The sequence below is a fragment of the Mycobacterium sp. genome, from assembly GCF_047975165.1.
Taxonomy (GTDB): domain Bacteria; phylum Actinomycetota; class Actinomycetes; order Mycobacteriales; family Mycobacteriaceae; genus Mycobacterium.
The window spans coordinates 1-57,671 of the sequence record NZ_JBKECZ010000056.1 but is presented as its reverse complement, the minus strand read 5'-3'; the positions used below and the strand labels follow the sequence as shown (position 1 = coordinate 57,671).

43 protein-coding genes and 3 pseudogenes (1 of these 46 running past the window's edge) are annotated in these 57,671 nt (G+C 68.5%); 26 read left to right on the top strand and 20 right to left on the bottom strand.

The annotated features are described in order from the left end of the window. From ACK5M9_RS06130 to ACK5M9_RS06100, 7 genes are all read right to left on the bottom strand, one after another. On the bottom strand, positions 1-295 hold the 5' portion of the coding sequence (locus tag ACK5M9_RS06130; protein ID WP_416892287.1) for a PE family protein. Its footprint begins 14 nt before the window's first position; only the first 295 of its 309 coding nucleotides appear in the window; its start codon is at positions 293-295; its stop codon lies off the left edge, out of view. After that, a complete protein-coding gene (gene eccCa, locus ACK5M9_RS06125; protein ID WP_416892286.1) occupies positions 292-4,284 on the bottom strand; it encodes a type VII secretion protein EccCa in 3,993 nt (1,330 codons plus the stop codon). The genes ACK5M9_RS06130 and eccCa overlap by 4 nt, the downstream gene beginning before the upstream one ends. Beyond that, positions 4,281-5,888, bottom strand: coding sequence for a type VII secretion protein EccB (eccB, locus tag ACK5M9_RS06120; RefSeq protein ID WP_416892285.1), 1,608 nt, complete (start codon positions 5,886-5,888; stop codon positions 4,281-4,283). The genes eccCa and eccB overlap by 4 nt, the downstream gene beginning before the upstream one ends. Then, positions 5,885-7,735, bottom strand: a complete 1,851-nt coding sequence (gene eccA / locus ACK5M9_RS06115; RefSeq protein ID WP_416892304.1) for a type VII secretion AAA-ATPase EccA — start codon at positions 7,733-7,735, stop codon at positions 5,885-5,887. Before eccA ends, eccB begins: the two co-directional genes overlap by 4 nt. A gap of 295 nt (positions 7,736-8,030) precedes the next feature. After that, a complete protein-coding gene (locus ACK5M9_RS06110) occupies positions 8,031-8,933 on the bottom strand; it encodes a class I SAM-dependent methyltransferase (RefSeq protein WP_416892284.1) in 903 nt (300 codons plus the stop codon). A 9-nt stretch (positions 8,934-8,942) separates the two neighbouring features. Continuing rightward, the gene (locus tag ACK5M9_RS06105) at positions 8,943-10,574 is read right to left on the bottom strand and encodes a PPE family protein (RefSeq protein WP_416892283.1); all 1,632 of its coding nucleotides are present in this window, start codon (positions 10,572-10,574) and stop codon (positions 8,943-8,945) included. A gap of 450 nt (positions 10,575-11,024) precedes the next feature. After that, positions 11,025-12,056, bottom strand: coding sequence for an oxygenase MpaB family protein (locus ACK5M9_RS06100; protein WP_416892282.1), 1,032 nt, complete (start codon positions 12,054-12,056; stop codon positions 11,025-11,027). 91 nt (positions 12,057-12,147) lie between these two features. On the opposite strand from ACK5M9_RS06100, the gene ACK5M9_RS06095 reads away from it, so the two are divergent. Continuing rightward, on the top strand, positions 12,148-12,849 hold the full coding sequence (locus ACK5M9_RS06095) for a TetR/AcrR family transcriptional regulator (RefSeq protein ID WP_416892281.1): 702 nt from the start codon (positions 12,148-12,150) through the stop codon (positions 12,847-12,849). Between the two features lie 57 nt (positions 12,850-12,906). On the opposite strand, the gene ACK5M9_RS06090 is transcribed toward ACK5M9_RS06095, so the two are convergent. Then, positions 12,907-13,491, bottom strand: coding sequence for a VOC family protein (locus ACK5M9_RS06090; protein ID WP_416892280.1), 585 nt, complete (start codon positions 13,489-13,491; stop codon positions 12,907-12,909). A 70-nt stretch (positions 13,492-13,561) separates the two neighbouring features. Between ACK5M9_RS06090 and ACK5M9_RS06085 the strand changes: the two genes are divergently transcribed. The 3 genes from ACK5M9_RS06085 (at position 13,562) to ACK5M9_RS06075 (ending at position 17,774) form a co-directional block, all read left to right on the top strand. Then, positions 13,562-14,194 (top strand): TetR/AcrR family transcriptional regulator, encoded by a 633-nt coding sequence (locus ACK5M9_RS06085; RefSeq protein WP_416892279.1) that lies wholly within the window; start codon positions 13,562-13,564, stop codon positions 14,192-14,194. 2 nt (positions 14,195-14,196) lie between these two features. Further along, a complete protein-coding gene (locus ACK5M9_RS06080) occupies positions 14,197-15,312 on the top strand; it encodes an alpha/beta hydrolase (protein ID WP_416892278.1) in 1,116 nt (371 codons plus the stop codon). Positions 15,313-15,575: 263 nt separating this feature from the next. Next, complete coding sequence (locus ACK5M9_RS06075; protein ID WP_416892277.1) at positions 15,576-17,774, top strand: acyl-CoA dehydrogenase; 2,199 nt, start codon at positions 15,576-15,578, stop codon at positions 17,772-17,774. Between the two features lie 271 nt (positions 17,775-18,045). On the opposite strand, the pseudogene fadD2 reads toward ACK5M9_RS06075, so the two are convergent. Then, a pseudogene (gene fadD2 / locus ACK5M9_RS06070) lies at positions 18,046-19,710 on the bottom strand (long-chain-fatty-acid--CoA ligase FadD2); the annotation flags it as partial. A gap of 181 nt (positions 19,711-19,891) precedes the next feature. On the opposite strand from fadD2, the gene ACK5M9_RS06065 reads away from it, so the two are divergent. The 9 genes and pseudogenes from ACK5M9_RS06065 to ACK5M9_RS06025 all read left to right on the top strand — a co-directional run bounded on the left by ACK5M9_RS06065 (position 19,892) and on the right by ACK5M9_RS06025 (position 28,650). Beyond that, positions 19,892-20,896, top strand: a complete 1,005-nt coding sequence (locus ACK5M9_RS06065) for an ABC transporter substrate-binding protein (RefSeq protein WP_416892276.1) — start codon at positions 19,892-19,894, stop codon at positions 20,894-20,896. 137 nt (positions 20,897-21,033) lie between these two features. Continuing rightward, positions 21,034-21,747 carry a 5-oxoprolinase subunit B family protein gene (locus tag ACK5M9_RS06060; protein ID WP_416892303.1) on the top strand — a complete coding sequence of 238 codons (714 nt, stop codon included), beginning with the start codon at positions 21,034-21,036 and terminating at the stop codon, positions 21,745-21,747. 27 nt (positions 21,748-21,774) lie between these two features. After that, positions 21,775-22,644: a 5-oxoprolinase/urea amidolyase family protein gene (locus ACK5M9_RS06055; RefSeq protein WP_416892275.1), complete on the top strand. Its 870-nt coding sequence runs from the start codon at positions 21,775-21,777 to the stop codon at positions 22,642-22,644. Between the two features lie 524 nt (positions 22,645-23,168). Further along, a pseudogene (locus ACK5M9_RS06050) lies at positions 23,169-23,987 on the top strand (uroporphyrinogen-III synthase); the annotation flags it as partial. Between the two features lie 46 nt (positions 23,988-24,033). Next, the gene (locus ACK5M9_RS06045; RefSeq protein WP_416892274.1) at positions 24,034-24,483 is read left to right on the top strand and encodes a hypothetical protein; all 450 of its coding nucleotides are present in this window, start codon (positions 24,034-24,036) and stop codon (positions 24,481-24,483) included. A gap of 231 nt (positions 24,484-24,714) precedes the next feature. Further along, the gene (locus tag ACK5M9_RS06040) at positions 24,715-25,011 is read left to right on the top strand and encodes a hypothetical protein (protein WP_416892273.1); all 297 of its coding nucleotides are present in this window, start codon (positions 24,715-24,717) and stop codon (positions 25,009-25,011) included. Between the two features lie 81 nt (positions 25,012-25,092). After that, positions 25,093-25,923 (top strand): hypothetical protein, encoded by an 831-nt coding sequence (locus ACK5M9_RS06035; protein ID WP_416892272.1) that lies wholly within the window; start codon positions 25,093-25,095, stop codon positions 25,921-25,923. Positions 25,924-25,978: 55 nt separating this feature from the next. Then, positions 25,979-27,904 carry a fumarate reductase/succinate dehydrogenase flavoprotein subunit gene (locus ACK5M9_RS06030; protein WP_416892271.1) on the top strand — a complete coding sequence of 642 codons (1,926 nt, stop codon included), beginning with the start codon at positions 25,979-25,981 and terminating at the stop codon, positions 27,902-27,904. Further along, positions 27,904-28,650, top strand: a complete 747-nt coding sequence (locus ACK5M9_RS06025; protein WP_416892270.1) for a succinate dehydrogenase/fumarate reductase iron-sulfur subunit — start codon at positions 27,904-27,906, stop codon at positions 28,648-28,650. Before ACK5M9_RS06030 ends, ACK5M9_RS06025 begins: the two co-directional genes overlap by 1 nt. 126 nt (positions 28,651-28,776) lie before the next feature. On the opposite strand, the gene ACK5M9_RS06020 is transcribed toward ACK5M9_RS06025, so the two are convergent. Then, a complete protein-coding gene (locus ACK5M9_RS06020; RefSeq protein WP_416892269.1) occupies positions 28,777-29,265 on the bottom strand; it encodes a flavin reductase family protein in 489 nt (162 codons plus the stop codon). 452 nt (positions 29,266-29,717) lie between these two features. Between ACK5M9_RS06020 and ACK5M9_RS06015 the strand changes: the two genes are divergently transcribed. Next, positions 29,718-31,553, top strand: a complete 1,836-nt coding sequence (locus ACK5M9_RS06015) for an acyl-CoA dehydrogenase (RefSeq protein WP_416892268.1) — start codon at positions 29,718-29,720, stop codon at positions 31,551-31,553. A gap of 6 nt (positions 31,554-31,559) precedes the next feature. On the opposite strand, the gene ACK5M9_RS06010 is transcribed toward ACK5M9_RS06015, so the two are convergent. Continuing rightward, positions 31,560-32,936 carry an acetyl-CoA C-acetyltransferase gene (locus ACK5M9_RS06010; protein WP_416892267.1) on the bottom strand — a complete coding sequence of 459 codons (1,377 nt, stop codon included), beginning with the start codon at positions 32,934-32,936 and terminating at the stop codon, positions 31,560-31,562. A gap of 169 nt (positions 32,937-33,105) precedes the next feature. Here ACK5M9_RS06010 and ACK5M9_RS06005 point away from each other — a divergent pair, with 169 nt between their 5' ends. Both ACK5M9_RS06005 and ACK5M9_RS06000 read left to right on the top strand, forming a co-directional pair. After that, complete coding sequence (locus ACK5M9_RS06005; protein ID WP_416892266.1) at positions 33,106-34,482, top strand: 3-oxoacyl-ACP reductase; 1,377 nt, start codon at positions 33,106-33,108, stop codon at positions 34,480-34,482. Between the two features lie 28 nt (positions 34,483-34,510). Further along, positions 34,511-35,353 carry a MaoC/PaaZ C-terminal domain-containing protein gene (locus ACK5M9_RS06000; RefSeq protein ID WP_416892265.1) on the top strand — a complete coding sequence of 281 codons (843 nt, stop codon included), beginning with the start codon at positions 34,511-34,513 and terminating at the stop codon, positions 35,351-35,353. A 166-nt stretch (positions 35,354-35,519) separates the two neighbouring features. Here the strand turns inward: ACK5M9_RS06000 and ACK5M9_RS05995 are convergent, their stop codons facing one another. Next, positions 35,520-36,146: a TetR/AcrR family transcriptional regulator gene (locus ACK5M9_RS05995; protein WP_416892264.1), complete on the bottom strand. Its 627-nt coding sequence runs from the start codon at positions 36,144-36,146 to the stop codon at positions 35,520-35,522. Between the two features lie 49 nt (positions 36,147-36,195). Next, positions 36,196-37,392: a glycoside hydrolase family 3 N-terminal domain-containing protein gene (locus tag ACK5M9_RS05990; protein ID WP_416892263.1), complete on the bottom strand. Its 1,197-nt coding sequence runs from the start codon at positions 37,390-37,392 to the stop codon at positions 36,196-36,198. Between the two features lie 158 nt (positions 37,393-37,550). Here ACK5M9_RS05990 and ACK5M9_RS05985 point away from each other — a divergent pair, with 158 nt between their 5' ends. After that, on the top strand, positions 37,551-37,724 hold the full coding sequence (locus ACK5M9_RS05985; protein ID WP_416892262.1) for a DUF2613 domain-containing protein: 174 nt from the start codon (positions 37,551-37,553) through the stop codon (positions 37,722-37,724). Next, positions 37,714-41,979: an alpha-(1->3)-arabinofuranosyltransferase domain-containing protein gene (locus tag ACK5M9_RS05980; RefSeq protein ID WP_416892302.1), complete on the top strand. Its 4,266-nt coding sequence runs from the start codon at positions 37,714-37,716 to the stop codon at positions 41,977-41,979. Before ACK5M9_RS05985 ends, ACK5M9_RS05980 begins: the two co-directional genes overlap by 11 nt. 113 nt (positions 41,980-42,092) lie before the next feature. Here ACK5M9_RS05980 and ACK5M9_RS05975 read toward each other — a convergent pair whose 3' ends face one another. Genes ACK5M9_RS05975 through ACK5M9_RS05960 form a run of 4 tightly spaced genes read right to left on the bottom strand, consistent with a single transcriptional unit; the run spans position 42,093 to position 46,598 of the window. Then, positions 42,093-44,093, bottom strand: coding sequence for a PPE family protein (locus ACK5M9_RS05975; RefSeq protein ID WP_416892261.1), 2,001 nt, complete (start codon positions 44,091-44,093; stop codon positions 42,093-42,095). Between the two features lie 34 nt (positions 44,094-44,127). Then, entirely contained in the window at positions 44,128-45,672 is a 1,545-nt protein-coding gene (locus ACK5M9_RS05970; RefSeq protein WP_416892301.1) for a PPE family protein, read from the bottom strand. 20 nt (positions 45,673-45,692) lie between these two features. Further along, entirely contained in the window at positions 45,693-46,001 is a 309-nt protein-coding gene (locus tag ACK5M9_RS05965) for a PE domain-containing protein (protein ID WP_416892260.1), read from the bottom strand. A 45-nt stretch (positions 46,002-46,046) separates the two neighbouring features. Further along, positions 46,047-46,598, bottom strand: coding sequence for a hypothetical protein (locus ACK5M9_RS05960; protein ID WP_416892259.1), 552 nt, complete (start codon positions 46,596-46,598; stop codon positions 46,047-46,049). Between the two features lie 62 nt (positions 46,599-46,660). Here ACK5M9_RS05960 and ACK5M9_RS05955 point away from each other — a divergent pair, with 62 nt between their 5' ends. The 4 genes from ACK5M9_RS05955 to ACK5M9_RS05940 all read left to right on the top strand — a co-directional run bounded on the left by ACK5M9_RS05955 (position 46,661) and on the right by ACK5M9_RS05940 (position 49,823). Continuing rightward, entirely contained in the window at positions 46,661-47,095 is a 435-nt protein-coding gene (locus ACK5M9_RS05955; RefSeq protein WP_416892258.1) for a hypothetical protein, read from the top strand. Between the two features lie 23 nt (positions 47,096-47,118). Further along, entirely contained in the window at positions 47,119-47,871 is a 753-nt protein-coding gene (locus ACK5M9_RS05950) for a hypothetical protein (protein ID WP_416892300.1), read from the top strand. Positions 47,872-48,010: 139 nt separating this feature from the next. After that, positions 48,011-48,418: a TOBE domain-containing protein gene (locus ACK5M9_RS05945; protein WP_416892257.1), complete on the top strand. Its 408-nt coding sequence runs from the start codon at positions 48,011-48,013 to the stop codon at positions 48,416-48,418. A gap of 28 nt (positions 48,419-48,446) precedes the next feature. Continuing rightward, the gene (locus ACK5M9_RS05940; RefSeq protein WP_416892256.1) at positions 48,447-49,823 is read left to right on the top strand and encodes an NADP-dependent succinic semialdehyde dehydrogenase; all 1,377 of its coding nucleotides are present in this window, start codon (positions 48,447-48,449) and stop codon (positions 49,821-49,823) included. Here the strand turns inward: ACK5M9_RS05940 and ACK5M9_RS05935 are convergent. Both ACK5M9_RS05935 and ACK5M9_RS05930 read right to left on the bottom strand, forming a co-directional pair. Beyond that, positions 49,820-50,470 carry a TetR/AcrR family transcriptional regulator gene (locus ACK5M9_RS05935; RefSeq protein WP_416892255.1) on the bottom strand — a complete coding sequence of 217 codons (651 nt, stop codon included), beginning with the start codon at positions 50,468-50,470 and terminating at the stop codon, positions 49,820-49,822. The genes ACK5M9_RS05940 and ACK5M9_RS05935 overlap by 4 nt on opposite strands. Positions 50,471-50,510: 40 nt before the next feature. After that, positions 50,511-52,241, bottom strand: coding sequence for an acyl-CoA dehydrogenase family protein (locus tag ACK5M9_RS05930; RefSeq protein ID WP_416892254.1), 1,731 nt, complete (start codon positions 52,239-52,241; stop codon positions 50,511-50,513). A 127-nt stretch (positions 52,242-52,368) separates the two neighbouring features. Between ACK5M9_RS05930 and ACK5M9_RS05925 the strand changes: the two genes are divergently transcribed. Both ACK5M9_RS05925 and ACK5M9_RS05920 read left to right on the top strand, forming a co-directional pair. Next, positions 52,369-53,349, top strand: coding sequence for a phosphotriesterase-related protein (locus tag ACK5M9_RS05925; RefSeq protein WP_416892253.1), 981 nt, complete (start codon positions 52,369-52,371; stop codon positions 53,347-53,349). A gap of 96 nt (positions 53,350-53,445) precedes the next feature. Then, entirely contained in the window at positions 53,446-54,189 is a 744-nt protein-coding gene (locus ACK5M9_RS05920) for a PP2C family protein-serine/threonine phosphatase (protein ID WP_416892252.1), read from the top strand. A gap of 11 nt (positions 54,190-54,200) precedes the next feature. Here the strand turns inward: ACK5M9_RS05920 and ACK5M9_RS05915 are convergent, their stop codons facing one another. Next, positions 54,201-55,316 (bottom strand): acyltransferase family protein, encoded by a 1,116-nt coding sequence (locus ACK5M9_RS05915; RefSeq protein ID WP_416892299.1) that lies wholly within the window; start codon positions 55,314-55,316, stop codon positions 54,201-54,203. A 273-nt stretch (positions 55,317-55,589) separates the two neighbouring features. Here ACK5M9_RS05915 and ACK5M9_RS05910 point away from each other — a divergent pair, with 273 nt between their 5' ends. Then, entirely contained in the window at positions 55,590-56,897 is a 1,308-nt protein-coding gene (locus tag ACK5M9_RS05910) for a DUF3068 domain-containing protein (protein ID WP_416892251.1), read from the top strand. Between the two features lie 41 nt (positions 56,898-56,938). Continuing rightward, positions 56,939-57,671: pseudogene (locus ACK5M9_RS05905) on the top strand (hypothetical protein); the annotation flags it as partial.

The window sequence follows — 57,671 nt, the reverse complement described above, 5'->3', positions numbered from 1 at the left end:
CCCCGTAGGTCGCGGCGGCCGCGGCATCGCTGGCGGCGTAGTTCACACCGGCTGTCCCAACGCCGATACCGGCCCGGCCCAGTTCCTCGACACCCTCGGCCGCGACCACCGTGTGCTCCTGGCCGAGCGCACTGAACCCGGCGGCGGTCTCCAGCGACACCGGATCGGCGGCCGGCGGGACGACCGCGCCGATCAGCGGGGCGGCGCCGGCCTGAGCAGCCGCCAGGCGCGCGGTCAGCGCCTCCACCGCGGCGCTGGCCGCGGCCAGCCCTTCGGGTACCACGCGCAACGTCATGCCTGACTTCCCTTCTCCTGCGTATCACCCAATATCGCACCCTCACCGACCATGGGGTTGATCAACTGCAGGTAGGTGGGGGCGTCGCTGTCGGTCAGCAGAATGCCGCGGCCGGCGGGCAACCGGCGGAAACGCTGACCCCGGATCTTCCCGCTGTCCTGCGGGTTGCCGGCCAGCATCAACGTGGTCGCCTGCAAGTCGTTGAACCTGCGCAGCAGCGGGTTGGTCATCAAAGCGTGCGAGGATCCCGAGGCCCGGCCGGTGACGATCACCCGCAGGCCCAGTTCCGCGGCCTGGCCGAGCAGGCCGATCAGCGGCGTCCAGGGCCGCTGCCCCAGGTACGGACCGCTGGTCGCCGCCGTGTCCGGAATCTGGTCGGCGTCGTCGATGATCAGGTAGTGGGTGTGGCCCTGATAGGTCCAGCGCGACAGCTCGGCTGCCGACAGGCCCGCGGGCGGGCGCCGGGCCTCGATGAGGTTGGCCAGCCCGATCATCGCCGGGGTGATCCGGTCGATATTGGCCGTGTACTCGTTGTCGGGGAACAACGGCTCGTCGACCAGGTGCAGCCGGCGGTCCAGCACGGTGAAGGCGACCTGGTCGGCGGTCGAATGCTCGCGGACGGTCCGGATGAGGTAGCGCAGCAGCGTCGTCTTGCCGGATTTGCTGTCGCCGAACACCATCATCAGCGGGTTCGCCGCGAAGTCCTGCACGACCGGGGCCAGGTCTTCTTCACGCTGGCCGATCACGATCCGCTCCGGACCCCGGTACAGCGCACCGACCGCTTCGGGTGCGAGGTCCGCGGGCAGCAGCCGCACCGGCGGTGCGGCCTGCCCCGGGAAGTTCGCGTTGATCGCCGGTATCAGGCCCGGATCCGGCTGGGCGAACAGGAAATGCTGGGCGGCCATGGTCAGGCCGCGGCCCGGCTGGTCGTGCGGGACCGCGTCTGCCGGGCGCGTCAGGGCGCCGGTCACCCGCACGTTGCTGTCGCGGGAGTCATGCAGCTTGAGTTCGAGCCGCAAACCCAGCCCGTCGCGCATGGCCAGGGGCACCTCCAGCCAGCTCGGTGTGGTCACCACGACGTGGATGCCGTAGGCCAGACCACTGTTGACCAATTCGGTCACTTTGGCCAGCAATGGGTTTCGCGTGTTGAACTGGTCGGTGTTGTCACGGCTGAAGCCGTAGAGATTGTCGATGACCAGGAAGACCTCGCCGAATCCGTCGTCGGAGGCGCTGCCCTGCCCGTCCGATCGCTCGCGGAACGCTGCCCGCTGCTGACGGGCCAACAGCAGCTGTTCCAGCTCGCCGAAGGTGCGGCGGATACGGTCGGGTTCCAGGGCCGAGGCGACACTGCCGACATGCGCCAGGCCCTCCAGCGCACGCAGCTGGCCGCCCCCGTAGTCCAGGCAGTAGAAGGTGACGTCGTGCGGCGAATGCAGGCTGGCAGCCGACAGCACGAAGGTCTGCAGGGCGGTCGACTTCCCGGATTTCGGCCCACCGTGGATGACCATGTTTCCGGCCGAGGAGGTGGCGTCGAACACCAGCGGGTCACGTCGCATCTCGAACGGCTTGTCGACCTCGCCCAGCGGCCAGCGCCATTCCCGCTGCGGTATTCCGGCTCGGGCCAGCACCGCGGTCAACGGGATGGGATCGTCCAGCGGCGGCAGCCAAAGCCGCGGTGCCCGCGGACCGTAGCCGCCCAGCTGCTCGCCGATGGTGGCGATCAGCTTGCGTGGCGGACCGTCCGGTTCGTCGTCGTCGCCTCCGGAGATCACCGTGCCCGGATCCGGCTCCACCGCACCGGCGGTGAACAGCTTCGGTTCCGGAACGGACTGGACTATCACGGTTTTGGTGGTCTGCGGGGGATCGTAGATGCCGTCGACGTAGGTCGATCGGAACTTGATCGGCGCCGCACCCGGCGCGGGCACCAGGAAGCCGATGCCCTTGTGTTCTTTGCCGGATTCGATGTGATAGGCGTCCTCCACCCCGATGATCTGGCGGGACACGCTGGGGCTGGCCACCTTCAGGCCGATCCGGTAGGAGGTGTTCTTGTCGATGTCCTTGATCTTGCCCACATCCAGGGTCTGCGAGGCGAACAGGATATGGATGCGGAACGACCGCCCCTTGCGGGCGACGTAGTCGAACAGCTCGGCGTATTCCGGATGGTCGGCCAGCATCAGCGTGAACTCATCGGCCACCACGAAAAGTGTTGGAATGGGCGGCAGGTCGGTCCCGGCGCCTTCCCGCTCGCGGGCGGACTCGTACTCGGTCACCGAGTTGAACGCACTGCCCTGAAGTCTGCGGCCGGCTTCGCGCAGCAGCACCTCGCGCCGGGCCACCTCACCGCGCAGGGTGTCGGCGAACCGGTCGGCCAGCGACTTCTTCTCGGCCATGTTCGAGATCACCGCGACGACCTGCGGGAAGTCGCGGAAACTGTCCGCACCCGCCTCACCCTTGAAGTCGGCGTAGATCACGATCAGCCGGTCGGCGGAGTGAGTCGTCAACAGCGCCAACAGGATCGACATCAGGGTCTGGGACTTCCCGGAACCGGTCATGCCGATCATCAGGCCGTGCGGCCCCATGCCGCCCTCGGCCTCGTCCTTGAGGTCGAACATCAACGGCTCACCGGTCGCGGTGACACCTATCGGCACCCGCAACTCGTCCTCGCGGCGCCGCGGCGCCCACAACGCCGGAACGTCCAAGTGGGCCGCGTCGGCAATCCCGAGCAACGTGGCGAAGTTGACGCCGCGGGTGCCGGCCGTGCGCAACCCGGTGTTCATCGGGTTGGAGTCCCAGCACGACAGCCTGCGCGCCAGGTGGCGGGCTTCCTCGGCGCCGAACCCGTCGGCGGCATCGACGTAAGGCTGCCAGCCGCCGGTCTGCCACCGCGCGATGGCGCCACCGGCGATCCGCAGGATCGGCCTCTCCGGGTCGGAGTACTGCTCCCGATTCGGCGGTGTCGCCGAGATGTGCAGCACGGTCACGCCCGCCCGTGCCATCGCCAGGGTCGAGGAGGCCGGGTCGTAGTCGGGGTCGTCCACCACGATCAACAGGTGCCGCAGGGTGCCCACCGAGGTGCCGGTGAACGCCGGACGGTCTTCGAGTTCGGGACCGAGCAACTCGGCCAGGTCGTCGGCATCAGTGGTCAGGCAGCGGGCCGGGCCCACCCCGTCCACCTCACCGGGAATGTCGGCGTGCGGCAGCCACTTGAGCCATCCCCAGTCCGCCCCCTCCAGATCGCGGGCGGCCAGCGCTACGCCCAGCACCGTCGGGTCATGCCAGGTCACCGCCTGGGCGATCCATGCCCGGACCGCCTGCCGGACCTCGTCGGGCTCCCCGACGACGGTTATCCGCGAAACTTTGCCCACGTCGATCCCCAGCGGCATGTCCACTACGGTGCGCTGGGTGTCCAGCAGGCTGCGCAATGCGCTGTGCGACACCGGCTCCAGGTCGATCTCATCGGCGGTGTCATTGACCCGCAGCGCGGTGATCAGCGGCGCGCTGTGGCGGCCGGCGCGCAGCACCAGGAAGTCGGAGTCGGCAGGGTCGCGTTCCCACTGGCGACGGGATCCAGGCACCGCTGCCAGCGCTGCCGGCTCGGGATGCGACCACTGGGCCGCCGCCCGCTGCTCGGCGGCCTGAGTGCGGATGTTGTCCCGTACCACCGACAGATATCGCAGGTAGTCGGCCCGCTCGGCGTCGACCTCCTCGGTGCGCATCTTGTTGCTGTCGCCTCGGTAGAGCGCGGTGGCCGCCAGCAGCAGCACGAACGGGAAGAACAGCGTCTGCGGGGAGATGACCCGCATACCGGTGGCGAACAGCGCGACGATCATGCCGACGATCAGGATTCCGATCAGGTACGGCATCGCCCGGCGGAACAGCGAGGGCGGAATCACCCGGGGTAGTTCCGGGGGCGCCTCGATGGTGATGGTGCCCTTGCGGACGGCCGGCGGTGTCAGCCGCCGCCGCGCCTCGAAGATCAGCCTGCTCATCTGGGCTCCCCTTCGGCCGATACCGGGTGGCTCGGCCTGTTGTCGGGCGGCAGGCCGTCGTGCGCGAGCAGCGCATCGCCGCGCGACAACGTCGGACCGGCCGCGAACAAGGACAGGATCGACCACGGAACGGCCAGCGGCGGCGACTGCAGACCAAGCGCCTCAACAGTTTTGGCGCGACCGTCGGGCCCGGGCCGGCCATCGGATTCGATGTCGATGCCGTAGCGCACCCCGGTGTCCGATATCCAGAACAACGCCCCGGTGGCCGGTGCCGCCGCGCCGCCTCCGACCGTCTGGGTGAAGTATCCGGTGCCCGGGGTCAGCGCCACCGCGGCCTGGCCGCTCACCAGTTCGACGGTGTGCACCCCCTCGGCCACCGGCAGGGCCGAACCCGCGAGCAGGCTCGTCGCCGCGGTGGCGGCTCCGGACGGTTTACTCCAGTGCGCGCAGGCAACCGGGTTCTCGGCCTGGTCCACCAACGTCACCGGCTGGGCGGGGTAGCGGGTGGTATCGAGCATCCGCGACACCGGAAGTCTGGCGATCTCGTCGGCGCCCAGCCGCGGCGGCTGTCGCAGGCCGTGGGAGTCAGTGTTGCGCAGGATCGCGGCCAGCACCGGTGAGATGGGCTGCAGGCCGTCGGGCAGCACGGCGTAGAACTGGTCGGTGCCGGCGGTGTCCAGTGTGTAGGCCACTACGACACTGCCGATCGGCGCGGGAACCGCATAGGCCGCCGGGTCGCCCGCTCCGGGGATGGGCGGGGCCGTCAGCGGCGGTGATTCGGCGACCGCGTTGAACAGTCCCGGGGCCATCGGCCGCGGGGCGGGCACCTCGGTTCCCAGGCCCAGCGCATTGGTGACGGCGTGGTCGGCCAGATGGATCCGGCTGCGCTTGCCGTCCCACAGCAGCCAGGTGCCGTCCGCTCCCGCACCGGCCGCCGAGACCAGGATCGCCTCGGTGGAGCCGATCGCCGCGGCGCGAGCGCCGTCGCTGTCGGGTGATCCGGCGATGACGGTGACGCCCGTGCTGTGCGCGCCGTGACCGGCCTTCCCGGAAACCGAGTCGCACACCGTCCAGTCCGCGTCGCGGGCGGTGCTTTGCACCATGCGTTCGGGCGCACCCGGGATCCCGACCAGGTTGCCGCGTGGAAAACGGTCCAGCTCAGTGCTTTTCACGGTTTTGGGGCTCACCGGCTGGCCGGCGATCAGCCGGGCCGAGGTGAGGTTGAGCACCGGGTGCAGCTGCTCGCCGACCCGCACATACAACGCCGCGGTGGACCGGTCGGCCAGCACCGCGTTGTTGTCGGCCTGCCCGTTGGGGCGGATCAGCGAAAAAACGAAGCAGCCCAGCAATCCGGTGATCGCCAGCAGCACTCCCATCAGCACCGCGCGCGACTGGGACCGCAGCGGGTCCACGAGCATCCTGGTGTCGTGCAGGGCGATACCGGAGGCAATGCGGCGCATGACGAACCGCCAGCCGCTCACCTGGTGGCGGGTGACGAAACCGCGCCGGTACTGCACCCTGTCGGGGTTCTCGTTGGCCGGGGTTCGCGAAGCGAAGGAGCGCCGGTCGCCGGCCCATTCGCCGTCGGAGTCGCCCCTGCTCATGCCGGCACCGACAGCCCGAGGCCGCGCAGCAGCGGCGTCACCGTGTTACCGACGTCTCCCGCGGTGATCGTCATCAGGTCCTCATCGGTGAATTCACCCGAACCTGCCTGTTCGGAATGGTCAAGCCGGAATTCGCGCTCCTCTTCGGATCGCTCGACGATGTTGCGGACGAACCGGCCGTTGCCGGCGATGTCCAGACAACGGCGGTCGATCCCGTTCGCGTCCGGCGACGACGTAGTGGCCAGGTGGGTGAAGAGCTGCTGCATGTCGCCCAGCGCCGTCGGCTCGAATACACTGTCGCGTTGCTGGGCCATCAGGTTCGCGATCTCCACCAGCTCGGAGGCCTGGTAGGAGGGGAAGTCGATGCTGCGGGTGAACCGCGACCGCAGCCCCTCGTTGGTGTCGAGGAACTTGTCGAGGTCCGCCCGGTAGCCGGCGATGATGACGACCAGCCGGTCGCGGTCGTTCTCCATGCGGGCCAGCAGCGTGTCGATGGCCACCAGCCCGAAGTCGTTCTTGGCTCCGGTCGCCACCAACGCATAGGCCTCGTCGAGGAACAGCACGCCGTCGAGGGCGCTGTCGATGATCGCGTTCGTCTTGGCCTCGGTCTCGCCGATGTGCTGGCCGATCAGGTCGGCGCGATGCACCTCCCGGATGTTTTCCCGCTTCAGCAGGCCCAGCCCGCAGTAGATCTTGGCGACAACGCGGGCGATGGTGGTCTTTCCGGGTCCCGGCGGGCCGGCGAACACCAGGTGGTGGGTGCGCTGGGCGACGGTCAGCCCGCGCTGCTGGCGCAGCAGCGCCATGGCGACCGAACTCTTGAGCCGGGAGACCTGGTTCTTGACCTCGTCCAGACCGATGAACTCGTTGAGCGCAACCTCGGCCTCGGCCAGCAGCGCGGCCTTGCGTTCCCGGGCGCCGGGGTCGACGAAGTCGGCGTCGCTGGGCTCGGTTTCGTGGTCCCACGGGTCGGTCCGGGCATCGATGCGTGCGGCTGTGGTGGTGACGATCCCGAAACTGGGATCCGACAGCGCCTCCTCGATCTCCTCGTTCTCCGGATTGGCGGCGTAGAGGTCGTGCAACACCTCGCTGGCCGCTTCCTCGTCCACGTGGGCGCGCAGCGCCAGGGCCTTGGCCAGCGCCCCGTCGATCGCCGCCACCGCGATGGGCCCCTCGGGCTCCTCGAGGTAGGACAGCGCGGGAGCGAACATGCCCAGCCGGGCCAACGCGATGCCCAGGGTGATCTTTGCCGCGTGCGCGAACGCCTCGTCCAGTTCGGGATCGTTGACGATAGGGGTCAGTAGCTTCACCACGTCCGACCAGCGCTGGGCACGGTAGTTGACGACGACGGAGATCCAGCGGGCCGCACGGGATTTCGGGTGGCGTTCGGCGATCCGGCTGACGATCCCGTCGGCCTCGGCGAATTGCCCGTCGGCTGCCAGTGCCGCGGCGTAGGCCAGGTGGAAGTCGTCCGGGGTGCCGGCCCGCAATTGCAGGTACAGACCGCTGTCGTAGCGGAATCCGAGGGCCCCGGGGGTCAGCTCCACCTGCCGCTGCAGCACCCCGGCGGTGGCCGCGGTCCGCGAAACCTGTTCCAGCACGTTCCTGGAGGTCTCGCCGGAAGCGGCCAGGCCGGTCCAGGCGTCACACTGATCGTGGGCGACCCGGGTGAGGGCGGCGAAGCCGGAGCGGGCCGCGCTCAGGTCCGCGGGGCGTTGGCGCTGGTAGATCGGGATTCCCAGAGCACGGCAGCAGGTGGCGAACCTGCTCACCACGTCCGCGTCCACCTTGCCGCCCGCCCGTGCCGCCCGTGCCGCGCGCGCCGTCGGGGGCTGGGTCACCACCATGCCTGCCTCGCCGCTATCCACGCCCCCGCCATCTCCTGAAATCAGAATTGTCACTGTCGACCTTCACCTGTAGTAAACCCTACGAAGTTAGCATTCCCTAAGTTGGGTGTCGAGCGGGCCATGGTCCCGCGGATTCGGTTGAAAGAGGCCTGTCTTGACCGCATCGTCGGACATAGCTGCAATGTTAGCCTCCATGTCGCCGCCGCCCGGCGCAGCCGGCTCCGGCCGGCGACCGCCCCTTGCCGAACGCGATTTTCATCGAAAAGACCTCGATCCGGGCGAAAGCCCGGGACCCCTAGGGTTTCATGGCGCTCACCAACGTGTTGCGGGCGAACATCGGCGCCGCCTCGGAATCCGGGCCGGGCGTGGGACGGCCGACTTCAACCAGGTAGTCGTTGAGCGGAGTGCCCACCGCATTCCAGCCGCGCCGGCCGAACCATTCGGTGGCCGGGGCGCACTGCTCGTTGTAGACCAACTGAAAGAACGGCAGCTGGTCGCCGTCGGGCGCCGCACGCTCCTCTTCGAGCCTGGTCTCGTAGTCGTCCCGGGGCAGCGGCGCGGCGTCCTCGATGCCGACACGGCTGCCCGGTCCGGCCAGCGAGTCGATCCCGGTGAACAGCTGCTCCTGCGCAGCGGCCGGAAGGTATATCAACAGCCCCTCGGCAATCCACGCCGACGGCAGCCCCGGATCGAAGCCGTCTTCCCGCAGTGCCTGTGGCCAGTCTTCGCGCAGGTCGACGGCGATCTCGCGGCGCTCGGCCCGCGGCTGCACGCCGTGTTCGCCGAGCACTCGCCGCTTGAAGTCCAGGACCCGCGGCTGATCCAACTCGAAGACCGTGGTCCCGTCCGGCCAGGCCAGTCGGTAGGCCCGCGAGTCCAGTCCGGCCGCCAGGATGACCACCTGGCGCACACCGGCTGCGGCCGCACGCTGGAAGTAGGCGTCGAAATAGCGGGTCCGGGCACCCTGGAAGTCCACGAAGTGCCGGCCGAAGTCCTCGCTGATCAGCTCGTGGCCGGGAGCTTTACCGTCGAGCACGTCGGCCCAGGAACCGCCGACGGCCCGGCAGAACAGCTCCGCGTACGGATCGACGGCCAGCGGGTCGGGCTTCTGCGCCTCCAGCGCCCGCGCGGTGGCCACGAACAGTGCCGTCGATCCGACACTGGTGGTGATGTCCCAGCTGTCACCTTCGCTACGCATCCGACAACCCTACGCGCGCCCACCGCATACGGAATCCCAGGAGCCGGGCAGCATCGGCTCCGCCGAGCCGGCACCGAATTCGTCGGCGGCCAGCACCGTCAATCCGGCGGGGCTGGCGACCGATTCGCAGGACAGCGTCCCGGTGAAGCCCTGCCGTCCGGCGCCGTTGGCCGATACCCCGGCCACGGTGACCAACTCGGGCTCCGACCGCCTGAGCGGCTCCGCGTCGATCCCGACGGTCACATCCGCGAACTCATCGGCGTGGTTGCGCCGAACGGCACGGCGGCGACGCCGCGTGCGCGCTTGCGCTCGTGCCTGCCCCGCAGCCGCCAGCGCCGCGGCATCGGGCTCGGTCGCCGTGGCCGGGGCGCTCGCGCGAGCGCTGCGCCCCGACCCGAATCCGACACCCGGGCCGCCGCCCACCGCATACGGAAAGCCGACGCCGCCGGGCCCGGGGGCGGGCGGCGAGGGCGGCGCAACGGTGGAAACCGGGCCGGCCGGGGCAGCCGTGGCAGGTGTCGCTGGCGCGGCCGACGCCGCGACCGGAGCGGGTGCCGTCGCTACGGCCGCCGGCATGGCCGCCGGCATCGCCGCTGCGGCAGCGGGCGGAACGATCGTCGGGGCGGCTGCCGTTGCCGTCGCCGGCGCCAACGCTTCGACACCGGAGAGCCCGGCGACGCCGGTGAGCGCGCCCAGGCCGGCGATGGCACCGGTCGTTGCGGCCCCCAGCAGCGCCGGAGAATTGCCGATCGCCGCGATCGCCTGCGCGAGGTGTGTCGGCCAGTCGAAGAGGACGAGCTCGGCGGCGAACTCCAATGCCCCCGACGGATCGGTGAACAGTTGCTGGATGAAGGTCTGGGACTGCTGGAAGGCCTCCAGCGACCGGACCGCCCACCACATGGGCGCCGAGGCATCGGTGTAGTCGTGCATGGGGACGCCGTTCAGCGCGTTCTCCAGGGGATCCCAGTCGATGCGGCCGTTGGTGAGCAGTCGCAGTACGTCGGCGACGAGGTAGTCCAGCCAGGTCGGGTCACCGTGATCGTGATCGTCGTGCTCGTCCCCGTCCTCGTGATCGTGATCGTGGTCGCCGTCGTGCGCCTCGGCGGCATTGGCGATTCGCGGTGGCGGCATTACCCGGGGCGTCGACGCCACCGCCGCGTCCGACACGGTTTGGTAGGTCGCCATGGTGGTGGCCGCCTGCACCCACATCCGTGCATAGTCGGCTTCGTTGAGTGCAATCGGGATCGTGTTGATCCCGAAGAAGTTGGTTGCCACCAGTACCCCGTGCGTTGCGTGGTTGGTGGCCAGCTCGGCCAGGGTGGGCATGGTGGCCAATGCGGTGACGTAGGCGGCTGCCGCGGTCTCGTGGCCGGCGGCGGTCGCGGCATTGTCGGCACCGGCTTGGATCAGCCAGTTCAGGTACGGCACGTGCGCTGTCACGTAATGCTCGGCACTGGGCCCGGACCAGGCCGCGCCCTGCACCGCTGCCAAAGTCGCCACCAGGGCGTCGGCCACCTCGGCGTACTCCGCACTCAGCGCCGACCAGGCCCCGGCCGCCGCCAGCAGCGGCCCAGGTCCGGGGCCACTGCCGAGCAGCGTCGCGTGCACCTCGGGCGGTGCGGCCATAAAGACTGGCAGCATCGGCCACTACTCGACAATGAATACGGTTTTCATTATCGGGAATTAGACCGCAAGCGATGCCGATTTGCAAGCCCCTGGAGTAGCACCCCCGACGGGGGCCACGCCCCGCCGTTCGACCGGTCAGACCAGCGGGAGGTTCCCGCGGATGCGGCGGTCCAGATCCCACAGCATCAGGTTGAACGGGAACTCCCGGGCGACCTTCGGCAGCAGACCGTTGGCGGCCCCGATCAGCCCGATCAGCCGGACCAGCCCGTCGAACCGGCGCTGCCGAGGTCGGACATTTTGCCTGGTACCCAGCCTCGATTTTTCGCGCCGGTGGGGTTCAGGGGCTGTGAGTCGTTGGCGAGCGTAACGTGGCTGCGATTTCGAGCTACAGATTTCGCCCTGGCGTTACGCTCGCGAGCAAGCGGGCTGAATCTCGGAGACCGTGTCCGAAGTCGGGTCGTACGGTCAGACCAGCGGGAGGTTTCCGCGGATGCGGCGGTCCAGATCCCACAGCATCAGGTTGAACGGGAACTCTCGGGCGACCTTCGGCAGCAGACCGTTGGCGGCCCCGATCAGCCCGATCAGCCCGTCGAACCGGCGCTGCTTGCCGGCATCCCACGGCAACCGCATCTCGTCGCGAAAACGTTGCGGCAGGAATCCGGTGGTGATCAGCAGTGCGGTCCCCTCGGTCAGCTGACGCAGCGGGCCGGGCAGGCGTCGCCCGAGAAACGCGACCGAGGCAATGGGGTAGAGGAATTTACGGACCGCGTCGTCGATGTGCACCTTGTCCAACGACTCTTCCCAGTACTTGTCGAAGGCCGCCCGGTCGGCCGGCCACATCTCGGCCGGGACCTGCAGGGTGGTGCCCAGGGACATGCCGTCGCGGTAGAGCCGATCGGCTTCCTCGTCGTCGAGCTCCCCGACGAAGGTGCGGTAGATGTCGATTCCGCCCTTGTAGATGCAGGCCGCCACCCACAACTGCAACTCGGGATCGAAGGCGTTGTAGGACACCTCGTCTTCGGCCCGGGAGCGCACCTGCGAATGCGCGTGGTTGACCGCGCGGCGGAACGCCTCCTTCTGGGCATCGGTGCCGTAGTTGGCCACCGCGATATAGGTGAACGTGGTGCGCGCCCGCTTTACGGGATGACGGTCGACCCGCCCGCTCTCCACCCGGCTCTCCGACACCCCGTGACCGACGCCGGGCCATGACAACTCCATGATCACGTTGGCCGGGCCGGCCAGCAGCGCCACTCCCATCAGCCGGTAGTCGCGCGCCAGCCGCTTGCGGCGCCGATTCGACCGGGGCGGGTCCGAAATCGGGCGTTCCACCTGGGGCAGTGTGTCCGTGGCGACGCGGGCGGTTGTGCCCGGCTTCTTCGCGACGGCGGCGGTTGTGCCCGGCTTCTTGGCGACGGCGGCGGTTGTGCCCGGCTTCTTCGCGACGCGGGCGGTGCGCGTCGCCTTTGCCTTTGCGGCCCCAGCGGTTCCTGCCGGCATCGTTGCCTCCTCGAGTGTCGCCCATCAATTCTGAAAACGCGCGTTTCCTGAATAGTGGCCTCATCCCGGCGCGGATGTCAAGATGAGGGGCATGACGGGTTCGGGTGAGCATTCGAGGGCGCGTTCGGGTTCGCGCAAGTACCGCGGTGTCGAGGCGGTCGAGCGATCCAGCCTGCGCCGCCACCAGCTCCTGGACACCGGCCTCGACCTCCTGGGCGCGGACAACCAGGACATCGCCGAGCTCACCGTCCGCGGCGTCTGCCGCCAAGCCGGACTGTCGGCGCGCTACTTCTATGAGAGCTTCGCCGACAAGGACGAATTCGTCGGCGGTGTCTTCGACTGGGTGGTGGCGGATCTGGCAGCCACCACCGCCGCCGCGGTGGCCGCCGCCGACCCCGACGACCAGGCGCGCGCCGGAATGGCCAACGTCGTGCGGACCATCGCCGACGATGCGCGCATCGGGCGTCTGCTGTTCGGCACACAGCTGGCCAACGCGGTGGTGATGCGCAAACGCACCGAGTCCACCGCCCTGTTCGCCGTCCTGTCCGGCCGCCACGCCGTCGAAGCCCTTCGGGCGCCGGCGAACGAACAGGTCACCGCGGCCGCGCACTTCGCGGTCGGCGGCGTCGGACAGACGTTGAACGCCTGGCTCACCGGCGACATCCGCATGGGCCCCGACCAGCTCGCCGACCACCTGGCCTCGATATTGGTCGAGTTGACCGAACCCAGCCTCTACCGTTCTCACCGCACCGAAACCGCCGGCACAACCGCGCTGCAAGACCGGCCGCGCTGACGGCGCTACGAGCCCGGCCGCGCTGACGGCGCTGCAAGACCGGCCGCGCTGACGGCGCTACGAGCTCGCGACCGCCACCGCGGGCCGCCGGTCGGCGGCCGTCCTGGGCACCACGGAGTCGTCGGCGCCGTCGAATTCCTTCACCCAGCAGGCGAATTCCAGCAGGATTCCGTCCGGATCCTGGAAATAGAAGGACCGCACGTACACCCCCTCATCCACGGTCGCCGACACCTGCAGCGGGCTCTCGTCGTGGTTGAGGATCGGGCCCACCCGCACGCCCTTGGCCTTCAGCTTCTGCCGGTAGGCCTCGAACTCCTCGGCCGGCACGTGGAATGCCAGATGGTTCATCGTGCTCACTGCGCTGGTGAAGTCCCCGAGGCCCGGAAGGAATTCCGCCGAGGAGAGTCCGGGCACCCCGTCGGCCGCCTGGGCGAACCAGAAGAAGGCGACACAGTCGCCGTTGCCGGCATCGAAGAAGAAGTGCTGACCCACGCCCCCGGGCAGGTCCAGCGACTTGATCAGCGGCATCCCGAGGATGTTGCTGTAGAAGTCCACGGTGCGCGCCATATCCGAGCACACCATTGCGACGTGGTTTATCCCGCCGAGGGCGAACTCGGTGTTGGTGTTGTACGGCTTGATCATCGCGATTCTCCCTATCTAAGATGCAGACCTGAATCTAACATCAGATTCAGATTTGGGAAGGGTGGGCCACGTGACTACCGCGGCCGGACATGCGGACCGTCCCGCGAGCTTTCCGACGCACCGCGGACGCCGAACCCACGCCGCGATCGACGCCGCGGCGCGAACCGTTGTCGAACGCAAGGGAATCCTGGCGACCACGATCGCCGATATCGCCGCCGAAGCCGGCCGGTCCGCGGGCTCGTTCTACAACTACTACGACTCCAAGGAAGCGATGGTGCGCCAGTGGGCACTGCGCTTCCGCGACGAAGCGGCCGAACGCGCGCTTCCCGCGGCCCAGCACGGCCTGTCCAATCGCGAGCGTGCACATCAGGCCGCCGCCGCCCACTGGCACACCTACCGCAATCGCCTCGCGGAGGCGATCAGCGTGTCACAACTGGCGATCATCAACGACGACTTCGCGCGGTACTGGGCCGAGATCTGCGAGATACCGATCTCTTTCCTCGCCGAGTCGGTGCGACGCGCCCAGAGCCAGGGATACTGCACCGACGACGACCCGCAACTGATCGCCGAGGCGATCGTGGCCATGTTCAACCAGTTCTGCTACCTCCAGCTCACCCGGGGCACCGAGCCCGACGACGAAGCCTGCATCACAACGCTGGCCAACATCTGCCACCGTGCCATCTACGGCGAAAGGGACCGCTGACAATGACCGCAATCACCAAGGAGTTCATCGGGCTGCCGTCGGCCACCGCCGGACGCGCCGGCGCCGGCGGGCACCCCTGCCAGGGCCTCTATCACCGCCCCGAAGGGCACCGGCCCAAGGTGGCGATGATCGCCACCCACTATCAGATCGACTTCTCCGAGCACTACATCGCCGAATACCTAGCCGCCCGCGGCATCGGGTTCCTGGGCTGGAACACCAGGTTCCGCGGATACGAAAGCAACTTCCTGCTCGACCACGCGCTGGTCGACATCGGGGTCGGGGTGCGTTGGCTACGCGAAGAAGCCGGTGTGGACACGGTGGTGCTGCTGGGAAACTCCGGCGGCGGCTCCCTGATGTCGGCCTACCAGTCACAGGCGGTCGACCCCAACGTGACGCCGCTGGAAGGCATGCATCCGGCCACCGGCGTCACCGAGTTGCTCGCCGCCGACGGCTACGTCGCCACCGCCGCCCACCCGGGGCGCCCGGACGTTCTGACCGCGTGGATGGACGGCTCCGTCGTCGACGAGAACGATCCCATCGCATCCGCGGCCGACCTCGACCTGTTCGACGAGAACAACGGCCCGCCCTACTCGCCGGAGTTCGTCGAGCGCTACCGCGCCGCTCAGGTGGCCCGCAACCACGCCATCACCGACTGGGCCGAGGCCGAACTCAAACGCGTCCGGGCCGCCGGTTTCTCCGATCGCCCGTTCACCGTGATGCGCACCTGGGCCGACCCGCGCATGGTCGACCCCGGCATCGAACCCACCAAACGTCCGGCCAACTTGTGCTACGCGGGCATCCCGGTCAAGGCGAACCGCTCCGCGTGGGGCATCGCCGCGGCCTGCACCCTGCGCAACTGGCTGGGGATGTGGAGCCTGCGGGTCGCCCAGACCCGGGCCGAACCGCACCTGGCCCGCATCGACTGCCCGGCGCTGGTGATCAACGCCGACGGCGACACCGGCGTCTTCCCGTCGGACGCCAAACGCATTTTCGATGCGCTGGCCGGCACCGACAAGACACAGGCCGTGATCGACGCCGACCACTACTTCCTGACACCCGGCGCCCGGGACCAACAGGCCGACATGATTGCCGACTGGATCTCCAAGCGGTGGCCCTGACCGTCGGCTGCGAGTGGTTCGCGAGCGTAACGTGGCTGCGATTTTGCGCGCCGGATTTCGCCGTGGCGTTACGCTCGCGAGCAAGCGGCGCGAATCGCCCCGCGCCTGACAACCCAAAAACCCAGCGGCCGCGTCCTGCCGTCGCCAACTGCCGTCGCCTGCGCGACGGAGATCCTCTGGCCAACGTCGTCAACCAACCGACCGGTTGTTAGGTTTGACGGGTGCGGCCGGAAACGGGCCGCAAAGCCGACGGAAGGCGACCCATGCCGATCGCAATTGCCCCCGAACACCAGGACCTGGCCGCCTCAGTGCGGTCACTGGCAGCGCGAGTGGCGCCGTCGGAGGTGCTGCACGAGGCAATGGAGGCTCCGACGCCCAATCCCCCGCCGTACTGGCGGGCGGCCGCCGAGCAGGGGCTGCACGGGATGGCCCTCGCCGAATCCGTCGGAGGACAGGGGTACGGCATCCTCGAACTGGCCATCGTGCTGGCCGAGTTCGGCTACGCCGCGGTGCCCGGGCCATTCGTTCCCTCGGCGATCGCCAGCGCATTGATCGCCGCTCACGACCCCGACGCCGCGGTGCTCGCCGAGCTGGCATCCGGATCCGGTATCGCCGCCTACGCACTCGACTCCTCCATGTCCGCGACCCGGCACCGGGACTCGCTGGTGATCCGCGGCGAAATCCGCGCGGTAGCCGCCGCGGCGCAGGCGTCGATCCTGGTTCTGCCGGTGGCCGTCGACGGCGGCGAAGAGTGGGTCGTGCTGCCCGCCGGGCAACTCGAGATCGAACCGGCCCGAAGCCTCGACCCGCTGCGGCCCATCGCCCACGTGCGGGCGGCCGCCGTGGAGGTCGACGGCGACGCCGTGCTGGGCAACCTGAGCATGACGACCGCGCGGGCGTTGATCACGACACTGCTGTCCGCCGAAGCGGTCGGCGTGGCACGCTGGGCGACCGACACCGCGTCGGAGTACGCCAAGATCCGCGAGCAATTCGGGCGGCCCATCGGCCAGTTCCAGGCCATCAAACACAAGTGCGCCGAGATGATCGCCGACACCGAGCGGGCCACCGCGGCGGTATGGGACGCCGCCCGGGCCCTGGATGAGGCGCGCCAGACCGGCGAGACAGCCGAGAGCGCACACGTCGACTTCGCCGCCGCGGTCGCCGCAACCCTGGCCCCGGCCGCCGCTCAGCGCTGCACCGAGGACTGCATCCAGGTGCACGGCGGTATCGGCTTCACCTGGGAGCACGACACCAACGTGTACTACCGCAGGGCACTGATGCTGGCCGCCTGCATGGGTCACACCGGGCAATACCCACAGCGGGTGGCGGAGGCGGCCACCACCACCGGCATGCGGACGGTGGACATCGATCTGGACCCCGGCACCGAAAAACTGCGATCCGAGATCCGTGCCGAGGTGGCCGCCTTCAAGGAGATGGACCGTGCGGCGCGCAAAACCGCCATTGCCGAGACCGGCTGGGTGCTGCCCCATCTCCCCACCCCGTGGGGGCGGGCCGCCAGTCCCGTCGAGCAGGTCATCATCGCCCAGGAATTCGCCGTCGGCGGAGTCCGGCGGCCGCAGGTCGGCATCGCCGCGTGGATCATTCCTTCCATCGTCGCTTTCGGCACCGACGAGCAGCAACAGCACTTCCTGCCGCCGACACTGCGCGGCGAAATGATCTGGTGCCAGCTGTTTTCCGAGCCGGGAGCGGGATCGGACCTGGCCGGGCTGTCCACCAAGGCCACCCGCGTCGACGGCGGCTGGCGCATCACCGGCCAGAAGATCTGGACCACCGCCGCCCAGTTCTCGCAATGGGGGGCGCTGCTGGCGCGAACGGATCCCGCCGCGCCCAAGCACAACGGCATCACCTATTTCCTGCTCGACATGAAGAGCGAAGGCGTCACGGTCAAACCCCTGCGCGAGCTCACCGGCCACGAAATGTTCAACACCGTCTATATCGACGATGTGTTCGTACCCGACAAATACGTGCTCGGCGAAGTGAATCGGGGCTGGGAAGTCAGCCGCAATACCCTTACCGCGGAACGTGTTTCGATCGGCAGCAGCGAACCGAACTTCCTGGCCACGCTGCCGCAGTTCGTCGAGTTCGTCCGCGACGGCCAGTTCGGCCAGGTTGAGCGACACCGCGCCGGACAGTTGATCGCCGAGGGGCACGCCGCCAAGTTGCTCAACCTGCGGTCGACCTTGCTGACGCTGGCCGGCGGCGACGCGATGCCGTCGGCGGCGATCTCCAAATTGCTCTCGATGCGCACCGCCCAGGGATACGCCGAATTCGCCGTGTCGGCCTTCGGAGCCGAGGCCGCGATCGGCGACGCCGAAACGGCGCAGGGCAGATGGGGTGAATACCTGCTCGCGAGCCGCGCCACCACGATCTACGGCGGCACCTCCGAGGTGCACCTCAATATCATCGCCGAGCGCCTGCTCGGCCTGCCCCGCGATCCGTAGCCGGCAACCGTCGGCGCTAACTCTTCTCGGGAGACTTCGGTGCGGCTTTACCCGGGGATTTCTTCGCCGGGGCCTTCTTCGCCGCCGCCTTCTTGGCCGGGGCCTTCTTCGCAGCCGCCTTCTTGGCCGGGGCCTTCTTCGCCGCCGCCTTCTTGGCCGGGGCCTTGACCGCGGCTTTGGCGGGGGCCTTCTTCGCCGCCGCCTTCTTCGCCGGGGTCTTCTTGGCCGGAGCCTTCTTAGCCGGAGCCTTGGCCGCGGCTTTGGCGGGGGCCTCGCGCAATTCGCGTTTGAGGATCTTGCCGGTGGGGTTACGCGGCAACTCGGCAAGGAACACGACCTCGCGGGGCACCTTGTAGCGGGCCAGGTTGTCCCGCACGTAGGCCTTGACGGTGTCCTCGTCGAGACCGGAGCCCTCCTTCTTGACCACGAAGGCCCGCAACCGGTGTCCCCACTCCTTGTCCTCGACGCCGAGGGCGGTGGCCTCCACCACGTCGGGGTGTCCGCTGATCAGGTCCTCGACCTCGGCGGGAAACACGTTCTCCCCGCCCGACACGATCATCTCGTCGTCGCGGCCACTGACATACAGCAGGCCGTGCTCGTCGAAGTAGCCCACATCGCCCGAGGACATCAGCCCGTCGATGATCTGCTTGTGGCCCCCGCCGGTGTAGCCCTCGAACGGCAGGGCGTTGCCGACGAAGATCCTTCCGACACCGCCACGGGGCAGCTCTTTGCCGTTTTCGTCGAGAATCTTGACCTTCACGCCCTTGACGACCGGACCCACCGTCGAGGCATTCTTCGCCAGATCCTGCGGTCCGGCGATGGTGGCGAAAGCGATCTCGGTCGAGCCGTACATGTTGTAGATGACCGGGCCGATATCCGCCATCGCGCGGGAGGCGAGTTCGGAACCCAGCTGGGATCCGGATACGAAGATCACCTTCAGGCTGGACAGATTCGGTTTCTTGGCCATCTTCTCCTGGGCATCGAGGATGCGCGAAAGCATCACCGGCACCACGACCATGGCGGTGGCCTTGTGCTTCTCCAGGTCTTCGAGCACCTGCGACGGCTTGAACCTGCGCCGCAGGATCAGTGTGGAACCCAGGAACAGCCCGATGGTCGCGTGCAGAAAGCCCAGCGCGTGGAACATCGGCGCAGGCAGCGAGGTGACCTCGTCGGCCTTGAGCGGAACGTGCGCCAGGATGCCGCCGACCGGGGCCAGCGTGGGTGGCGTGCTGCGGTTGGCTCCCTTGGGGGTGCCGGTGGTTCCGCTGGTCAAGATGATGACCGAGGCATGTTTGCCGACCTTCGGCGCGGGCTTCTTGCTGCTGCGCCTGATCAGCTGGGCCAGCGTCGCGTCCGTACTTCCCGAGGGTTTGCCGGTGTCCGGATTGGTGCCCAGCGCCCGCAATTTGCCCAGTTTCGGCCGGGCCATGCTCACCGCATCGGCGTACTCGTCGTCGTAGATGATGACCTTGGCGCCCTCACGTTCGGCGACCTCTTTGATCTGCGGCCCGGAGAACTCGCTGTTGAGGAAAATGATGCGGGCTCCGACGCGTGCGGCGCCGTACATGGCGACCAAAAACCAGCGGTGATTGCGGGCCAGGAGGGCGACGCCGTCGCCGCTCTTGACACCTTTTTTGATCAGGCCGTTGGCTACCGCATGCGCGGCGGTGTCGAATTCCCCGTAGGTGAACTCGCCCTCCTCATCGATGACGACAGCACGGTCGGGGTGACGTCTGGCGTTCACCGACGGCAGCATGCCGAACTCGCCCCACTTGGCGATTTCGGCGGCCATCGCCGCCGTTTTCAGCGGCGACTCCAGCCGGAACCCGCCCGCTTCGAAGATCTTGCGGACGTAGTGCAGCTCAGCCGCACCGCGCTCGGCATACTGCTGGATCTTGCCGGGGAGTTGCCGGGGCAGATTGCTGAGGTTTGGCATGCCTTCACAATATGTGACGTCCGTCGCAAGGCAATCAGTGAGTAGCCTTTGCCTGCGGAGGTGCGTTCGCCACCGGGAAACGGCTGATCACCGAGTATTCGCGCCGTCGCGGGCGGCCTCGGGCAACGCAGCCGGCAACCGGCGGCCCGGTGCCCGCGGGGACTCGCGATACTCTCACGCGGTGCAGCAGGAATGGAATCGGCGCGGATTCCTGCGATTCGCCGGCGCCGCCGGCCTCCTGGGCGTCGGCGCTCCCGCCGCCCTGGCGGGTTGTTCGAGACTCAGGCCCGCGCCGGAGACGCACGGCCCCGAAACGGTGACGGTCACCCACCTGTTCGGCAATACGGTGATCACCGGGCCGCCCGAGCGCGTCGTGAGCGCCGGCTACACCGAGCAGGACGATCTACTGGCCGTGGGCGTCGTACCCATCGCCGTGACCAACTGGTTCGGCGACGAACCGTTCGCAATCTGGCCCTGGGCGCAAACCAAACTCGGCACCGCACAACCGGAAGTTCTGAGCCTGGACAACGGGATCCAAGTCGGAAGGATCGCGAAACTCGAGCCCGACCTGATCGTGGCGACCAACGCCGGCCTGGATATCGACACCTATCACCGGCTCTCGGCGATCGCACCGACCATCGCCCAATCGGGCGCCGACGCGTTCTTCGAACCGTGGAAGGACCAGGCCACCGCGATCGGCCAGGCGGTGTTTGCGACGGAGCAGATGAAGTCGTTGATCGCCGACGTCGACGCCGAGTTCGCCGCTATCGAGGAACAGAATCCGCACTGGCGCGGTAAGAGCGTCCTGCTGATGCGGGGCCGGTTGTGGCAGGACACGATCGTCGCAACGGCGGCCGGCTGGCAGACCGACTTCCTCAACCAGATGGGCCTGGAGATCTGCGACGCGATCAAGCCCTACGTCACCGGTCAGCACGCAACGATTCCCCGCGGCCACATCAAAGCCGTCCTGGATTCCGCGGATGTGGTGATCTGGGCGACCGAGAGCCCCGAGGAACAGCAGGCCATCCTGGCCGACCCCGAAGTTGCCGCGACGCAGGCCACCGCCCGCCGGCGGCACATCTTCACCCCCAAGACACTGGCCGGCGCGATCGCGTTCGCGTCGCCGTTGAGCTACCCCGTCGTCGCAGACAACCTGCCGCAGCTGATCGGCAAGATCCTGGACTGACATCGCGGCGCAGGGGTCGGCACCCGAGCGGGTGCATGAGCAATCGTTAAGGCACCTCTGGCAGAGCTCGAAAATAACTGCCGCACCGCCCGCGCCGCCGATAACGTTTGAACATGAGTGTGACGACGATCACCGCGATGCCACGCGACACCGATTCGGCGAGCGCCGTCTTCGACTACGGAGACCAGGCGCTGATGCTCCAATGCGACAGCACCGCCGACGTTTTGGCCTGGACGCAAGCCCTGCGCGCCGCGCGGATGCCCGGCATCGTCGACATCGTGCCGGCAGCGACCACCGTCTTGGTGAAGCTGGCCGGACCCCGCTTCCAGGGGGTGACCCGGCAACGGCTGCGCAGGTTGCGGGTAACCGCCGGTGCCGAACCCGGCCCCGGCGCCCCGGCGCACGACGTGGTCGGCGACGACGGGGTCCGCGACGTGGTCGGCGACGACGGGGTCCGCGACGAGGTGGCTAGCGACGACGTGGTTATCGACGTCGTGTACGACGGCCCGGATCTGGCCGAGGTCGCTTCTCTGACCGGCCTGAGCACCGCCGACGTCATCGAGGCCCACACCCGCACCCGGTGGCGGGTGGGCTTCAGCGGCTTCGCACCCGGATTCGCCTATCTGATCGGCGGAGATGGGCGACTCCACGTCCCGCGCCGCTCGGAACCCCGAACCGCGGTACCGGCCGGATCGGTGGGGCTGGCCGGTGAATTCAGTGCCGTATATCCACGCCGATCCCCCGGCGGCTGGCAGCTCATCGGCCGCACCGACGCGGTCCTGTGGGATATCGAGAAAACCGACCCGGCACTGCTCACCCAGGGCATGCGGGTTCGGTTCCGCGCGGTCTGAGAAACCGCCCCCGGGAAGGGAAACGACATGGCGAATCTGGAAATCCTGCGCCCGGGCCCGCTGGCCGTCATCGAGGACCTCGGCCGGCCCGGCCTGGCCCATCTCGGCGTGGGCCGCTCCGGTGCCGCCGACCGGCGCTCCCACACGCTGGCGAACAGGTTGGTCGCCAACCCCGACGACCGGGCGACCGTCGAAGTCATGTTCGGAGGCTTTTCGGCCCGAGTCAGCGGCGGCGACGTCGACATCGCATTGACCGGCGCCGACACCGACCCGACCGTCGACGGCGTCAACTTCGGCACCAATAGCATCCAGCACGTCCGCGACGGCCAGGTGATCTCCCTGAGCACCCCAAAATCCGGGCTGCGCACATATCTCGCCGTGCGCGGCGGCATCTGCGCCAACCCGGTACTCGGCTCGCGCAGCTACGACGTGATGTCGGCGATCGGACCGTCGCCGCTGCACGCCGGCGACGTCGTCCCCATCGGCGACCGCACCGACGCCTACCCCGAGCTCGACCATGCCCCGGTCGCCACGATCGCCCGGCACATCGTCGAGCTCGCGGTCACACCCGGGCCGCGCGACGACTGGTTCGTCGACCCCGACGCCCTGGTGCATACCGTGTGGATGGCCTCCGACCGCAGCGATCGGGTGGGCACACGCCTCGAGGGCCGTCCCATCGAGCACCGCCGGCCGGACCGGCAGATTCCCAGCGAGGGCATCACCCGCGGCGCCATCCAGGTACCGCCCAACGGGTTACCGGTGATCCTGGGGCCGGACCATCCGATCACCGGCGGGTATCCGGTGATCGGGGTGGTGGTCGACGCGGACGCCGACAAAGTCGCCCAGGTCCGCCCCGGCCAGCACGTGCGGTTGCACTGGACACGACCGCGCGCCTAGCTCGCTAGATCGGGGCATTGGGGCACGGGGCGCGGGGCGCGGGGCACGGGGCACGGGGCACGGGGCACGGGGCGCCATGAGGGGCGTCGGAAGCCCACTTTTCGCCGAGCGTGTAGCTACTGCGGTTTTTTCGGCGATTTTCCGCAGTAGTTGCACGTTCGGCGAGTCTGGTGGGGGCACGGGGCGCCCCGGCCGCAGCAGCCGTAGCCCCGCCTCGCGGCCGCCCCGCCTCGCTGCTCCGCAGCCTCGCAGCTCCGCAGCTCCGCAGCTCCGCAGCTCCGCAGCCCCGCGAGCGTAACGCCAGTGCGATTTTTCGGGTGAATTTTCGCACTGGCGTTACGCTCGGCGAACCTGGTGGGGGCCAGGGGGCGAAACCGCGCGCCCCGCAGCCCCGCGCCGCCACACCCCACCCGGAGGTTCTCCTCACGGCAGGCGAACACGCCCGCTACCAACGTCATCGCCGGATACACCTGGGGCCGGGACATCTCGGGCGGATTAGGGTGGACTTCGACGTGGACGACAACATGCCCCACCCGCTGGCCGGGTACCGGATCGCCGTCACATCCGCCCGGCGGGCCGAGGACCTCTGCGTGCTGCTGCGCCGACAGGGGGCCGGGGTCTTCGCAGCCCCGGCGATCACCATGACCACGCTGACCGACGACGACGACCTGCGCGCCGGCACCGAGGCTTTGATCGCGCGACCCCCCGACATTCTGATCGCCCAAACCGGTGTCGGCTTCAGCGGCTGGCTGGCCGCGGCCGAAGAATGGGGACTGGCAACCGAATTGCTCGACTCGCTGTCGACGGCCCGGATCGTGTCCCGCGGACCGAAGGCCACCGGAGCGCTGCGGGCCGCCGGCCTGCGTGAACAGTGGTCGCCGGCGTCGGAATCGTCTCAGGAGGTACTGGACCACCTCCTTGAATCAGATATGTCCGGGACGCGTATCGCGGTCCAGCTGCACGGCGGGCCCGAGCGCTGGGATCCGGTACCGGAGCTCCTGGGCGGCCTGCGGTCCGCGGGCGCCGAAATCGTGCCCATCCGGGTCTACCGCGAGGTGCCGGCACCATTGGGCGGCGAATTCGACGAGTTGGTGGCCGGCATCGCCGACCGGCGCTTCGATGCGGTCAGCTTCACCTCGGCGACCGCGGCCGCGGCGCTGCTGGAACGAAGCCGCGAGTTGAACATCGAAGACCGGGTCTTGGATGCGTTGCGTACCGGTGTGCAGGCCATGTGTGTCGGTCCGGTGACGGCGCGGCCACTGGTCAACTGCGATGTGCCGGCGTCCTGGCCCGACCGGATGCGGCTGGGCGCTCTGGCCCGTCATATCGCCGAGCGGCTACCGGCGACCCCCTCTTGATCTTTGCTGGCATCCGCGCAATCCTGACACCATGGCCCGCACCGACGAGCCCTCGCGCGGGCTCCTCGACGACGTTGCGAAAGCACTTCGTTTGCCGTTCAGCACACCGGAGTTCATCGACCGGATCGTCACCGGAAGCGTCAACCAGATCGGCCGTCAGACTCTCTACATGTTGATCACCACCTGGGACGCCGCCGGCGGTGGCCCCTTTGCCGCCAGTGCGATCGCCTCCAGTGGACTGGCCAAGACTGCCGAGGTCGTTCAAAGCTTGTTCATCGGGCCGGTCTTCAGTCCGATACTCAAAATGGTCGGGGCCGACAAGGTCGCGGTGCGGGCATCGCTGTGCGCCTCGCAACTCGTCGGACTCGGGATACTGCGGTACGGGCTGCGATCCGAACCATTGCACTCCATGCCGGTGGACCAGCTCGTCGACGCCATCGGCCCCACCATGCAGCGCTACATCGTCGGCAAGATCGACTAGCCCTCTCAGCATCCACTCTGCGCCCAAGGGGCGCCCGGCAGGGACGCTCACTCTGCACCCAGGGCGCAATCCACTCGCACTTTCGCGCCACCAGCGCAGAGTCAACGGGGGTGATTGCGCCACCTGCGCAGAGTCAACGCCCTGACTCATCGCCCCGGACCCTCCTGCGATACCGGCTAGTATCGGGAAGCGTACTGTGATCCCCACCACCTTCAGCCCCGGGAGCGTCGATTGTCCAGCAGATCTGAAATCACCGAACTGCACGACCTCGTCGGTCACCTAGAGCGGTGCGCGACGTCGCTGAGGAAACGTTACGGCGACAACCCGGCAACCCGCCGGATCGTCATCGACGCGGACCGAATCGTCAGCGACCTGCAGTTACTCAACACCGACCTGGCCGAGTTGGACCTCGCTCGGGCAACCGTGCATCAGTCCACCGAGAAGATCGCCATCCCCGACACTCAGTACGACCGCGACTTCTGGCGCGACGTCGACGACGAAGGTGTCGGCGGCCTCGGCCGCACCTGACGGCCACGCCCGACAGAAAATCGGGCGCTCAAGCTGTGTACCCTTCGACCGACAGCCCGTTCGAAGAGGAACAAGAATTTCATGAGCGCACCAACGGCGATCCGTTCTGAATCCGGTGTTTTTTCCGCGACCCGCGCCCAAATTGCGGCCAAGACGCTGCGTACCGACGCCTGGTGGCTTCAGCCGCTGCGGATCAACCTCGGCTTCGCCGCGTTCATCATCTACGCGACGGCACGCGCGTTTCAGCAGAACGACTACTTCGTCGCGAAGTACCACTATCTGACGCCGTTCTACTCGCCCTGCGTGAGCCACGGGTGCACCAAGGAAGCCAGCGAGTTCTGGCCGCAGGTGCTGCCGGATGTGTGGTGGCTGCCGTTCGCGGCGCTGACCCTGCCGTTCCTACTGCTGTTCCGGCTCACCTGCTACTACTACCGGGGTGCCTACTACCGGACGGTGTGGCAGTCACCTTCCGCCTGCGCGGTAGCCGAACCCCGTGTTCACTACACCGGCGAGACCCGGCTGCCGCTGATCATCCAGAACTCCCACCGGTACTTCTTCTACATTGCCCTGGTCATCTCGCTGATCAACAGCTACGACGCGATCGTCGCGTTCCATTCCGAGAGCGGCCCCGGCGGCTTCGGCTTCGGCTTGGGCAATCTCATCCTGCTCGGCAACGTCATCATGCTGTGGATCTACACGCTGTCCTGTCACTCCTGCCGGCACGCCACCGGCGGCCGGCTCAAGCATTTCTCCAAGCACCCTGTGCGGTACTGGATCTGGACTCAGGTCAGCAACATAAACACCCGGCACAAGCAATACGCGTGGATCACGCTGGGCACGCTGATGCTCACCGATTTCTACATCATGCTGGTGGCCAGCGGTGCCATATCAGACATCCGGTTCATCGGCTGACCTGCCGGCCAGTCCTGCAAGAGCGAATCAATTTCGTACAGCTGAGCGAGGTTTCATGGTTGAGGTCGAACGGCACGCCTACGACGTGGTCGTGATCGGTGCCGGCGGCGCGGGCTTGCGTGCGGTCATCGAAGCGCGCGAGCACGGCCTAAAGGTTGCGGTCGTCTCCAAATCGCTTTTCGGAAAAGCACACACGGTGATGGCCGAGGGCGGTTGTGCCGCGTCGATGGGCAACGCCAACCCGAAGGACAACTGGCAGACCCACTTCGGCGACACCATGCGGGGCGGGAAGTTCCTGAACAACTGGCGGATGGCCGAACTTCACGCCAGGGAGGCGCCGGAGCGGGTCTGGGAGCTGGAGACCTACGGCGCGCTGTTCGACCGCACCGAAGACGGCAGGATCAGCCAGCGCAACTTCGGTGGCCACACCTACCCGCGGCTGGCACACGTAGGCGACCGCACCGGCCTGGAACTGATCCGCACCATGCAGCAGAAGATCGTCTCGCTGCAGCAGGAGGACCACGCCCAGTTCGGCGACTACGAAGCGCGCATCAAGGTTTTCGCCGAGTGTGCGATCACCGAGCTGCTCAAGGACGGCGACAAGATCGCCGGGGCCTTCGGCTACTGGCGGGAGAGCGGCCGGTTCGTGCTGTTCGAAGCACCCGCGATCGTGATGGCCACCGGCGGGATCGGCAAGTCGTTCAAGGTCACCTCGAACTCCTGGGAGTACACCGGCGACGGCCACGCCCTGGCGCTGCGGGCGGGCGCGACGTTGATCAACATGGAATTCATCCAGTTCCACCCCACCGGCATGGTGTGGCCGCCCAGCGTCAAGGGGATCCTGGTCACCGAAGGTGTCCGCGGCGACGGCGGAGTGCTGAAGAACTCCGAGAACACCCGATTCATGTTCGACTACATCCCACCGGTCTTCAAAGGGCAGTACGCCGAGACCGAGCAAGAAGCCGACCTGTGGCTCAAGGACAACGACGCCGCCCGGCGCACCCCGGACCTGCTGCCCCGCGACGAGGTTGCCCGGGCGATCAACTCCGAGGTAAAGGCCGGCCGCGGCAGCCCGCACGGCGGGGTCTACCTCGACATCGCCTCCCGGCTGACGCCCGCGGAGATCAAGCGCCGGTTGCCGTCGATGTACCACCAGTTCAAGGAGCTCGCCGAGGTCGACATCACCACCGAGCCCATGGAGGTCGGGCCCACCTGCCACTACGTGATGGGCGGCATCGAGGTCGATGCCGACACCGGGGCGGCCAAGGTTCCCGGGTTGTTCGCCGCCGGCGAATGCTCCGGAGGCATGCACGGTTCGAACCGTCTGGGCGGCAACTCGCTGTCGGATCTGCTGGTGTTCGGCCGGCGCGCTGGACTGGGCGCCGCGACCTACGTGCAGGGGCTCGCCGAGCGGCCGCTGATCTCGCCGGAGGCCGTCGAGGCAGCCGCCACCCAGGCACTCAAGCCCTTCACCGGCCCGACCGACGGCTCGACTCCGGAGAACCCGTATGCGCTGCAGACCGACCTGCAGCACTCGATGAACGACCTGGTCGGCATCATCCGCAAAGAGGAAGAGATCACCCGCGCACTGGCTCACCTCGGCGAGCTGTGGGGCCGTTTCCAGAACATTCAGGTCGAGGGGGCCACCCGGTACAACCCGGGCTGGAACCTGGCGATCGACCTGCGCAACATGCTGCTGGTCAGCGAGTGCATCGCCCGGGCCGCGCTACAGCGCACCGAGAGCCGCGGCGGCCACACCCGCGACGACCACCCCGGCATGGACTCCGGCTGGCGCAAAACCCTGCTGGTCTGCCGTGACGCGTCGACAGGGGCCGACGCGGCCGGCGGCGCCCGGATCACGATCACCCCGGAACCGCAGCGGCCGATGCGGCCCGATCTGCTGGAGCTCTTCGAACTCTCCGAACTGGAGAAGTACTACACCGACGAAGAGCTGGCCGACCATCCGGAACGGAGAGCGTAATGGCGTACAACGCGAATATGCGGGTGTGGCGCGGCGACGATGTCGGCGGCGCGCTCGAGGACTTCACCGTCGAGGTCAACGAGGGTGAGGTCGTGCTCGACATCATCCATCGCCTGCAGCAGACGCAGACGCCCGACCTCGCCGTTCGCTGGAACTGCAAAGCGGGCAAATGCGGATCCTGCTCGGCGGAGATCAACGGCATGCCGAGGTTGCTGTGCATGACCCGGATGTCGACGTTCGACGAGGACGAGGTCGTCACCGTCACCCCGATCCGAACCTTCCCGGTGATCCGCGATCTGGTCACCGACGTCTCGTTCAACTACCAGAAGGCCCGCGAGATCCCGTCGTTCACACCCCCCAAGGACCTGAAACCCGGTGACTACCGGATGGCGCAGGTCGACGTGCAGCGGTCGCAGGAGTTCCGCAAGTGCATCGAGTGCTTCCTGTGCCAGAACGTCTGCCACGTGATCCGCGACCACGAGGAGAACAAGGAGGCGTTCGCCGGCCCGCGCTTCCTGATGCGGGTCGCCGAGCTGGAAATGCATCCGCTGGACACCCTGGACCGGCGTGACCAGGCGCAGGAGGACTTCGGCCTAGGCTACTGCAACATCACCAAGTGCTGCACCGAGGTGTGCCCGGAGAACATCAAGATCACCGACAACGCGCTGATCCCGATGAAAGAGCGGGTCGCCGACCGCAAGTACGACCCGGTGGTCTGGCTGGGCAACAAGCTGTTCCGGCGCTGACGCCTGCCTCCCCCGGTCCCTGCTCCCCGCCTGCCTCCCCCGGTCCCCTGGCCCCGGCGCTGACGCCTGTCTCCCCCAGCCCCCAGCCCCCGTCTGCGGCCCCTGGGCCCGGCCCCCGGGCTGGGCTCACAGGCCGAGCCGGCGGAAGGCCCTGCGGTGAAAGACGATCGGGGCAACCTCGGCGTCGACGGTCACTTCGTTGACCCGCAGCACCACTATCGTGTGGTCACCGGCCGGGATCAGCTGCTCGATCGCACTCTCCAGCCAGAGCCCGGTGCCCCGGACGAAGACCGCGCCGGAGCCGCTGGAAACCGTTTCCAACCCGGCGAAGCGGTCACCGGTCTGTGCGGCGAGGGTACGGGCCGCCTCGTCGTGGGCCTCACCGAGGACGCTGATGCCCAACGTGCGGGCGCCCTTGAGTTTGGGCCAGGTCGTCGAGACGTTGCGTACGCAGAAGGAGACCAGCGGCGGGTCCAGCGAAACGGGTACGAACGTGCTGGCCGCCAAACCCTGACGAACGCCGTCGACCTCCGCGGCGATGGCCACCACACCCGACGGAAAATGGCCGAACGCCTCGCGCAGTGTCGAGGCGGTCAGCTTCTTGTGTGATTTCACCGGACTTCACGCGCCCCTCGGGCCGAGAACGGGCTTGCCGGTTGCGAGCCTACCCGGCCACCCCCGCGCGAGAGGATCGACGCCGGTCGCATGCTCGCGAGCGTAACGCCACGGCGAAATCCGGAGCGCAAAATCGCAGCCACGTTACGCTCGCGAACGACTCACAGCCCCTGAGCCCCACCGGCGCGAAAATTCGAGGCCAGCGGCCAGGAAAAATGCCCCAACCCGGGCAGCCGTATCCGCACCGGTCGCCACATCGCCGGCACTGGTGAAAGGCGCTTTCGGGAGTACGATCAGGACGGGCGCTACCGGCGGGTAGGCCATCGGATGGAAAGCGACGCACATTGACTTGCATTGGCAAATCCCGGCAGTATATTTTGTACCGTGTTACTGGTGGGTAACTTAGCCTAGGTGCCCAACCGCAGGTGGCATTCTCAACGAGGAGGACGGCAGTGAGCCACTACAAGAGCAACGTTCGCGACCAGGAATTCAACCTCTTCGAGGTACTCGGGCTCGACAAGGTGCTCGGCCAGGGCGACTACAGCGACCTCGACGTCGACACCGCCCGCGAAATGCTGGCCGAAATGACCCGACTCGCCGAGGGCCCGGTAGCCGCCTCATTCGTCGACGGCGACCGCAACCCGCCGGTCTTCGACCCCAACACCCACACCGTGACCCTCTCGGAGACCTACTCGAAATCGGTCAGGGCCGTACTCGAGGCCGGCTGGAACAAAGCGGGCCTGGTCGAGGACTTGGGCGGAATGCCGATGCCCAAGGCACTGATGTGGGCCCTGCACGAACACATCCTCGGCGCCAACCCCTCGGTGTGGATGTATGCCGGCGGCGCAGGTTTCGCCCAGATCCTCTTCCACCTCGGGACCGAGGAACAGAAGAAGTGGGCGGTGCTGGCCGCCGAGCGCGAGTGGGGCTCGACGATGGTGCTGACCGAGCCGGATGCCGGCTCCGACGTCGGCGCCGGTCGCACCAAGGCCACCCAGCAGGACGACGGCGCCTGGCACATCGACGGGGTCAAGCGGTTCATCACTTCCGGGGACTCCGGGGATCTCTTCGAGAACATCTTCCACCTGGTCCTGGCCCGCCCCGACGGCGCCGGCCCCGGCACCAAGGGCCTGTCGCTGTTCTTCGTACCCAAGTTCCTGTTCGACCCCGAGACCGGCGAACCGGGAGAGCGCAACGGGGTGTTCGTCACCAACGTCGAACACAAGATGGGCCTCAAGGCTTCCTCGACGTGTGAGTTGTCCCTGGGCCAGCACGGTGTGCCCGCCAAGGGCTGGCTGGTCGGCGACTCCCACGACGGCATTGCCCAGATGTTCGAGGTCATCGAGCAGGCCCGCATGATGGTGGGCACCAAGGCCATCGCCACACTGTCCACCGGCTACCTGAACGCCCTGGAATACGCCAAGTCACGCGTCCAGGGCGCCGACCTGACCCAGATGACCGACAAGACCGCACCGCGGGTCACCATCACCCACCACCCCGACGTGCGCCGGTCCCTGATGACCCAGAAGGCCTACGCCGAGGGGCTGCGCGCGCTGTACCTCTACACGGCCACCTTCCAGGACGCGGCAGTGGCCGAGGCGATTCACGGCATCACGCCCGAGCTGGCGGTCAAGGTCAACGACCTGCTGCTACCCATCGTCAAGGGCGTCGGCTCCGAACAGGCCTACGCCAAGCTCACCGAGAGCCTGCAGACCCTGGGCGGTTCCGGCTTCCTGCAGGACTACCCCATCGAGCAGTACATCCGGGACGCAAAGATCGACTCGCTCTACGAAGGCACCACCGCGATCCAGGCGCAGGACTTCTTCTTCCGCAAGATCATCCGCGACAAGGGGGCGGCGCTCGGCTACGTGGCGGGCGAGATCCAGAAGCTGATCGACAGCGAGACCGGCAACGGCCGGCTCAAGAGCGAGCGCGTCCTGCTGGGCAAGGCGCTGACCGACGTCCAGGCGATGGCCGCCTCCCTGACCGGCTACCTGATGGCCGCGCAGGAGGACGTCGCCAGCCTGTACAAGGTCGGCCTGGGTTCGGTGCGCTTCCTGATGAGCGTGGGCGACCTGATCATCTCCTGGCTGCTCCAGCGGCAGGCCGCGGTCGCGGTTGAGGCCCTGGATGCGGGCGCAACGGGCGCCGATCGATCCTTCTACGAGGGCAAGATCGCCGTGGCGTCGTTCTTCGCCAAGACGTTCCTGCCGCTGCTGTCCGGTACCCGCGAGACGGTCGAGGCTCTCGACCTCGACATCATGGAGCTCGACGAAGCCGCGTTCTGAGCGGGGTCAGGCTTCGAGGATCGCCGCCACCGCTTGGCCGCCGGCCGCGCAGATCGAGATCAGCGCCCGCACCGTGCCCTTGCCTTTTTGGGCACGCTTCTTCTCCGCGAGCTGCTTGGCCGTCTGAGCCAGAATGCGGCCGCCGGTGGCGGCGAACGGATGTCCGGCGGCAAGCGACGAGCCGTTGACGTTGAGCCTGGCCCGGTCGATGGACCCCAGCGCGCCGTCGAGGCCCAGTCGCTGCCTGCAGTAGTCGTCGGACTCCCAGGCCTGCAGGTGCGCCAGCACCACCGACGCGAACGCCTCGTGGATCTCGTAGAAGTCGAAATCCTGCAGAGCCAGACCGTTGCGGGCCAGCAGTCGCGGCACGGCGTAGGTGGGCGCCATCAGCAACCCGTCGTGTCCGTTGACGTAGTCGACGGCGGCAGTCTCGGCGTCGACGAGGTAGGCCAGCGGGGTCAGCGAACGCTCGGCGGCCCATTCGTCGGTGGCCAGCAGCGCAACCGAGGCACCATCTGTCAGCGGTGTCGAGTTGCCCGCCGTCATGGTGGCGTCGCCCAATTTCACGCCGAACACCGGACGCAGCCCGGCCAGCTTCTCCCGGCTGGAATCGGGTCGCAGGTTGTCGTCGCGGTAGAGCCCCAGGAACGGTGAGACGAGGTCGTCGAAGAAGCCGCGGTCGTAGGCCGCGGCCATATTGCGATGGCTGGCGGCGGCAAGCTCGTCCTGGTCGACCCTCTTGATATCCATCTGCTTCGCGGTGATCGCGGCGTGTTCGCCCATCGACTTGCCGGTGCGTGGCTCGCTGTTGGCCGGAATCTCGACACCCACATTGGCCGGGAGCGTGCCAACCAGCTTGAGCCGCTGCACGTTGGATTTCGATCGACGCAGCCGCAGCAAGGTGCGGCGCAGGTCGTCACCCAGGCCGATCGGAGGGTCGGAGGTGGTGTCCACGCCACCCGCGGCGGCGGCGTCGTAGCGGCCCGCGGCGATACCGTCGGCCGCCAGGATCGCCGCCTGCAGTCCGGTGCCGCACGCCTGCTGGATATCGAGGCCCGGGGTGTACGGCGACAGCTCGGATCCCAGCACACACTCGCGCATGAGATTGAAATCCCGGCTGTGCTTGAGCACCGCGCCGCCGACGACCGTGCCCAGGCGCTCGCCAGCCAAGTCGAACTTGTCGGCCAGTCCACTCAGCACGGCAGTGAACATGTCCCGGTTCGAGGCTTCGGCGTAGGCGCCGTCGGACCGCGCGAACGGGATGCGGTTGCCGCCGAGCACCGCGACGCGCCGCCGGGGCGCGCCGGCCTTGGCGCCTGCGCGGGCCTTCTTGCTGGTACCGGCCTTCGTGCCCGCGCCTGCCTTGGAAGTAGATGAAGCCACTGATTTCTCCGGTTGTCTGTCGGACCATCGGGTTGCGCGACCGGCGACCGGCGGCCAGTGTCCACCGGTCGGGAGTCAGGGGTCATACTACCCACTGTTCTTACTCTGAAGTAAGTTCGTCCCCGATACATTTGCTATCACGGTCATACCCGACGTGGAAGGCGGCCCAGTGGCACCCAAAGTCCCTACCGATCTGTTCTCACAGGTGGTCAACTCCCGGCCCGGCGCGTTGGTGGCCAAGCAACTCGGCGTCCCGCAACCCGAGACCCTGCGCCGATACCGCCCGGGCGACCCGCCACTGGCCGGGTCCCTGCTGATCGGAACATCGCCCGACCAACCCGGCCGAGTCGCGGAACCGCTGCGGGCCGCACTCGCCGGCGACTACGACGTGGTGGGAAACACCCTGGGCGGGCGCTGGGCCGACTCCTTCGGCGGCCTGGTGTTCGACGCCACCGGCATCACCGATCCGGCCGGCCTCAGGGCGCTCTACGACTTCTTCACACCGGTTCTGCGCAATCTTGGCGCCTGCGGGCGCCTCGTCGTCGTCGGCACCACCCCGGAGTCGGTGCCCGACACGCATGAGCGGATCGCCCAGCGCGCGCTGGAGGGCTTCACCCGCTCGGCGGGCAAGGAGCTGCGCCGCGGCGGCACCGCCGCGCTGGTGTATCTGTCCCCGGAAGCCGCACCGGCCGCCACCGGCCTGGAATCCACCCTGCGGTTCATCCTGTCGGCCAAGTCGGCCTACGTCGACGGCCAGGTGTTCTACGTCGGGGCAGCGGATTCGGTGGCGCCGGCCGACTGGGACCGCCCGCTGGAAGGAAAGGTCGCCATCGTGACCGGCGCCGCGCGCGGCATCGGCGCGACCATCGCCGAGGTGTTCGCCCGCGACGGCGCCGACGTGGTCGCGATCGACGTCGAGTCGGCCGCCGCCGCACTGGCCGAAACCGCCGCTCACGTCGACGGCACCGCGTTGCAGCTGGACGTGACCGCCCACGATGCCGTGGACAAGATCACCGCGCACCTGCGCGAACACCACGGCGGCAAAGCCGACATCCTGGTCAACAACGCCGGAATCACCCGGGACAAACTGCTGGCCAACATGGACGACGCGCGCTGGGACGCCGTCATCGCCGTCAACCTGCTGGCACCCCTGCGGCTCACCGAAGGGCTGGTAGGCAACGGAAGCCTCGGCAAAGGCGGGCGGGTGATCGGACTGTCGTCAATCGCCGGAATCGCGGGCAACCGTGGGCAGACCAACTACGGCGCCACCAAGGCCGGCATGATCGGCATCACCCAGGCACTGGCACCGGAGCTGGCCGCCAAGGGCATCACAATCAATGCGGTGGCGCCGGGATTCATCGAAACCAAGATGACGGCCGCCATCCCGCTGGCCACCCGGGAAGTGGGCCGCCGGTTGAACTCGCTGCTGCAGGGCGGCGAACCCGTCGATGTGGCCGAGACGATCGCCTATTTCGCCAACCCGGCGTCGAATGCGGTCACCGGCAACGTGATCCGGGTCTGCGGCCAGGCCATGATAGGCGCCTGACGGCCCGAGAGACATGACAAGGAGTCCCATGAAGCAGCCGGGCGGGTTACGCAACATGCTGCGCGCGGTAGCCGGGGCAGTGCCCGCGGTGCCCCGGCCGGAACGAGTGCCCGACCGCACCGTCACGGTCGAAGACCTGCGGATCGACCAGCACGGTGTCGCGGCCTACGCGGCGGTGGTCGGCCTGCGCTACGGCAACAACGTTCCGCTGACCTACCCGTTCGCGCTGACGTTCCCGTCGGTGATGGCGCTGGTGACCGGGTTCGACTTCCCCTTCTCGGCAATGGGTTCGGTACACACCGAAAACCACATCACCCAGTACCGGCCGATCGCCGTCACCGACACCGTCGCCGTGCGGGCGCGCGCCGAGAACCTGCGCGAGCACCGCAAGGGCCTGCTCGCCGACCTGGTGAGCGAGGTGCACGTCGGCAACGAATTGGCCTGGCATCAGGTGACGACCTTCCTGCACCAGCAGCGCACCAGCCTGTCCGACGAACCGAAGCCGGCCCCGCCTAAGCAGCCCAAGCTGCCGCCACCGGCGAGCACCCTGCGCATCACCGGGGCCCGGATCCGCCGGTACGCCTCGGTGGGGGGCGATCACAACCCGATCCACGTCAGCTCGGTGGCAGCCAAACTGTTCGGCTTCCCGACTTCCATTGCTCACGGAATGTTCAGTGCCGCAGCGGTATTGGCAAATATTGAGGCGTCCATACCGGACGAGGTGCGGTACTCGGTGCGGTTCGGCAAGCCGGTATTGCTGCCGGCGACCGTCGGCGTCTACGTCGACAACAGCGACCGGGGCTGGGACGTGTCCGTCCGCAACCTGGCCAAGGGGTATCCGCATCTGACGGGAAGCGTCACACCGCTGTAGCAGTCGGCCCCCCCGCTGGCTTCGCTGCAGCTACCGCAGTGCTTCCCCCCGCTGGCTTCGCTGCAACAACCACCGCGCTTCCCCCCACTGCGACCGCACGGTAACGCTCGGCACTCACCGCGACCGTGGAGTCACAGTCGGCGGACTCTTCGACGCGGAACCCCCACTAGCCAGGGTTTGCCTCCGGGTTGGCGTCGCGTTCGGCCGGTACCCCGCGCAGGCCCACCCAGAACAGGTCGAACATGATGGCGGCCGCCGCGTCGAGATCGATGTCGCCGGTGCTCAACCGGTTGGCGACGGCCTCACCCGCCCCCACCAAAGCCACCGCCATCACCTCGATTTCGGCGTCGGTCCGGGGGTTGCGCGTACCGCCCCGCACCAGACCTGCCACCAGCTCGACAATCTGCTCGCGGCCCTCGCGCACCAAGGGCGCGAACGCCTGCGAACTCGTCGCCTGGGTGTACATCACGATCCAGGAGGCGCGATTGGCATCGATGTACCGCAGGAATGCGCCGATAGTGTTGTGCAGCAGGCCCTTTGGACCTTGCTCGAAGTCGATGTCAGCGCGTACCACGTCGATGAAACGGCTCATCTCCCGGTTCAGGCAGGCACCGAACAGGTCTTCCTTGGAGCCGTAGTACAGATACAGCATCGGCTTGGAGATCTCCGCCTCGGCGGCGATGGCGTCCATCGAGGTCTCGTGGTAGCCGTTGATGGAGAACATCTGCACAGCGGCGTCGAGCATCTGCTGCTCGCGGACCGCGCGCGGCAATCGCTTGGTACCACCCGACACAGTTGTGCACCTCTCTGTCGTGCACCCCGCTAAGCGACTTTAGAGCACGCTACCCGCCGCAAGCAGGACTGACCTGCTTCATCGCCGCCACTCGCACCAGCGATGCGTCGACCTGCTCGGCAGGCAATTCACCGGCATCGACCGCCTGCTCCAGCCGATCCAGCACGGCGGGCACCTCCTTGGTGGACACCCACAACGCGATGTCGACGCCGGCCTGCAGGGTTTTCAGCACCGCCTCGGTCACCCCGAACCGGTCGGAGATGGCGGCCATGCTCGACAGGTCGTCGCTGAAGACCGGGCCGTCGAAGGGTGGCCCGCCGTAGCCGGTGCCGTCACGCAGCAGCTGCACCGCGGGCTTGCTCAGGCTGGCCGGCTCGCTGCCGGTGAGGCCGGGCACCTGCATGTGGCCGATCATCACCGCGACCGGGGTGTCTTTCAGCAGGGTCTGATACGGGATCAGGTCCTCGGCGATCAGGTCCGCCAGCGGCGGAGTGCTCACCCCGCCCTTGTGTGAATCACCGGAGCCGTGCCCGTGGCCCGGAAAGTGCTTGAGCACCGGCAGCAACCCGGCGTCCCGCAGGCCCTGGGCGTAGGCCCCGGCGTACTCGGTGACCTGCCCCGGGTCCGAGCCGAACGATCGGTCGCCGATCACCGTGTCGTCCGGAGCCGCGGTGACGTCGACAACGGGTGCGAAGTCGATGGTGATGCCGAGGTCCTTCATCGTGCGGCCGCGGTCGGCAGCCAGGTCCCGGACCTCCTGGGGGCTCATCGTCTGCCCCATCTCCCGGGCCGTCGGGCCCCGGCCGCCGAGCTGCTCATGCAGCCGCGACACCCGGCCGCCCTCCTCGTCGACACCCACGGCCAGCGGTAGCGGCGTCGCCGCCGCGGCGACCTCGGCGAGCGGGCCGGGCAGCATGGACAGATCGGTGTCGCTGCCGACGATAATGCCGCCGACGTGGAATTCGGTGACCACACTCTGGGCGTCCTGGGCGTCGCGCACCCCGACGAACAGCAGCTGGGCCAGCTTGTCACGCAGGTTCGGTATCGCCGCGGGAACGTCCCGCGGCTCGGCGCAGACCCGCGGCCCCGACGCGGCCACCGGGGTCGAGCTGGCGGGAGCCGGGCTCGCGGCGGTTGACGAGCCGGGCGCCGTCGTCGACGCCTCGGTGCCGGAACCGCCCTGGCCGCAGGACACAACCAGCGCCGACGCAGCAGCCGAGACAACCAAGGTACGCATAAAAGCCATCGGGACATGCTGTCACGGGCTGTTTCGCCAATCCTGCCCGGGGCCAGCAGCAGCCAGGCGCCCGGCCCCTCGCAGCCCCTCGCAGCCGCCCGCCCCGGCCCGCACACCTCGATCACTCACGCCGGCCACCAGCGGCCGTTCTGCTAGGTTGGCTCACTATGAACCGGATCGTCGCACCCGCGGTCGCCAGCGTGGTCGTTGGCCTGCTGCTCGGCGCGGCCGCGGTATTCGGAGTCACGCTGATGGTCCAGCAGGACACGAAGACGCCACTGCCCGGGGGCGATCCGTCGGCGTCGGTGCTCAACCGGGTCGAATACGGCGATCGCAGCTAGCCCGCAGACGGTTCCACCGCTGTCCCGCCGGTGGCTGCTGCCGGCCGGCACGCTTGCGCTGATCCTGGCCTTTGCGCAATCCCCCGGGCGGATCTCCCCCGACACCAAGCTCGACCTCACGGTCAACCCGTTGCGGTTCCTGGCCCGCGCCACCAACCTGTGGAACAGCGAGCTGCCGTTCGGCCAGTCGCAGAACCAGGCCTACGGCTACCTGTTCCCGCACGGCAGCTTCTTCCTGGCCGGGCACCTGCTGGGGGTTCCGGGTTGGATCGTTCAGCGGCTGTGGTGGGCGGTGTTGCTGACGGCCGGTTTCTGGGGGTTGCTGCGGGTGGCCGAGGCGCTGGGTATCGGCAGCCCGGCATCGCGGGTGCTCGGTGCGGTTGCCTTCGCGCTGTCGCCACGGGTGCTGACCACCCTCGGCTCGATCTCGTCGGAAACGCTGCCGATGATGCTGGCTCCCTGGGTGCTGCTGCCGACGATCCTGGCACTGCGAGGGGGCTCGGGCAGGCCGGCGCGGGTGCTGGCCGGGCAGGCCGGGCTGGCGGTTGCGCTGATGGGGGCGGTGAATGCGATCGCGACGGCCGCGGCCTGCCTGCCCGCGGCGATCTGGTTGTGCTGTCACCGGCCGGACCGGCGCTGGTTTCGCTACTGCGGATGGCTGGCACTGGCCGTCGCGCTGGCTGTCTTGTGGTGGGTGGTGGCACTGGCCCAGTTGCGCGGGGTCAGCCCGCCTTTTCTGGACTTCATCGAGTCCTCCGGGGTGACGACGCAGTGGTCCTCGCTGGTGGAGTTGCTGCGCGGCACCGATAGTTGGACTCCGTTCGTGGCGCCCGGCGCGACCGCGGGCGCACCCCTGGTCACCGGCTCGGCGGCGATTCTGGCGACCAGCCTGGTCGCGGCCGCCGGGCTGGCCGGGCTGGCAATGCCGGCGACGCCGGCGCGGGGCCGGCTGGTGACCATGCTGGTGGTGGGGTTGGTGGGGTTGACGGTCGGTTACGCCGGCGGGTTGGGCTCGCCGATCGCCCACCAGGTCCGGGAGTTTCTGGACGCGAGCGGAACTCCGCTGCGCAACGTGCACAAGCTGGGGCCGGTCGTGCGGATTCCGCTGGTGCTCGGCTTCGCCGCGCTGCTCGGCCGCATCCCACTGCCGGGCAGCGCGCCGCGCTCGCAATGGCTCGGCGCACTGACGCACCCCGAGCGGGATCGCCGGGTTGCGGTCGGCATCGTCGCCCTGACCGCGCTGATGGTGAGCACCTCGCCGGCCTGGACGGCGCGGCTCACCCCCGCCGGCGCCTTCGACGCGATACCGGGCTACTGGTATCGGGCGGCCGACTGGCTCACCGCACACAACACCGGTTCCCCGGCACCGGGCCGGGTCCTGGTCGCACCGGGGGCACCGTTTGCCACCCAGACCTGGGGCACCACCCACGATGAGCCGCTCCAGGTGCTCGGCGAGGGCCCGTGGGGTGTCCGGGACTCGATCCCGCTGACCCCGCCGCAGACGATCCGGGCACTGGACTCGGTGCAACGCCTGTTCGCCGCGGGCCGGCCGTCGGCCGGGTTGGCCGCCACCCTTGCCCGCCAGGGTATTTCCTACGTCGTGGTGCGCAACGACCTGGCCCCGGCGTCGGCGCGGGCCGCCCGGCCGATCCTGGTGCACCGCGCCATCTCGGGTTCGCCGGGACTGGCCAAGGTGGCCCAGTTCGGTCCGGCGGCCGGCCCCGGCACGCTGGCCGGCTTCGTCAACGACAGCGGCCTGCGGCCGCGTTATCCCGCCGTCGAGATCTACCGAGTGATCCCCGGACGCGCCAACGCCGGTGCGCCGGCCAATCCGGGGGCACCCTACTTCGCCGGCATCGGCGAGTTGCCGCGCATCGACGGCGGCCCCGAGGTGCTGTTGCGTCTCGACGAACGCCAAGCGCTGCTGGGCCGGCCGCCGCTGGGCCCGGTGCTGCTGACGTCCGGCGCCCGGGCAGCCGGGTTGGCGTCGCCGGCGGTCACCGTCACCGACACCCCGTTGGCCCGGGAAACCGACTACGGCCGCGTCGACCTGCACTCGTCGGCGATCCGGGCACCCGGCGATGCCCGCCATACCTACAATCGGGTGCCCGACTATCCGGTTCCGGGTGCACACATCGTGCGGGGCGGCTGGACCGGCGGGCGGATCACAGCGTCCAGTTCGTCCTCGGATGCCACCGCGCTGCCCGACGTCGCTCCGGCCGCCTCCCCGGCGGCCGCAATCGACGGCGACCCGGCCACCGCGTGGGTGTCCAATGCGCTGCAGTCCGCCGTCGGGCAGTGGTTGCAGGTTGATTTCGACCATCCGGTGACCAACGCCGTCATCGCCGTGACGCCCAGCGCTACCGCCGTTGGCGCCCAGGTCCGCCGCATCCTGGTCGAAACCCTCAATGGCAGCACCACATTGCGATTCGACGAAGCCGGAAAACCGCTGACCGCAGCACTGCCCTACGGCGAAACCGGGTGGGTGCGGTTCACCGCGACGGCCACCGACGACGGTTCGCCGGGGGTGCAGTTCGGCGTCACCGACCTGGCGGTCACCCAGTACGACGCCTCCGGATTCGCCCATCCGGTCGCCCTGCGCCACACCGTGGTGGTGCCCGGGCCGCCGCCGGGTTCGACGGTGGCGAGCTGGGACCTGGGCGCCGAGCTGCTGGGCCGGCCGGGTTGCGCCGAGGGGCCCGACGCTGTGCGGTGTGCGGCGTCGATGGCGCTGGCCCCCGAGGAGCCGACCAATCTCAGCCGCACTCTTACGGTGCCAGGCCCGGTATCGGTCAGCCCGACGGTGTGGGTGCGCCCGCGGCCGGGCCCCGCGCTGGCCGAGCTGCTCACCCAACCCGAAACCGTCCGGGCACAGGGCGATTCCGATCTGGTGGCCGTGCTCGGCTCGGCCTATGCGGCCACCGACGGCGACCCCGGCACTTCCTGGACCGCACCGCAGCGCGGGGTGGCGCACAAGAGTCCGCCGACGCTCACGGTGAAGCTGCCGCACCCGGTGGAGGTGGCGGGGCTGCGGGTGGTGACCAGCCGTTCTCCGCTGCCGGCCCACCCGACGCTGCTGGCCGTGGACCTGGGGGATGGACCGCAGGTGCGCGCGCTGGACAGCGGCGGTGATGCCGGCGGCAGTGACACAGCCGGCGACTCGCGAACGGTGACCGTGCAGCCGCAGGTGACCGACACCATCGAGGTGAGCCTGCTCGATTGGGAAGACCTCATCGACCGCAACGCGCTGGGCTTCGATCAGCTCAAACCTCCCGGGCTGGCCGAGATCGTCGTGCTCGATGCTGACGGGAATCCGATCGCCGCGGCCGATGCCGGCGCCAACCGCGCGCGACGGATTTCGGTCGACTGTGAGCACGGCCCGGTCATCGCGGTGGCGGGCCGGTTCGTACACACCTCGATTGCGGCCACGGTGGATGCGCTGCTGGCCGGGCGGCCCATCGCCGCGCAACCCTGTGAAACCGACCCGGTCACCCTGCCGCCGGGGCGCCAGGAGCTGCTGATCAGCCCCGGCGCGGCGTTCGTCGTCGACGGCGCCAGACTCTCCGTTCTTCCCGAGCAGCCCAGTGCCACAACGACTTCCGCGGAAACCGGCGCGTGGGGTCCGGCCCGGCGGGAGGTGCGGGCACCGGCATCGGATGTCGCACGGGTGCTGGTGATTCCGGAAAGCATCAACCCCGGATGGGTGGCACGCACCAGCGACGGGGCAAGCCTTACGCCGGTAGCGGTGAACGGGTGGCAGCAGGGCTGGCAGGTGCCCGCCGGCAACTCCGGCACCATCACCTTGACCTATGCCCCCAACGCCGTTTATCGGGCGGGCCTGCTGTTCGGGTTGGCGTTGCTGCCGCTGCTGACACTGCTTGCCTGCTGGCGGCGGCACGGCGGTCCCGACGATCCGCCGGCGCGGCCATGGGAACCCCGGCGGTGGGCCGTGGCGGCGGTGCTGGCTGCGGCGGTGCTGATCTCCGGTGTGGCCGGGGGTTTCGTGGCCGCGGCGGCACTGGGTGTGCGCTATGCGCTGAGAAGGCAGCCCCGGCGGCGCGACGCGCTGACGGTCGCGCTGAGTGCGGGCGGCCTGATCGCCGCCGGGGCCCTGCTGTCGCGGCATCCCTGGCGATCGGTGGACGGCTACGCCGGGCATTCACCGGTGGTCCAGCTGCTGGCGCTGGTTTCGCTGATCGCCGTGGCCGCCTCGGCGGTGCGGGTTCACCCCGGGCCCAACCACCCCGGCAATTGACTCTGCGCCACCGGCCCAGCCCCCTGTGCGTTCACCCTGCGCTCAGGGCGCCCTGCACTCGCACTTCTGCGCCACCGGCGCAGAGTGAACACTGGAGGGGGCTCAGCGGTGGCCTAGAAGAAGAAGCCGGCCTGCCGGCTCACACTCTTGAACCCGCCGGAGCTGAAGTCACCCTGGTTTCCGATTCCCGAGCTGGAGAACCCGGCGTTGTCGAAGCCCACACTGTTGCCGTCGCCGGTCGAGTTGCCCCCGGTGTTCCCGAATCCGGTGTTCTGGAAGCCGTAGTTGACGATGCCCACGTTGCGCATGCCGGTGTTGGCGATCCCGACGTTGCCGGCTTTCCCGCTGGTGTTGTAGAAGCCGGCCGTAACCGGAGGTGGGGTGGACCCGCCACCGCCCTTGCCACCGCCGCCACCACCACCACCACCGCCACCGCCACCACCACCGCCACCGCTAGCGGTGTTGTTGTAGAAGCCCGAGGTGTGACCGTTGCTGACGTTGTAGAAGCCCGAGGCTCCGGTGCCCGAGTTCCCGAAACCGGAGTTCGGCGCATCGACGTCGATGGCGCTGCCAAAGCCGGTGTTGACGTTGCCGGAATTGAATCCGCCGGTGTTGGTATCGCCGGCATTGCCCATACCGGTGTTGACGTTGCCCGAGTTGAACAGGCCGGTGTTGCCTCCGATCTCGGCTCCCGAGTTGAACAGGCCGAAGTTCCTGCCGGCACCGGAGTTGAAGGAGCCCATGTTCTGCCCGGCGCCGGAGTTGAAGTCACCGTTGTTGCGTCCGAGACCCGAGTTGAAGCTGCCGGCGTTGCTGCCGTCACCGGAGTTGAACAGGCCCGCATTCAGGTGACTGGAGTTGGCGATCCCGGTGTTGATGCTGCCCGAGTTGAAGAAACCTGTGTTGAGGTCGCCGGCGTTGGCGAAGCCGGCGTTGCCGTCGCCGGAGTTGAAGAAGCCGACGTTGTTGTCACCGGAGTTGAAGAAACCGAGGTTGTTGTCACCGGAGTTGAACAGCCCGGTGTTGTTCAGCCCTGAGTTGAGGCCGCCGAACCCGACCTGATTGTCGCCGGTGAGCCCGAAGCCGATGTTGCCGTTGCCGGTGTTGCCGAAGCCGATATTGAAACTCCCGGTATTGCCGAACCCGAAGTTGTTGTTGCCCGGATCCAACCCCAGACCCGCGTTTCCGAGGCCGACGTTCCAGTTGCCGCGGTTACCGCTGCCGTAGTTGCCGCTGCCGATATTGCCCGAGCCGACGTTGGAGTCGCCCCGGTTGCCGCCGCCGAAGTTGCCGTCACCGAAGTTGCCCGACCCGACGTTGAGAAGTCCGGTGTTGCCGGACCCAAAGTTCTGGTTACCGGTGTTACCCGCTCCGACATTGATGCTGCCGGTGTTGCCCGAGCCGACGTTTTCGAAACCGGTGTTGCCGCTGCCGAAGTTGGTGTCACCATGGTTTCCCGAACCCACGTTGTTGTCGCCGGTGTTGCCCACACCCAGGTTGCCACCGCCCTTGTTTCCCGCACCCACGTTGGGCGAGTCGGCAGCGGCAGTGCCGGCCGCCGGTCCGCCGAACAGTTCGCCGATAACAGGTATGCCCCGCAGGGAGTCCTGCCATGACGAGAGCTGCGCCGCAGCCGCCGACGCCCCGCCGTGGTAGCCGAACATCGCGGCGACGTCGGCGGCCCAGAACTCCTCATAGACGCCTTCCATCGCGGCGATCATCGGTCCGTTGAGCCCCAGGAAGTTCGAGCTCACCAGCTGCGCGAACGCATTTCGGTTGGCCGTGATCGCCGGTGGCGGAATCATGGCGGCCTTGGCGGCCTCGAAGGTGCTGACCACCGCGTTTGCCTGAGTCGACGCACCCAGAGCGCGGGCGGACGCGGCCTGAAGGAAGGCCGAGTACGGTGCTGCGGCAGCGGCCATCGCCGTCGCGGCGGGCCCCTGCCAGGCTTGGCCGGTGAGCTCGGCGGTCACCGAGGAGAACGCGCTCGCCGCGACGCCCAGTTCACCGGCCAACCCCGCCCAGGCCGCCGCAGCCTGAGCCATCGGCCCAGAACCCGCACCCGCATACATCAAGGCCGAGTTCACTTCTGGTGACAACATCGAAAAGTTCACTATCACAATACCTTTCAGGTAGGGAAGAGGGACGTCAGTAAACTTCGCCCGGATGCCAGGTTTCCGGCAGCATGGGTTCACTGGTGCCGCCGCCGTATTCGTCGCCGGCGAGGGTCGTCAACCCAGTCGGTCGCGCGTTCTCTTCGGAAGCCGTCCCGGCAAAACCCATTGGGCCCGAGCCGTGTTCCGACGGGGCCGCCGCTGCCGGCCCCGGAGTGGTCGGTTCCCCGGTCATTGCCGACTGGTCGTCGGCGTCCAGAAATTCATAGCGATGACGGCGGTCGACCGACGTACGCCGGCGCCGAGAAGTTCGCAACCCGTCCCGGTTGGCCGGCGCCCTGGCCGCCGTCGCGGCGGCGGTGTCGTAGGTGATGTCCGGGGTGGCCAAGCGGACCTGCATCGTCGAGCCGAGGCCGACGCCGGGTCCGCCGACCAGGTAGCCGAATCCGTGCGCTCCAGGGGCGGCTGTCGGCGGGGCGGACGGTGCGGCGGGGGCGGGGGCTGTCGGTGCCGCGGACGGCACCGGAACAGCCGATGCGGGCACCGGCGCCAGGGCGGGAGCGGCCAGCGCCAATACCGGTGCGGGCACAGCGGGAGGCATCGGAGCCGGTGCCGAAGCGGGCGGCACCACCGCCGGCACCTGCGCCAAGCTCGCCAGGCCGGCCAGGCCTCCCAGGTATCCGGTGGCAAGGTTGAGGAACGCCGGCAGCAGTAAGGAACCTATCTGCACGAGAAAACGCAGCGTCCGCAACGTCCAGTTGACCGCCCGATAGGTCTGCCAGGCAATGAAGTACGAGGCCAGAACGGGGTAGGTCGCTGGGTTGGAAAGCAATTGCGGCAGATTCGCTTGCAGATAGGACAGCGCCATCAAGTTGCCGTTGAAAAGATTCGGCAGGTTCGCCAGATACTGCTCCGGACTCCAGTTCCGTTGCCCCTGGCCGACTACCCACGCACCGTCGGCTCCGAAGATCAACGCCCAGATTTCCGCGGGCGTGGGCAACCGGAACCCGTTGCCGGCTCCTCCGCGGCCACGACCGCCGCCGCCCCCATTGCCGGCGCCACTGCCATCGCCGCCGCCGCTGCCATCGCCACCGCCCGCGGCAGCGTTGACGGTCTCGGTCGTCGCCTGATACGCACTCATCGTGGTCGCGGCCTGCACCCACATGCGTGCATAGTCCGCTTCGTTGGCCGCGATCGGAATCGTGTTGACTCCGAAGAAGTTCGTAGCGGTCAATGCCCCGTGAACCGCGTGGTTGGCGGCCAACTCGGGCAACGTCGGCATGGCCGCCAGGGCTGCGACGTAGGCCGCCGCCACCGCCTCCTGACGCACTGCCCGCCCCGCGCTGATGACAGCGGCCAGCGTCAGCCACTCCAGATACGGGCCGTGGGCCGCGGTGTACGTCGCCGCGGTAGGCCCTTCCCATACCAGTTGCCCGTCAGCCAGTGTCGCGGCCAGTTCGGTCGCCGCCGCGGTGTATTCGGCACCGAGGTCCGTCCACGCCTGCGCGGCCGCCAGCAACGGTCCGGGTCCGGGGCCCGAGCTCAGCAACGCCGAGTGCACCTCCGGCGGCGACGCCATCCAGAGCGGAGCCAGCACCGTCAGCCCCCTCCCACCGAATAGGACGAGGCAGCCGCGGCGTCGCCTACCGCGTATCCGGCACCCGCCTGCGCAACACCGATGCCGGCACGGTCGAGGACCTCCACACCGGTGGCCGCCGCCGCCTGGTGCTGGGTGCCTTCGAGGCTGAATTCCAGCGCGGCCTGCATCGAGACCGGGTCGGCTGCGGGAGCAGCCACCGCTGAGACCAGCGGGGCGGCTGCCGCGTGGGCGGCGGCCAGCCTGGCGGCGATCGCCTCTACAACGGCACTGGTTGCCGCCAGCCCCTCGGGAACGACGCGCACGCTCATCATCGCGCTCCTTCTCAAGTGTTGCTTCGCCTCCGCGGACGGGTGTCAGTCCGCGCGGCGAACACCGGCCATTGCGGCCGCGATCGCAAATCCCAGTAGTCCGGCCACCACACCGAAGCCCAGGTGAAACATCGCCTTCTCGCCAAACCGGGCCACTGCCGCCGGCGAGTCGACAAGGGCGACCAGATGAATCGGCGCCGCGGCGAGCACGAGCAGCCACCGGTGCCGACCCACCGCGGCCAACCCCGCCACCAGGTACAGCAGGATCGCCGCGGACAGATACCGCAAATTACCCGACCCCAGCGGCCCCGATATTCCGCCGGGAATGTGCATCGCCATCGTCGCCGCCGTGGTGGCCGCCCCGACTGCCAGCACCGTCGCGCGGCGCCTGGTCGCCAGGGCGACGGCCACCAGCAAGGTGAGCCAAATCAGACCCCGGTGCCCGGGTAGACCCATCGGAATGCGGACGTCGGCGTAGTAGACGGCGGCAACGACGGCGAACACGGGAAAGGCAAGTTCACGGATCGGATTCGTGTCGCGCGAGGTCACCGCCGACGGCAAACCCTCGATCGGACGCCCGATCTCCCAAACCGCCACACGCGGCACATTACCTGATGCAGTTCCGCACCTACCAATTCAATCCCGCATAATTACCGCATATGCGGAGTTTAAGGATTGGCGCCGACGTCGCCGGTTGCGTCGTTCTGGTTGCCATCGCGGCAGGCACGGGTGGGTGCACGACATCCGAGGTTTCGACCCAGCTCGTCGTCGAACAGCGCGGCCGGGACCTCGGCCGGTTCGGCCTGGACCAACTGCGCGGCCTTCCCCAGGTCCAGATCGCCACACCGCAATCCCGGGGGGCGCAGGCGCAGACCGGCCCGACCGTTCGGTCGGTCCTGGACGCCGCAGGCGCCGGCGACACGAACGCGGTGCGGGTGGAGGGTCGCGACCCGGCCCAGACGTTGGCCGCCGATGAGCTCACCGATTCGGTGATCCTCAACGTGACCAGACGCAACACCCTCAAGCTCGCCGGAAGTCACCTCCCGCGTAATCGTTGGGTACGCGATGTCACCCGACTGGTGGTCAACCCGTGACGCATTCGCTGGCCGGTGTGGACATGCTCATCGGTATCGACGACACCGACGACCTGTACAGCCCCGGAACCGGTCGGCGCGCGCGGGAACGCCTCGGCGTGCTGGCGGCCGCGGGGTTGGGAACACCGGCCGGCGCCACCCGCCACCAGCTGCTGATCGACGACCGCATCCCCTACACCACCCACAATTCCAGCGCCTGCCTGGCCTGGCGCAGCACCGGCGGGAATCCTCGGGCCGTGTCGGCCGAGGTCATCGGGGTGGCCGGGCGGTTCCTCGAAACGGTCTGCCCGCCGGATGCCGATCCCGGGCTGGCCGTCGTGATCCCGGCGAAACTCGAGGACACCTCGGCGCTGAGCGAATTCGGGTGGCGGGCAAAGCGGGAGGTGCTGCGCACCGCCCAAGCGTGGGAACTGGCGGCCGCCGTCGGTGTGCATCTGTCCGGACACGGCGGGACGCAGGACGGGGTGCTGGGCGCGCTGGCCGGTGCGGGGCTGCACCTTTCGGGTGACGACGGAATGTTCATCACCCTGCCGGGGCTGTTCGAGCTGCCCGGGGAGATCACCATCGACGAACTGCACGCGCGCATCCCGCTCGATGACGCTCGCGACGCCAACGATCGACGACCGGCCCCCGGGGAGCCGATCGATCTGGGCGACTGGGTGCGCCCGGTGCTGCTCGACGGCCGCAGCGTGTTGCTGCTGGATCCGCCCACCGAGCATCCCGACGGTCACCGAGCCTGGCGGACCGCCCCGCGGGCAGTCGTCAAGAAACACTGACGCGGCCGCGTATTCCCGACGCTGTGCGCTGCCGGGAATGGTCGGCACGGTCATGACGGGTCGGCACGGTCACCATGGGTCTGCACGGTCGAGGTTCTTGCCCACGGTGGAAATTGCTCATTGTCGCTAGAATTCGGCGATGCCGATGCTACGCATCAGAGAAGCCGCCGAGTTGCTCGGCGTCAGCGATGACACCGTCCGCAGGTGGGTGAACCAGGGCATGCTGACGGCCGAACACGACGACTCCGGACGGAAGGTGATCGCCGGCGATGTGCTGGCCGAATTCTGGCGAAGCAACGCGCCGGCAGCGCCGGCCAATCCGCTCGGTGTCCGTAGTTCGGCGCGCAACCACTTCGCCGGCCTGGTCACCAGGGTGGTCGCCGACTCCGTCATGGCCCAGGTCGAACTGCAGTGCGGCCCACACACCGTCGTCTCACTGATGAGCGCCGAGGCCGTGCGGGAATTGAAGCTGGAGCCCGGCAGCATCGCGGTGGCCGCCGTCAAGGCCACTGCCGTGATCGTCGAGGTACCCGAAACCACCAACTGAGCCAACGAGCAGCTGAAGGAGGGCCAGCGTGCCCATCGCCACCATCAACCCGGCCACCGGCGAGACCGTCAAGACCTTCACCCCCGACACCGGCGAGCAGGTGCAGGCCGCGATCGCCCGCGCCTACGCCTGCTTTCAGGACTACCGCCGCAACACCACCTTTGCCCAGCGCGCCGGGTGGGCGAATGCCACCGCGGACCTGATCGAGGCCGAGGCGGACGACACCGCGGCGATGATGACCCTGGAGATGGGCAAGACGCTGGCCTCGGCGAAGGCCGAAGCTCTCAAGTGCGCCAAGGGTTTCCGCTACTACGCCGAGAACGCCGAACAGCTCCTCGCCGACGAGCCGGCCGAGGCGGCGAAGGTCGGAGCGAAAAGGGCCTACCTGCGCTACCAGCCGATGGGGGTGGTGCTGGCGGTGATGCCGTGGAACTTCCCGCTGTGGCAGGCCGTCCGGTTCGCCGCGCCCGCGTTGATGGCCGGCAACGTCGGCCTGCTCAAGCACGCCTCGAACGTGCCCCAGTCCGCGTTGTATCTGTCCGACGTGATCACCCGTGGCGGCTTCCCGCCGGGCTGCTTCCAGACGCTGCTGGTTTCGGCCGGCGCGGTCGAAGCCATCCTGCGCGACCCGCGGGTCGCCGCGGCCACCCTGACCGGCAGCGAGCCGGCCGGCCAGTCGGTCGCGGCCATCTGCGGCGACGAGATCAAGCCGACCGTGCTGGAACTCGGCGGCAGCGACCCGTTCATCGTGATGCCGTCGGCGAACCTCGACGACGCGGTGCGGGCCGCGGTCAAGGGCCGGGTGCAGAACAACGGCCAATCCTGCATCGCGGCAAAACGGTTCATCGTCCACACCGATGTCTACGAGGAGTTCGTCGACAAGTTCGTCGAACAGATGCGAGCACTCAAGGTCGGCGATCCCACCGACCCCGACACCGACGTGGGTCCGCTGGCCACCGAATCGGGCCGCGATGAGATCGCCCAGCAGGTCGACGACGCCGTCGCCGCAGGCGCGCGGATCCGCTGCGGCGGGAAGCGCCCGGACGGTCCCGGATGGTTCTACCCGCCGACGGTGATCACCGACATCACCCGGAACATGGCGCTCTACACCGAGGAGGTCTTCGGCCCCGTCGCCTCGATGTACCGCGCGGCCGGCATCGACGAGGCCATCGAGATCGCCAACGGGACCACCTTCGGGCTGGGGTCCAACGCCTGGACCGGCGACGACGCCGAGCAGCGGCGCTTCATCGACGACATCGAGGCCGGGCAGGTCTTCATCAACGGGATGACGGTGTCCTACCCCGAGCTCGGGTTCGGCGGGATCAAGCGATCGGGCTACGGCCGGGAACTCGCGGGCCTGGGCATCCGGGCGTTCTGCAACGCCAAGACGATCTGGGTCGGTTAGGGGTTCGCCGGCGAGAACGCCGCCGCCAGCACCGCGACCAGCCGGCGCACCGCCAGCGCGGGCTTTTCCGGCGTCGGCTCGTCGAGGCCGAGAATCGGATCCAGGCCGCGCATGTAGGGTGCCAGCGCCAGGTGCGGGAAGATCATCAGCAGCAGCGACAGCAGCGTGTCGGTGTCGGCGTCCGGGCGCAGATCGCCGCGCTGCACAGCGTCACCGACCAGCGGGCGCAGCACTTCCAGGTAGTGCCGGTGGACGACGCTGCGCACGCTGATGCGGGCCTCGGTGTCGACCTCCAGCGTCACCGCGGCGTGCAGGGCGCGCTCGCGGGGATGTTCGGCGAAGTAGGCGACCCAGCCGTCGAGCAGGTCGGTGAGGAAGTCGAAGAACGGCCGCTGCGGGTCGAGTTCGACGATGAGGCGCCCCATGTGATCGCGCACCCGCTGGCTGCCCATGTCGGCGATGTAGGCGTAGAGGTCACGCTTGTCGGCGAAGTACTGGAACAGGCTGCCCTTGGCGACACCGGCCCGCCTGGCTATGACGTTGAGGCTGCCGTTGGAGAAGCCGTGCGCGCCGAATTCGGCTTCGGCGGCCTGGAGGACGGCGGCGCGGCGAGCCGGGTCCAGCCGGGCCCAGGTCACCGTCGGCACCTGCCCTCCTCGGTATCGCCGACCATTGGTGCCGCCGCCATCACGGGTTCATCTGGTAGGCCCCGTTGAGCGGCAGGATGCGTTCCTGCCAGACCTTGGCGTACCGCGCCGGGTCGTTGTCCGGACGGCGGATCATCGCCATCGCGAAGCGGGCCTGCTCGCCGGTGGTGGCGGCCTTGTCGTGCAGCTCGACGGCGTAGCTGTTGAAGTCGCGCACCAGCAGGCAGAAGATCTCGTCGAGCAGTGCCTCGTCCACACCCGACATCGGCGCCTCTTCCAGGATCAGCTGGGCGTAGGGCACCAGTGCGAAGATCTGCCCGACCCCGAAGGCGAAGTCGATGTCTTTCTGCTGCGCGGCATCCGGGGTCGCTGCGGCCAGCATCTCGGCCAGCACGTCGATCTGCTGGCGCAGCAGCGCGACGTTGGGCAGGTGCGCGTAGCTCTCGAAGGCCACCCGCCAGTCGTGGAAGCGCACCTTGCCCAGGCCGCCGGTCGGGCCCTGGTTGAACAGGAAGGTGTCGTCGGCGGCGTCGTCGCGGCGCCCGATCACCGGCAGTGCCTCGTCGGGGGCGAACAGGAAATTGGGCATGAACTTGGCCAGCAGCCCGATGTTGATGTGGACGGTCCCCTCCAGCCTGGGCAGCAGCCCGATTTCGCGGGCCACCGTCTCGAAGAAGGTGTCCTTCTCCACGCCCTTGGCGGCGATGACGTCCCACAGCGCGATGATGACGCGCTCGCCTTCGCCGGTGACCTTGGCCTTGGTCAGCGGGCTGTACAGCAGGTAGCGGCGGTCGTCGGCCGAAGCGCTGCGCATGTAGTCCGACGCCCGCGAGCACACCATGCGCATCGCGACCAGCCGCACGTAGGCGTCGGTGAACAGCCGGCGCACGTGACTGAAGTCGGTGACGACGGCGCCGTACAGGTGCCGGTTGGCCGCGTGGGTGATGGATTCGTAGAAGGCGTGGGTGCACATGCCCACCGCACCCCAGCCCAGGTTGTACTTGCAGACGTTGACGGTGTTGAGTGCGGCGTGGAAGGCGCCGGGGCCGCGGTGCAGCAGGTCGGCCTCGGTGACCGGGTAGTCGTGCAGCGCGTAGTTCGAGACGTAGTTCTGCGAGTTGACCACGTTCTTCTTCAGCTCGTAGCGGTCGTGCTGGGAGTCGGCGGCGAAGAAGACGTATTCGGAGTCCTTCGAGGACTGTCCCGGCTCCGAGTCGATCCGGCCGAACGTCGACACCATCCGCGCCACATTGCCGTTGCCGATGTAGTACTTCTCGCCGTTGGCCGTCCAGCCGTGCTCGGCGGGCGTCAGCACCATGTCGGTCTGGTAGACGTCGGCGCCGTGGGTCTGCTCGGACAGGCCGAACGCGAACACCTCGCCCTGTTCGAGTTGGGCGGCGGCCTTGCGTTTGGCGTCCTCGTTGTCGCTCATCCAGATCGGTCCCAGCCCGAGGGCGGTCACCTGGAACGGGTACCAGTAGCTCAGCCCGTAGAAGCCGATGATCTCGGCGAACTCGCTGATCCGGTAGGTGTCCCACCGGCAGGCCGAGCCCGGGTCGGTGGCCCCGTACTCCGCGGGGGTCAGCAGCGACGCGAAGATCCGGTTGCGCCCGACGTGGTCGAGGAACTCCGAGTACCAACGCCGTTCGTGGTCATCCCGCTTGAGCTTGGCCTTGCCGCGGCTCTCGAAGAAGTCCACGGTGGCCGCCATGATCTCCGCCGACCGGGCTTCGGGGTAGGTGCGTTGCAGATTCTTCGGGTTGAGCAGCATGAGGGTTTGCTCCCGGGGGGTTCGATTCGGCGACGGATCGACCGTACTGCACCGAATCCGGCGGTGGAACAGGTCGGAGGGGTACACACCTGTCGGTCGACCACCCCGGGAACCTAGCATCGGTTTCGTGCCAGCACTGAACACCGCCCGCGGGGCCATCGATACCACCGACCTCGGCGTCACCCTCATGCACGAGCACGTGTTCATGATGACCACCGAGATCGCACTGAACTACCCCGAGGCGTGGGGCGACGAGGAGCGGCGGGTCGCCGACGCCATCGCCCGGCTCAACGAACTCAAAACCCGCGGGGTGGACACCATCGTCGATCTGACGGTGATCGGGCTGGGCCGCTATCTGCCCCGGATCGCGCGCGTGGCGGCGGCCACCGAACTCAACATCGTCGTCGCCACCGGGCTCTACACCTACAACGACGTCCCGTTCCGCTTCCACTTCCAGGGCCCCGGAACCCAGCTCGACGGCCCCGAGATCATGACCGACATGTTCGTCCGCGACATCGAGGAAGGCATCGCCGACACCGGCATCCGGGCCGGAATCCTCAAGTGCGCCACCGATGAGCCGGGCATCACCCCGGGTGTCGAGCGGGTGCTGCGCGCGGTCGCCCAGGCGCACCGGCGCACCGGCGTGCCTATCTCCACCCACACCCACGCCGGGCTGCGCCGAGGCCTGGAGCAGCAACGCATCTTCGCCGAGGAAGGCGTCGACCTGAGCCGGGTGATCATCGGCCATTCGGGGGACAGCACCGACCCCGGATACCTCGAAGAGCTGATCGCCGCTGGCTCCTACCTGGGCATGGACCGGTTCGGCATCGACATCATCACACCGTTCGAGGACCGGGTGAACATCGTGGCGACCATGTGCGAGCGCGGCCACGCCGACAAGATGGTGCTCTCCCACGACGCCAGCTGCTACTTCGACGCACTGCCCGAAGAGCTCATGCCGATAGCCGCCCCCAACTGGCACTACCTGCACATCCACAACGACGTGCTGCCCGCACTCAAGCAACGCGGCGTCACCGATGAACAGATACACTCCATGCTCGTCGACAATCCGCGCCGCATCTTCGAACGCCAGGGCGCCTACCGGTGAGGGTCGCATTCAGTGCAATTCGGATTTCGCAGCCGGGCACGGCCCCCGGGGACGCCGCGACGTGACCCGGCCGTCGCGGCGTTGCAGACTTAGACCATGTACACCCTGGAGTATTCGGCCCTGAGCGACACCGGCTGCCAGCGATCGCAGAATCAGGACCGCTGGGGCGCCGATGACTCCCAGTGTCTGTTCATGGTCGCCGACGGCGTGGGGGGCAGCCGCGACGGCGCCCTGGCCGCGCAGACGATGGTCGACATCCTGCCCAGCTACGTCGACCATCACCTGCCGCTTGACCGACGCGGTGGTGCGGACGCACCCGAACACCTGGCCCGCGCGGTTTCCGAACTCTCCGACGACCTGTACTCCCGGGCGCAGACCGATGACCGGTTCGCCGGCGCCAACAGCACCCTGGTGGCCGTGGTCGTCGGGGACTCCCGTGCGCTGCTGGCGCACCTGGGCGACAGCCGCGCCTATCTGCGCCGCGACGGCCAACTGCATCGGCTGACCCGCGACCACACGCTGGTCCAGGCGCTGGTCGACGCCCATCAGGTCGACGCGGCCGACACCGGCAGGCACATGGCGCGCAGCGTCGTCACCAAGTACGTGGGGATGCAGCCGCCCGCGCGCGCCGACGCCAACGCGGTGGACCTGCACCCCGGCGACCGCATCCTGCTGTGCAGTGACGGCCTGCACGGCGTGGTCAAGGAGCCCGAACTCGGGCAGATTCTGGACGCGAACCCCGCGCCCGGCTACGCCTGCGCCGCCCTGATCGCCGCGGCCCGGGAGGGCGGCGGGCCGGACAACATCACCGCGCTGGTGATCAACGTGTCCCCGGCATAGCTCCGCGAAGCTCACGGCGCGATCGCGTCGGCTTCGGCGTCGGCCCCGGCCGACTCGCCTGGTTTCTCCCGTTTCTCCCAGCGGCGCAACGCCTCCCGGCACGGCGACTCGACCAGCGCGTAGCTCACCGCGGCGATCGCGGTGCCCAGCACCAGCGTCAGCACCAGCACCGCCGGCAGGTGACCGTTGAAGGCGAAGATGCCCAATACCGGAAACGCCATGTCCAACGCGGCCAGGTGCCAGATGAACAACCCGTAGGACCAGCGGCCCAGGGTCACCATCGGCCGGCTGCCCAATGTCCGGTGCGCGGTGTCCGGGCGGTCCAGCACCAGCGGCGCCACCAGGGCGAACGCCAGCACCGCACCCATCGCGGTCTTCACCGAGAACTGCGCGGCGGTGCCCGGCGCCAAACCGGCGGGTCCGGCTGGCGGTGACGCCGCCACCAGGTAGGCCCCCACCGCGATCGCAGCCATGGGAATTCGCCGCCGGGACAATCTGTGCACCCACCCGATCGGGCTGTGCACCAATTCGGCCAGTACCATCCCGGCGGCGAACCAGGAGAAGAACGCCGGCGGCCAGTTCAGCGGGTTCACCCCGGACCCGGCGCCCGGCAGCACACCCGGCAGCCAGCCCCACGCAAGGCTCGTAGCACCCAGGACGGCAATGGCGCCGGCACGCGCACCAACCGGGAGCCGGCGTGCCAGCAGCGCCAGAATCGGCAGCGCCAGGTAGAAGGCCACCTCCACCGACAGGCTCCACATCTGGGTGAGCCCGGCGGTCAGCGTCAACGGCACATAGATCTGAGTGAGTGTGAGGTTGGCCAGCCACACGGTCGGGCTGGCGTGTACCGCCGCGGGCAGCAGGGTCAGGATCACCGCCACCGCGACAAGGTAGGCGGGCATGATCCGCACCACCCGGGAGCGTAGATAGTGACCGGTCCGCGGGCGGGCCGCCAGTTTCCGGGCGGCCGCCGCGTGCCCGCGCCACAGCAAAAAGCCCGACAGCGCGAAGAACACCGCGACCGCCAGGTCGAAACGTCCGAACAACCGGCCATCCGCCCCGCTGGCGTGCCCGGTCTGGAATGCAGCGTGCGTGACGACCACGCCCACCGCGGCGCAGGCGCGCATACCCTCGACGGCGGGCAGAAAACTGCGGGCGCCTCCCACCTGCGCGGTATCGGTCACACAGCCCAGTCTGCCTGGGCGGGCCGCCGGTGAATCGGGCGCGCCGGTGGCGGCGCGCGGGGACGGCTAGATTCTTAGCCGAGTCAATAGAGTCTGCTGTTAGGGTCGAACCGGTTCGCCTCGCTGCCTGGTCTGGAGAGGGTCGGCGACCGACTTGACTCCGATGAATTCACGGCCAGAAGGACCGATGCACGGCCAGAAGGAGGTCACGGCAACGTGAACCGAGCAGTCATGTTGCGTATCGCCGCATGCGGAACAATCGGACTCGGAGCCGCCCTGCTGATCGCCGCACTGCTGCTGTCGACCTACACCAGCAACAGGATCGCCAAAGTCCCGCTCAACATCGACACCATGCTGATCAGCGAGGGCAACGGAACCGCACTGGATTCCGCATCGCTGTCCGGCGACCACTTTGTGATCGACCCGGATGTTCCCCTGGTCTCCCAGCAGCAGGTCACCGTCGAGTATCCGGCCAACGCCAAGGTGGTCACCCTGCAAGTCGGATCGTCGCTGCGGCGCGGAGACAAGCAGAAGGACAGCGGGCTGCTGCTGGCCAGCGTGGACACCGTGACGCTCAACCGCCGAACGGCGGTGGCGATCGCCGACGACACCCATCCGGGCGGTTCGGTGCAACGGCCCCGCGAACTCGACGACGAAAGCCCGCCGTCCCCGATCCCGCTTCGCCACGAGGGCCTGTCCTACCGGTTCCCGTACCACACCGAGCGCATCACGTACCCCTACTTCGACCCGATCGCGCAGAAGGCCTTCGACGCCGACTACGAAGACGAAGAGGACGTCAACGGGCTGACCACCTATCGGTTCACCCAGAACGTGGGCGTCGACTCCCACGGCAAGCCGGTGGCTCCCATCGAGTACCCCTCGCTGTACGCCAGCGAGGATGACGCGAAGGTCACCGCGAGTGCCGCTATGTGGGGCGTCCCCGGCGAACCGGACGAACAGATCACCATGACGCGGTACTACACCGCCCAGCGGACCTTCTGGGTGGATCCGGTGTCGGGCACCATCGTCAAGGAAACCGATCGGGCGCACCACTACTATGCGCGGGATCCCAAGGCGCCCGAGGTGACGCTGACCGAATACCAGGTCACCTCCACCGAGGGCACCATCGAATCCCAGGTCAACGCCGCACGCGACGAGCGCGACCGGCTGGCGCTGTGGTCGCGGGTACTGCCGATCACCTTCACCGCGATCGGCCTGATCGCACTGGTCGGCGGCGCGGTGCTGGCGTCGTTCAGCCTGCGCACCGAAAGCGCGCTGACCGATCCCGGCCTGGATCGCGACGACACCGAGTTCCTGCGCCGCGCCGGACTCGAACCGCCGGTGCCGGGCGCCGAGGCGGTGACGGAGAAAATACCCTCGCAACGCCCCGGATCGCCGGCAAAGGCCAAGCCGGCCGGCGCCGCCGCACCGAAGCCGAAATCCGGCGAGCCGTCCGCCGCCGCGCCGAAGCCGGATTCCGGGTCGCCCAGCTCCCCGACCTCCGGCCCACCCGAACGGGGTTAACCCCCTTGCGGGCCAGACCTGCCCCGCCGGCGTACGCGTTGATGCTGGCGTTGCTGGTGGTGGCGCCGGTGCTGCGGCCCGGGTATCTGCTGCTCCGCGACGCTGTTTCCACACCGCGGTCCTACCTGTCCGATACCGCGCTCGGTTTGACGGCCGCGCCGCGCGCCACACCGCAGGATTTCGCGGTGGCCCTGGCCTCCGGATGGATCGACGGCGGCCTGGTGGTCAAGGCGCTGCTGGTGCTCGGCCTGTGGCTGGCCGGCTGGGGGGCGGCCCGGCTGACGGCCGCGGTGCTGCCCGACGCCGGTAGCGCGGGTGAATTCGTCGCGGCCACGCTGGCGGCGTGGAATCCCTATGTCGCCGAACGGTTGTTGCAGGGGCATTGGAGCCTGCTGCTCGGCTACGGCTGCCTGCCGTGGGTGGCCGCGGCCATGCTGGGACTGCGATCGACGGGCGGCCGTGCCGGATTCTTCCGGCTGATGTTCTGGATCGCGCTGGCCGGGCTGACGCCGACCGGTCTGCTGCTGGCCGCGACGGTGGCCCTGGTGTGCGTGGCCGCACCGGGTGAGGGACGGTCCCGCCGGCTGTGCGCGGCGGTGACGTGCGCTGTTGCGGTGGCGGGGGCGCTGCCGTGGCTGGTGGCCTCGGCGCTGGGTCCGCCGTTACCGACGGCGGCGGCGGTCGGTGTCGAGGTGTTCGCGCCGCGCGCCGAGACCGGTCTGGGCACGCTGGGCAGTCTGGCCAGCCTCGGCGGCATCTGGAACGGGCTTGGGG

Coding starts and splice junctions, on each gene's coding strand:
- eccCa (WP_416892286.1), bottom strand. CDS start 4,284: ATGAGCAGGCTGATCTTCGAGGCGCGGCGGCGGCTGACACCGCCGGCC.
- eccB (WP_416892285.1), bottom strand. CDS start 5,888: ATGAGCAGGGGCGACTCCGACGGCGAATGGGCCGGCGACCGGCGCTCC.
- eccA (WP_416892304.1), bottom strand. CDS start 7,735: ATGGTGGTGACCCAGCCCCCGACGGCGCGCGCGGCACGGGCGGCACGG.
- ACK5M9_RS06110 (WP_416892284.1), bottom strand. CDS start 8,933: ATGCGTAGCGAAGGTGACAGCTGGGACATCACCACCAGTGTCGGATCG.
- ACK5M9_RS06105 (WP_416892283.1), bottom strand. CDS start 10,574: ATGCTGCCAGTCTTTATGGCCGCACCGCCCGAGGTGCACGCGACGCTG.
- ACK5M9_RS06100 (WP_416892282.1), bottom strand. CDS start 12,056: ATGCCGGCAGGAACCGCTGGGGCCGCAAAGGCAAAGGCGACGCGCACC.
- ACK5M9_RS06095 (WP_416892281.1), top strand. CDS start 12,148: ATGACGGGTTCGGGTGAGCATTCGAGGGCGCGTTCGGGTTCGCGCAAG.
- ACK5M9_RS06090 (WP_416892280.1), bottom strand. CDS start 13,491: ATGATCAAGCCGTACAACACCAACACCGAGTTCGCCCTCGGCGGGATA.
- ACK5M9_RS06080 (WP_416892278.1), top strand. CDS start 14,197: ATGACCGCAATCACCAAGGAGTTCATCGGGCTGCCGTCGGCCACCGCC.
- ACK5M9_RS06075 (WP_416892277.1), top strand. CDS start 15,576: ATGCCGATCGCAATTGCCCCCGAACACCAGGACCTGGCCGCCTCAGTG.
- ACK5M9_RS06060 (WP_416892303.1), top strand. CDS start 21,034: ATGCCACGCGACACCGATTCGGCGAGCGCCGTCTTCGACTACGGAGAC.
- ACK5M9_RS06055 (WP_416892275.1), top strand. CDS start 21,775: ATGGCGAATCTGGAAATCCTGCGCCCGGGCCCGCTGGCCGTCATCGAG.
- ACK5M9_RS06045 (WP_416892274.1), top strand. CDS start 24,034: ATGGCCCGCACCGACGAGCCCTCGCGCGGGCTCCTCGACGACGTTGCG.
- ACK5M9_RS06035 (WP_416892272.1), top strand. CDS start 25,093: ATGAGCGCACCAACGGCGATCCGTTCTGAATCCGGTGTTTTTTCCGCG.
- ACK5M9_RS06030 (WP_416892271.1), top strand. CDS start 25,979: ATGGTTGAGGTCGAACGGCACGCCTACGACGTGGTCGTGATCGGTGCC.
- ACK5M9_RS06025 (WP_416892270.1), top strand. CDS start 27,904: ATGGCGTACAACGCGAATATGCGGGTGTGGCGCGGCGACGATGTCGGC.
- ACK5M9_RS06000 (WP_416892265.1), top strand. CDS start 34,511: ATGAAGCAGCCGGGCGGGTTACGCAACATGCTGCGCGCGGTAGCCGGG.
- ACK5M9_RS05990 (WP_416892263.1), bottom strand. CDS start 37,392: ATGGCTTTTATGCGTACCTTGGTTGTCTCGGCTGCTGCGTCGGCGCTG.
- ACK5M9_RS05985 (WP_416892262.1), top strand. CDS start 37,551: ATGAACCGGATCGTCGCACCCGCGGTCGCCAGCGTGGTCGTTGGCCTG.
- ACK5M9_RS05970 (WP_416892301.1), bottom strand. CDS start 45,672: ATGGCGTCGCCGCCGGAGGTGCACTCGGCGTTGCTGAGCTCGGGCCCC.
- ACK5M9_RS05965 (WP_416892260.1), bottom strand. CDS start 46,001: ATGAGCGTGCGCGTCGTTCCCGAGGGGCTGGCGGCAACCAGTGCCGTT.
- ACK5M9_RS05955 (WP_416892258.1), top strand. CDS start 46,661: ATGCGGAGTTTAAGGATTGGCGCCGACGTCGCCGGTTGCGTCGTTCTG.
- ACK5M9_RS05950 (WP_416892300.1), top strand. CDS start 47,119: ATGCTCATCGGTATCGACGACACCGACGACCTGTACAGCCCCGGAACC.
- ACK5M9_RS05945 (WP_416892257.1), top strand. CDS start 48,011: ATGCCGATGCTACGCATCAGAGAAGCCGCCGAGTTGCTCGGCGTCAGC.
- ACK5M9_RS05930 (WP_416892254.1), bottom strand. CDS start 52,241: ATGCTGCTCAACCCGAAGAATCTGCAACGCACCTACCCCGAAGCCCGG.
- ACK5M9_RS05920 (WP_416892252.1), top strand. CDS start 53,446: ATGTACACCCTGGAGTATTCGGCCCTGAGCGACACCGGCTGCCAGCGA.
- ACK5M9_RS05915 (WP_416892299.1), bottom strand. CDS start 55,316: ATGCGCGCCTGCGCCGCGGTGGGCGTGGTCGTCACGCACGCTGCATTC.